We start from the raw sequence: 57,671 nt of genomic DNA, 5'->3' as shown, positions 1-57,671 counted from the left end.
CCAAGTTCATTTACGGCATTTGGGTTACCGCTAGATTCAGGCATTACGATGTTATCCCATAATGCTTTTGTACCGCCAGCAGCGATAAACTCTTTATATACTTCACTTTTATTAGATGAATCAGTTGATTCTGTAGTTTGAGTTACTTGAGTCGGTTGAGCGACTTGTGTAGTTGTATAGTTATAGTTTGTATTTTGATTAGAGTAGTTTGTATATTCACTTGCATCTGCTTGAGCGCCAAATCCAGAAGCAATAATTCCTGCTGTAGCTGTTGTTGCAAATAATAATTTCTTCATAAAAAAATATCCTCCATGTGCTATTTAAAGCATTTATAAATTTTGTATCTTTATTACTTCATACACTCTAACATCATTTTTGATATCATAGGTTACAGGAGAATAAAAATAAAATTTCTTTTATGACAGTCAGATTAAAAAGATAATAGGCATATGACAAGTTGTAATTTGAAACGTTTACAGTAACTTTATAGAAATAGAGGTGTATTATTATGGAAAGAATTAAGCTTAAGATGATTAGAAATCATTTAGACAACATACCTGAATATGAATTACCAGAAGGTTATTCGATTAGAATGTTTGAAGAAGGGGACGAACGTCTTTGGGCAGAAGTTGAAACTGCTGCAGAGGAATTTTCAAATATAGACGAAGCATTGCAAAGGTTTCATAAAGAATTTGGCTCTCATATAGAAGAAATGAAATATAGATGTTTATTTATTGAGAATGCATCAGGTGATGTAATAGGGACGACGACAGCATGGTTCGGTCAGTTACCTTTAACGGACTCACATTTGGGTAGAATACATTTCGTAGCCATTAAACCAGAATATCAAGGTAAGAAATTATCAAAGCCATTATTAAGTGCAGCACTTAACAAAATAATTGAGCTTGGTCATAAAGAAGTATATTTAACGACACAAACAACGAGTTATCCAGCAATTAATATGTATTTAAATTATGGTTTCGAACCATATGATCCAGACAACACGGATCAAAAAGGTTGGTTGATGATGGAAGATATATTAAATAGGAGTTAAACGTATAAAAAATGCCCCTATACCATTATTCCCGTGGTATAGGGGCTATTAATATGGATGCATTAATAAGTACTTAAAACTGCATAAGTACTATCTATATAAGGTGTTGTTAAATTGTGTTTTTGGCTAACTTTGTAGATATAACCTTGTATAAATGCTGTTTCTAAAGGTCTTTCACTTATGATGTCGTAATACATACTTGTACCCATATCATCAGGGTAGCCTTCATAAATTTTCATAATGCTCTCTTCAAAATCATCATCAAAATATATACCTTCAGCTTTAGCGACATGATTACCTTCAACTAATAAGTTGTAACAAAGTGAATGTATTTGATTGTGTTTAAGTACACGAGCTGGTTGTCTCGTAAGAGCAGTTACCGTATTAATCCCTAAATTGACGATTAATTTATACCAAACATGTTGATCATAATCTTCGAGACATTCAATATTAAGTAAACTATCTTCGGTTAAACTTTTAATATCTAATGTTTGCGCGTGATTAGGTAATCTTAAAGTCCAATCTCTAAAGTGCGTGACGACGTTGCCTTCTTTTTGTCCGCTTATATATACGACAGCATGAAATTTGTGTGGGTGATCAATTTTTTCTAACTGTCCATAGCCATTTTGAGTTAAAATAATAACGCTATTAGCATGTAGGATATGATGAAGATACGGGATGATTGCGTCGAGTTGCGTTGCTTTGACAGCAATAAATAAGATATCTACTTTTTCATGTGCATCTTCTAAAGATTGAACGGGAAATGAATGTTGCACATCTTGATTGTATTCTTGGAAATAGACTGTAGCATTTGATCTTCCAAACAGCGTAACATCAAGGTTTGATTGCGTTAAAGCAAATGTAATGGCTGTACCCACAGCGCCAGGACCGATTATTCCAAACTTTTTCATTTATTATTTTCCTTTCAATGTTAATATATACATAATAACAAATATAAGAAGGTGGTACGGGATGAAAACCATTAAACAATTGTTGTCCATGAAAGAACAAAAAGAAAAAATATCCATGATTACAGCATACGATTATCCAAGTGCTAAACAAGCAGAAGCAGCAGGTATAGACACTATTTTAGTAGGCGATTCTTTAGGAATGGTTGTGTTGGGCTACGATAGTACAGTCGAAGTGACAATGGAAGATATGATACATCATGCGAAAGCTGTTAGAAGAGGTGCACCAGAAAGTTACGTAATCGTTGATGTACCTTTTGGAGCAGTAGGTATCGACCATACAACGGATATGAAAAATGCGATTCAATTGTATAAAGATACTAAAGCAAACGCTGTGAAAATCGAAGGTGTGCATACGACATTGATCCAAGGTTGTACTCAAATTGGTGTGCCAGTCGTATCTCATTTAGGCTTAACACCTCAAAGTGTCGGCATTACAGGTTATAAATTACAAGCAAGTTCAAAAAGAGAAGCTGAACAATTGATAAAAGATGCGAAAGCAGTTGAACAGGCAGGGGCAGTAATGCTCGTATTAGAAGCGATTCCAAGTGATTTAGCTGAAGTGATTACGGAACAACTGACAATTCCAGTTATCGGTATTGGCGCAGGAAAAGGTACAGATGGTCAAGTACTGGTATATCATGATTTATTAAATTACGGTTCAGAACATATTGCTAAATTTGTGAAACAATATGGTGATTTTTCAAATGGTGTAGATGCACTAAAAGCATATCATGAAGAAGTTAAAAGTGGTGCATTCCCTTCAGAAGCACACACATATAAGAAGAAAGTGATGGGGGAGACAGAGTAGTGACGCAAGTAGTAGAACGTATTAAAGATATGAATTCAATCGTATCTCAATTTAAATCTCAAGGTAAAACAATAGGACTCGTACCAACGATGGGTGCATTGCACGATGGTCATTTAAAAATGATGAAACAATCAATAGAAGAAAATGATGTAACTGCAGTGAGTATTTTTGTAAATCCATTACAATTCGGACCTAATGAAGATTTTGATGATTACCCAAGACCATTTGAATCTGATTTAGAGAAACTTAAACAAATTGGCGTAGATTATGTATTTCATCCAACAGTTGAAGAAATGTATCCAGGAGAACTAGAGATGACGATTACTGTAGGTCGTTTAGCACAAGTGCTAGAAGGTAAGAAAAGACCAGGTCACTTTGATGGTGTTGTCACAGTCGTTAATAAGTTGTTTAATATTATTCAACCAACACGCGCTTACTTTGGTAGAAAAGACGCACAACAACTCGCTATAATAGAAAAAATGGTAGAAGACTTTAACCACTCAGTTCAAATCGTACCAATAGATATCGTAAGAGAAGAAGATGGGCTAGCAAAAAGTTCAAGAAATATCTATTTAACAGAACAAGAAAGAATAGAAGCCGTACATTTATCTAAAAGTTTAACATTAGCTAAGAAGAAATATGATGAAGGTGAAAGAAATAGTGACGTCTTAATACAAGCCATCACGCAATATTTAGAAAGTAACGTGAGCGGAGATATAGTAGAAGTCGCTATTTACAGTTATCCAGAATTAGAAGAACAACATACAATAGAAGGACAAATCTTTATTTCACTAGCCGTTAAATTTAGCCAAGCAAGATTAATAGATAATATTATCATATAGGAAAGTATTGAAGCCGATTGTGCAGGGGCACAATCGGTTTTTTTGTATTTTGATGGGGCTCTAACGATCAAGGCTGCAAAACAAGATCGTTAGAAATTCTAACGCTCAAGAATCACAAACAAGATCGTTAGCGCACCACTTCAACACTCACACTCACACAAAAAAACGTGAGACACTTTACTGCCTCACGCTTCATCCAAGACTTCTATCTTCCTACTTATACTTCTTTCAATGATGCTTCTGCGCTCAATGCTCTTGCTTTGTCATCTTTAATTGTGACACCTTGTGCTTCTAATTGAGCGATTGTTTCTGCAAATTGTGGTAAGTATGCTTTATGTGCAATGAGTAATTCATTCATTACTTGTTTCGCAGATTCTCCACTTTGAATTAATGGGTTGATAATAAATGCTTGTAATAGTAATCCGTAATCTCCTGTAACGGCTGCTTCTTCTACACATAATTCCATATTCTTCATTACTTGTAACCATCCGCGCTCTGCTGGATGTAAGGAACCGAATGCGATTGGTTGTGCACCTGTCGCGTTGATATATGCTGACACTTCTACCACATCATCAGGTGCTAAATCTGGTACTGCACCTTTATTAACAGTAGATACTACGACATGTGTATTTTTATTTGAAGCGATAGATGCAATTGTCTCACATGCAACATCTGAATAGTGTGTGCCGCCACGTTGACTTAGTTGCTCTGGTTTATGATCGAGATGTTCATCTTTATAGAGTTCAAATAATTCTTTTTCAGTTTGTCTAACTTGTTCAGCACGCGTACCGATTTCTGGATCATTGTATTCTTTAAGTGCATGTTCAAGCATTTCTTCTGCACGGTAGTAATATCTATGGTAACCACATGGAATGAGCTGCATTTGTTGTAATTGCTCTTCGAAAAATGGAACATCAAAGATATTAGAAGGTAACGATGATGCATCTTCAACTAATTGTTTATTTAATTGATCAGTCACGTCATGACCATTTGCGTCTTTAACTCGATGCCAGTGGAAATGGTTTAATCCTGCAAAATGATGCGTAAGTTCTCCTTCACCAACATTCAACATTTCCGGCTCATTAATCAAACTATTCACAGGTACATTACATAGACCAAGTACTTTTTCCCATTTGCCGTATCGTACGATAGCATCTGTTACCATACCACTTGGATTTGTAAAATTAATTAACCATGCATTTGGACAAAGTTCTTTCATATCTTCGACAATATCTAATAAGACAGGAATTGTTCTTAACGCTTTGAAAATACCACCCGGACCATTCGTTTCTTGACCTAAGAAACCATGTGATAAAGGAATACGTTCATCTTTGATTCTAGCATCTAATAAACCTACTCTAAATTGTGTCGTAACGAAATCAGCATCTTTTAAAGCTTCGCGTCTATCTAATGATAAATGTACTGTAACATCATATGGAGAAGCATCCCACATTCTTTGTGCCATTTTGCCGACAGTTTCTAATTTCTCTTTACCTTCAGGAATGTCCACCAACCAAATTTCACTTAAAGGTAAAGATTCATATCGTTTAATAAAACCTTCCATCAATTCAGGCGTATAACTGCTACCGCCACCGATAGTTACAATTTTTATCCCTTTTTCCATTATAATGACCTCCTAATATTTTCTTTCTTATACACGTTAAGTATAAAATAGAAGTAATCATTAAAAAGGCAAATCGGGCATTATCAAATGGCATTTACAAATTTCCTAAAAATAAACCGGATTTTTGTAATGACTTTTTACAAAAGGAGATATCAATATGCTTTTAACAGAAAGAATGAAAGAAGATATATTTTCACAAGCAGAACAAAGTATTATTCAATATTTGTTTGAAGAAAGAGAGAGGATTAAGTCTAAGGCGTTAAATCAAATTTCTAAAGAAACATATACACATCCTTCGACTGGTATTCGCATAGCTAAAAAGTTAGGATTCGACGGCTGGTTAGAGTTAAAGGATCATTATTTAGAAGAAATAGAATACTTAAACCGACATTATGAATCAATAGACGCAAACTTCCCATTTGATGCATCTGATAATAACATGTCCATTAGCCATAAATTAGCGAGACTCAATCAAACAACGATAGACGACACTGTGCATTTAATCGATCATCAAGAATTGGATAAAGCAGTCACGTATTTAAAAGAAGCGGAAACCATTAAAATATTTGGATTGTATCACAATTTGATGATATGCGAAGACTTTGAAATGAGAATGAATCAAATTGGCAAGACCGTTAAACTCTGTGCACTCGAACCCCATTTTGAAATAGAGAAGTCGTCGAAACATACATGTGCCATCTTTATTTCATATAGTGGTGAAAATCAAAGCATCATGAAATTATTACCGATGTTAAAGAAAAAGCATATTCCAATTATCGGACTCACAAGTATTGGTGAAAATACAGTAACCAAATACGCAGACAGTACATTACGCATCTCAACAAGAGAAAAGTTATATTCCAAAATTAGCAACTTTACAACACGAGATTCCATCAGTTTCTTAATGGATATATTGTATGCTTGCGTGTATGGAACAGATTATGACAAACATACAGATTATAAAATAAATATCGCTAAAAATTTCGATAACCGCGTGACGCATAATAAGATGATACAGGAGAATAAGTGATTGACGATAATATTGAATAATATGGGATTTAAAAGCATCATTATTTATGTCATTACTCGCGAATTATGAAAATGTAATTTATAATGTGTAATGATGTAATAAAAAGTGACGATTAATATAGATAGTTTAAAAAGCTTGTTAGTGAGGGAACTTAAAATGGATAACAATAAAATAAAAAAAGCAATTATACCTGCAGCAGGATTAGGAACAAGATTTTTACCTGCTACTAAAGCAATGCCTAAAGAAATGTTACCAATATTAGATAAACCGACGATTCAATATATCGTCGAAGAAGCAGCGCGTGCTGGAATTGAAGATATTATTATTGTGACGGGTAAACATAAACGTGCGATTGAAGATCATTTCGATATTCAAAAAGAACTAGAAACAACATTATATGAAAAAGGTAAACTTGAATTACTCGATAGAGTTCAATATTCAACAGAATTAGCGAATATCTTCTATGTCAGACAGAAAGAACAAAAGGGATTAGGACATGCGATTTATACAGCGAAACAATTCATCGGAAACGAACCATTTGCTGTGCTGTTAGGTGATGATATTGTGGAATCTGATAATCCGGCTATTAAACAATTAATGGAACAATATGAAGCGACAGGTAAATCTGTAATTGGTGTGCAGACAGTGCCTGAAACAGAAACACATCGTTATGGTATTATTGATCCAAAGGATCAAGTGGAACGTTTATATGAAGTAAATCGATTTGTGGAGAAACCAGAACAAGGTACTGCACCATCAAATCTAGCGATTATGGGTAGATATGTGTTATCTCCAAGAATTTTTGATTACCTGGAAAATCAAGATGAAGGTAGTGGCGGAGAGATTCAATTAACAGATGCCATCGAACGTTTAAATAAAGATGATAAAGTTTATGCATATGACTTTGAAGGTCAACGTTATGACGTTGGTGAGAAAATAGGATTTGTGAAGACAACGATAGAATATGCATTGAAAGACCAAGAAATGCGTGAAGAAATTAAACGTTATCTACAATCTTTAGACATTTAGGTGAAGGGGATAGAACTTTGAGAGCACAATGGGAACAAAGAATATCTGAAAGCTTAGTTGAACAATTTTATAATGTTCAAACAGAAGAAGAGATTGAAGCGGGATTTACAGATGTCTTATCATTTGGGACAGCAGGTATAAGAAGTACGTTCGGAATCGGTCCAGGTCGATTAAATAAATTCACGATTCAAAAGTTTGCTTTAGGATTAACTAAATATTTAAGAAACATAACGAATGAACCTAAAGTGGTGATTCATTTTGATACACGACACTTATCTCAAGAATTTGCGATTGAAATCGCACAAGTACTCGCTACAAATGGGATAGAAGTTATCTTGCCAGAAACATATAAATCGACACCAGAACTGTCATTCGCAGTGAGACACTTAAAAACAACAGCAGGTATTATGATTACTGCTAGTCATAATCCTAAGAACTATAATGGCATTAAAGTATACGGTCCAGACGGTGGACAGTTATTAACAGAGCCTTCAATAGAATTAAGTCGTTATATTGATACAGTGGAAGACCTATTAAATATACAAACTGATGAGTTTGAAACATTGCAGGAACGTGGATTGATTCTGCCATTCAAGGGAGAGACGACTAAAGCATATAAAGATGCAGTTAAAGAACTTGTCGGTTCATTTGAAACATCGCAAACAAAAACAGTGTTAACAAGTTTACACGGAACAAGTTTGCCTCTATTGTCAGATGTACTTGAAGATTTGTCGTATACAAACTATGTAGTAGAAGAAGCACAATCTAAGCCAAATGGAGACTTTCCAACTGTTAATATTGCGAATCCAGAAGCGGAAGATACATTTGACTTAGGTAAACAACTCGCTGAACAAGAACAAGCACAACTTGTATTAGCGACAGATCCAGATGCAGATAGATTAGGTGTCGTTGAAAGATATCAAGATGGATCATCAAGATATTTCAATGGTAATGAAATAGGATTATTACTTTTGAAAATGAGAAATATTCAGCTATTGGATACTAAAAATAGATACATCATTAAATCTGTCGTAACAGGTGCATTAAGTGAAAAATTAGCTCAATCATTAAATATCGGCGTTATTAATGTCTTAACGGGCTTTAAATATATCTCAGAACAATTAAAGAATTTGGAAAATAATGAGTCTAAGCTTGTACTGGCTTTCGAAGAAAGCCATGGCTATTTAGTAGATGACTTCTCTAGAGATAAAGATGCCATACAAACAGCAGCATTATTGATTAAGTATAAAGAACAACTAGCACAAGAAAACAAGACATTCAAAGACGTATTAGATAATATTTATCAAGAACATGGTCATTATAAAGACAAGACCCTCTCACCAACATTTGAAGGTGCAGAAGGACGAGAGAAAATAAATCGTTTAATGAACGAATTTAAGCAACTTGAGTCCATAGAAATCTCGAACTTAACACCATTGTTTATAGAAAACTATATAACGAAAGAATCACTTAATGTTAAAACAGGTAAGACCCAAACCATTCACTTACCACAAACAGATCTCATTAAGTTCATATTTGAAGAAGGATTTATAGCAGTCCGTCCATCAGGAACAGAACCTAAAATGAAACTGTACTTCTCATTAGACGTTGAGAAATTAGATGATGTGATTGAGGAGTTTGAAGATAGGTTTAGTTTGAAATAAGTAAGAAAAAGAAAAGCAACCTTTCAGAAAAAATGAGAGGTTGCTTTTCTTATGATTAAATTTAGAAAACTTAATGTAAGAAATAGAGATAATCTAAAAAGAAATCAACAATTAATTACTTAGTTGATAAAATATGTATTGGATTAAAAGAAATAAATGAATTTAGCAAAATTAAAACTAGCTAAATGTTATTAATCTTGTAGAAAAAAGTTTTGAAATCTAAAAAAACACTTTTTATTTAAAAATAACATGATATAATCATTGTATATAAAGTGTCGAATTTAGTATTTCTAAATAATAATTGAAATTAATATGGAAATATTAAAGTTATCCAATATGAAATAGAATAAAAATAATTAAATTTGGGCTGAGGGGTTAATAATGAAAAATTTCACAAAATTTATAAGTATAACATTTGTTTCTATGGCAATTTTGATTTATATACAAAATATTATGCAAGATTACTTAGAAATTAGAGATGGTGAAGTAAAAGAAGCTGAATTAGAATAGTAGATCTTTAATTATAAAATATACTGATCATAGTTTCTATTAAAATAAAATACTAATATTAAGCAACCTTAATAGTTTATGTAAGGTTGCATTCTTACGTTATTAGAAATTTTAAAATCGTAAAAATTAAACAGAAAGAAAAATAGTTCATAATTATTCGTAAGTTAGTGATTCTCGGGATTAAAATGTTTAGTTTTAAAAGTAAATTCAATTTGTAACTAGTTAGAGAGATAAGGAGAAATAGAATGAATGAATTAACAGTCATTATCACATATTACAATAAAGAGGAATATATTCAGGATTGTATAAGAAGTCTTAAAAATCAAAGAAATCAAGATTTTGATGTGATTATTGTTAATGATGGATCAGAAGACAAAACTACTGAAATATTATTAAAAGAGTTAGAGACTTATGATAAAGATATACAAATTATTAATTTTGATAAGAATCAAGGTCATGCAAAAGCAAGAAATAAAGCCATTGAAAATGTAAGTACTGATTACTTTATGTTTTTAGATGCTGATGATCAACTTGCTTCTTATGCAATTGGTTATTATTTAAAGAATATTAGTGGACTTGATGCATTAATTGCACCAATTCATAAATTCACATTACGTAAACCACAATATATTAACCAAAATATAGTAAAAGTAAAAAGATATAAATATGAAACAAATGCTAATTCATTCTTGAGAAAGAACTCAGCCTGCAACATTATTTTTAAAACAAGTATCGCAAAAAAATATAATGTTAAATTTAATGAAGAGTTAGAAATTTATACTGATAATTCATTTATTATTGATTATGCATCACATGTAGATGAATTTATTAGAATATTTAACTTCCCATTTTATTATCGTGGTGAAGTTTATGATCCATTTAAAGGAAAAGTATTAACTGAACAAGAGTTTGATATTTTATTTGTGGATTACGCAAAAAGTTTCTTTGATTCATTGAAGAGAAATAAAAATAAAGTTCATAGAACATTTTTATTAAATAAAATGAAAACATATATCATGAAAGAGTTTAGTCCTATTCATAGAGATGTTCAATCTCGATATCAAAAACATGGCATGCTTTTAAGTAAAATAGCAAAAGAATTGAAAGCACCAAATTTAAATGAAGGTAAATACTTATTCCAAACAGAAATGTTCTTATTACGTATGAATAGGCCAGAACTTGCATTGAAAATTAATAAATTCAGAAAATATGCTAGACATTTTAAAAGTATTGCTCTTAAAACAAAAAATAAAAATAAGGCTATCTATTCATTGTTTGATAATGAATCAAATGTTGACAATAATGTAGTTGTTTTTGAAGCTTTTGGTGGTAAAAACTATAGTGATAGCCCTAAATACATCTATGAATATATGCTTAAGAATTATCCTGAGAACCAGTATGTGTGGATACTTAAAAATCCTAGTAAATCAGTAATACCAGGAAATCCTTTAAAGGTAAAAAAGGGGTCTTTAGAATATTATAAAGCTTATTCTAAAGCTAAAGTTTGGGTGAATAATGCAAGGTTACCGTTAACGTTAAATAAAAAAGACAATCAAAAGTATATTCAAACATGGCACGGAACACCATTGAAAAAATTAGCAAATGATATGAAAGTTGTAAGAATGCCTAGTACAACGACACCACAATATAAAAGGAATTTCCATATGGAAACTTCGAGATGGGATTATTTAGTTTCACCTAACCATTATTCTACTGAAATATTTGAATCTGCCTTTTGGATGGATGAAGAAAGAGTTCTAGAAATTGGATATCCAAGGAATGATTTACTTGTTACACATGCAAATGATGAAGAATTTATTTCTAAAATAAGAGAAAACGTGAATATACCAGAAGGTAAAAAGGTCTTAATGTATGCACCGACTTGGAGAGATGATGAATTTATTAAGAAAGGTCAATACTTATTTGAGTTGAAAATTAATTTAGAAAACCTTTATGAAAGTATTGGTGATGAATATGTTATCTTGTTAAGAATGCATTATTTAATATCGAATGCTATAGACTTATCTGGATATGAAAACTTTGCGATAGATGTATCTAATTATGATGATATTTCAGAGTTATATCTTATTACTGATGCCTTAATAACAGATTATTCTTCAGTAATGTTTGATTTTGGCGTTTTAAAAAGACCACAATTCTTCTTTGCATATGATATCGAAAAATATGATAAAAATTTAAGAGGATTTTATTTAGATTATGTTAATGATTTACCAGGACCGATTATTGAAGATCCATTTGATTTAGCTGATAGTTTAAAAGATATAGATTTAATTAAAGAATCTTATCAAGATAAAATTGATGAATTCTATGAAAGATTCTGTAGCTTAGAACAAGGGGAATCATCTAAGTATATTGGCGAGTTAATTAATAAAGAAATAAATAATAAATAGAAGAGAGTGTAATATATTGGAAAAGGTTTTATCAATAATAGTACCAGTATATAATAAAGAAAAGTTTCTTAAAGAATGTGTAGAATCAATTGGGAATCTTGAGATTAGTAAAGATAAAATTGAAGCATTATTTATTGATGATCTTTCTACTGATAATTCTTATGAAATTCTAAAAGAATATGAGAAACAGCATGATTTTGTGAAAGTAATTCAATTAGATGTAAATTCTGGAAGTCCATCGAAACCTAGAAATGTTGGTATTAAAGAAGCTAAAGGGGAATATGTTACATTCTTAGATGCAGATGATTGGTTAGACTCTAAAGGAATGCCAATATTAATAAATCAAGTAAAAGAAAACGGTTCAGACGTTGGGTTTGCCCAAATTATAAAACACGAGGATAAGTCAATAACAAATCCAGCTAGATTTACTTCATTTAAAGTAGATAATAATTTAATACCTTATGAAATAAATAAGATTTTTAGAGCGGTTGGGCCACCAGGAAAAATATTAAAAAGAAGTATCATTATTAATAATAATATTGAATTTAAACATATGAAGTATGGTGAAGATAAATTATTCTTTATCGAAGCCATATCTAAGAGTAATACTGCATCAATGAATGATGTTCCGGTTTATCATGTGAATAGATATAGTGAAAATGATTCTTTAGTTAAACAAACAGATATTATAGAAAAATCATATTTGAATTTAGATGTTTTAAAAGAAGTTTTAAATTTAGAACTACATGAAACGGCTGAATATCAGGCATTATCAAGAATTGTAGAACTTGATTTTATAACTAGATTATTTAATAGAAAACATTTTTTAAATCGACTTAATAAGAAGCCATATTATGATATTTTTGATGAAATGTTAAAAGTATTAGAGGATTATGGCAAGAATATTGAAGATTATATAAGCGATAGAAAGTTAATAAATATTTATAATCTATTGAAAAACAAAGAATATGAAAAGCTTAATGAATTAATTAATATTCATGTTAAAGGTGGAAATGCTAGTAAGTATATTAAAGATAATGTAATCCATTATGATATGCCTGAATCATTAAGTGAATGTTTACCTGTAATAGATGAATTCTATGCGATATACAATGGAACATATATGATTAATAATAGAAAATATGAAAAAATTAAAGTTTTTAAACAAGATGATGTGAAAATTAATAAAGTAGTATTGACTGAAATAAATAATGAATCTAATCAATTTGAAGTAGATTACATAGAAAAAGATAATTACATTCTTGTAGAATCAGACTCGTTAAATAAAGTTTCTTATAATTTTAATGTTACGATAGTTTATAATGAATATATTCCCTTTGCTGTAAATATGCTTTTACCTAATGGTAATAAAGATATTAAACTTAATAGGCAAAATTTTAAGGCTGAATTTAAAGTTAATAATCTAAATGAGATGTCTGTTGAAGAAAAATTTAGTCAAAAATATTATATAAAAAATCCAATTAAAGTGATCATCACTAAAAAGTTAAATATATATAATGATCCTAATTTTGAAGAAAAAATAGATTTAAGCTTTAATATAGGAGAATTAGTTGATGTAGCAGCTATTGCTTTCTCACTTAAAGGTACACCAAGACTTCAATTAACTAACGGCACATATATAACAGCAAATAAATTATTTGTTAAAGAAATAGAAGAATATAAAGATTCGTATTTATATGATATTCCTAAAAAGGTGAGTATATTAAAAAGATGTAAAGAATACAACACACCTAAATTTGAAGGTGAAATAATTAGAGGTTATGAAGTAAACGATGAGGTAGATATTGAGAGTATTGTTATGTCGCCAAAGTTAACCCCAAGGCTAAAAACTCGAAATGGTTTTATTACTGCAAATAAAGAATTTGTTAGACCTATTGATTAATTTGAAAATAAAATACTGTTAAGAAAAAAGGTCAGTTCCATTTTTGGACTGACCTTTTTTGTGTAATTAAAACCAAATTTTTTGCTCTTAAAAGGGTTTATGATCTTCCTATATTGGAATCCATTGTTGAGATTGGTGATTTGAATTTTTTGCTTTTTGTTTTCTTTTTAGGGATTGGAACAATATAATTTCCGTAAGGCAATTTAGAAATTAGAAAGACTATGAAAATTGAAACAGATAAAATTGAAATTAACGTAGGTACAAACATATAAGTTTCTCCTATATTCTCAAACAACTTTGTTCTTTTGAGTGTATACATTACAAATACATGTACTAGGTATATCCCCATTGAGTAGTTACCTATTAGTGTCAGTATATTAAATAAAATAGGTTCTTTTTCAATATATGAATAGATGTATGTTAGAAAAATAAAGAATAAAGGAATATAAATTAAATTATAGCTATGGATTGATGTAAATAAATTGTTTATATCAATACTTATTATTAGATCAACAAACATAATCCCTATACAAACACTTAATACCTTTTTGTATTTAATTATAAAGTCTTGAAATTCGCTGTAGTACTTTGCTAGTGCTATGCCTAACATAAAATAGAATATCCAATTAAATAAGAATGCTTGGTTATTAAGTAATTCTTCTAGAGGTTTAAAGTGTAACACGAAATTTTCTTTATTTATCCACCATAGATTTATAATAGCCGACAAACATAATGCGCCTATCATTGGAGCACCTTTTTTTACCCTGTGTAATATAGGGAAGAAAACATAAAACTGAATAACAGTTAAAATAAAATATAAATGGTATTGGGCGTCACCTTTCATAAAATATGAAAATACATTTATATTTTCATCTAAATTATGTAAGTAAAAATAACGATACGATAGATAGAAGCTAGTCCAAATTAAATACGGGATAAATATTTTAGAAAACCTTGATTTAACAAAATACTTTAAATCAAACCCTCTATTTAATACTGACGCAGTTAATAAAAAAGCACTTATTATTGCGAAAATAGGTGTCCCTAATCTACTAATTTGGTTTAAATATCCAAGCCAATCATTAGCAAAAATATTATCTCTATGATAGGAATTAGCCGTAAGATGTACTATAACAATCATTATTGCTGCTATTGCCCTAATAACAGGTATTTCTTTATAATACTTCAAAATTATCATCCTTCACAATTAAATTGAATCAAACTTATTTTATAATATACTTAATTCTTAATTAAGTAAAGATTAATTGTGTATTTTTAAACATAAATCTTCTTTTGCAAAATAATAATTTAACTTTTGTAAAATATTAGCAATTATTGTCTCTCTCACTTTATTTTTTAAAATATGTTTTGTCTATTTAAACTTGAGGTGTTTAAAACAAAAATTTTTATGATCTAGTAACTATTTTAATAGCCCAATCACATATGTGATTGGGCTATTAGTTTTCTATCGATATGAGATTTGATTGCTTTAGGTAGAAAAATCAAAACTTATTAAGGATTGTTATTAAAAGCACCGTCAACATTAATATCTTTCATTTCTTTAACTTCTTGTTCATTATTTAGTGTAAAGACATGAACTTTCAATTTGTGTTTATGTATTTTTTCTACTAATTCTTCATTAATTACATCTTTATTAAAACCAAGTCCATATGTGAATTTAGATAGTCTTTCCAATTCTTTGTCGTTTAATTTTTCTACATCTTTATCATTTATTAAATGAATTAACGGTATATCTTCATTGAGTTTATGTATATTTTTTAGACTGGTTTCAGAGAATGATTGAATGATTAAGTTACCATTTTTCAAGTTTTTTTGTTTAAGCAAACCATTATTTTCTAAATCTTTTATTAGTTTTTCATCCATTCCTGGATACATATCTGGATGTTTAGTTTCAATATAAAAATTAGTTTTATATTTATACTTATTCAAAATATCATTTAATTCTGGTACTTTTTCATTTTTATATTTTTTATCAAACCACGATCCAGCATCTAAGCTTTTTATTTCTTTTAAAGTCTTATCTTTAACTAATCCAGTACCATTTGTAGTTCTATCTACTTTATTATCATGCATTGCGATTAATTTTTTGTCTTTAGTCATTTGCAAATCTAACTCTGTATAATCTGCATTTTGTTTTATGGCTTTATCATAAGATGCATATGTATGTTCTGGTTTAGAACCACTTGCGCCTCTGTGCGCTATGTTTAAATAGTCTTTATCTAAAGTGCTGTTCCCACATCCAACTAATAATATACAATTTAATATACTAATACCTATTAACCTCTTCATGTCATTCTCCTACAAGTTTATTTTCTATTTATTATAGTATCATTTATTTACATAAAAATACCCTGTTTATTATTCTTAGTCACTTGTAATTATAGAGCTAATTGAGTTCTTTTTATATAATTTTTTCTATACAATCTCCCCAATATGTTAAGCTATAACAAACATTTCTTTTTTAGTACGACGTGAGAGATATAATACATAATACTAAATAGAGGGTTGGGATATTTATGGCTTATTTGTTTGATAAGGGGAGGTTTGTTAAGAAAATTCGTAATAAACCTAAAGAAATCTATGCGCTTCATGAGCCTATTGATTTTATGAATCAAAAGCGTATTCAAATTGATACGGGTAGCAGTTCGAATTTTATTCAGTTAGCTAGACAAGATAGTAAACTACATGAAATGTATAAAGAAATCTTGGCTAATGATTATATTTTGTATTTTCATCAAAAGACGATTTCTAAGTTCTATAAGAGAACACATGTACATGAATTATTTAAGAGAAAAGATTTAATTAGACATAAGGATATTTTCTATACATTAGATGAGCCTGCTGGTAGGAAGGTAAATGATGAGGTGCCTAAGAAGTTGCTTGTTATTTTCACTTGTATGCCAGATGCTAAGCGATATGATAGTTCATTGATTCCGAACAGGATGTTTCCTAAGTTCTTTGATGGTATTGAGAGAAGTCTCGTGAAGAATGTTTATACTTTAAGAATAATGGATTTAAATGTATCACATGGCTCTCATTATATTAGTACGACGAATTATCCTGAATATGAGCAGGAAATTCAGAGTACGATTTTAAAGGTGATGGAAGAACTGAATATTGATAAAGAGCATGTTGTACTTTACGGCGGTTCTAAAGGTGGTACGGGTGCGATTTATCATGGTACGGCGATGGATATGAATACATTAGCAGTAGATCCAATTGTGAATATTGGTGGTGCGCTAGAGCAGAAAGATAGAAGGTTCTTAAAAGATTTGAGAAATGACGATTTAGTCCCTCAAATTAATCAGCATTTAGATGACAGCAATGAATATACGAAATACGTGATATGTAGTGAAAATGTTGAACTGTATTATAAACAGACAGATCGTATTGATGCATCTAAGATTTACAAAATCAACTTAGCAGATAAACATATTACGTCACATCCAGAAGTTTCAAGAAATAGCGTGCCGGAACAATTAACCATCTTAAATAATTTCTTTGCAACACATATATAAAGGTTAGCTCACACGAGCTAACCTTTTTTGATATTATCTTACTGATCAACGCCTAATTCTTTCTTTGCCATCTTCTCATATGCCGCTTCTCCTGAAGCAAGCGCAAATTCAGCGATAAACATTGGAAATACTGCATTCAATTCAATAATATGTTCTTTCATATATGGCCAAGTCGTGCCACCAGCTTTATCATAAGCTTCTATTAGCTCATCTAATCCTTCATCGCCAAATACACGATGATGCCCCATAAAATCATTGGACGGGTCTGCATGACTGGCTTCTGTCCAATCTATCAGACCTGTCACATTTGCTTCTTTATCCACCATAATATGACCTGGATGCAAGTCTCCGTGTATCATCGTGACATGATTTGGCCAGAGCTCATCATTCTCTAACCATGTTTGCCATCTATTCCATAGGTCAGGGGAGATACCATATGTTTCTTTCACTTTATGCATACGTTCTTGATAATCTGCTTTGATTTGTTCAATCGTTGTCGTCTTAATGTCACTTGAAGCGAGTTCTTCGTCTGTTATTCGATGCAAATCAACGAGTACTTCTGCTAGTGTATCAATAAAATTCTGAGGTACGGGTTTATGTTCTATTTCCCATACGTATTGTTGTAATTCAGGATCAATTGTAGCTGCAGGTACGCCTGTTAATTTAGGATATGCAATTAATGTTTCTTTATGAATTTGCCAATTAGGGACTTCAAATGATACATGTTGTTGTACGAAGTCTACGGTTTCTTTTTCTGAATCTGTTCGTTCATACACTTCTGGTCTTCTCGGTATGCGTAATACCCATTCAATACCATGTCTATCTTCAGCAAATGCTACTTGAAAATCAAGACCTGATTCATTTATTGAAATTGATTCAGGTTGAATATCTAAACCACATTGTGAGGCAATCGTGACAATGTTTTCATGTTGTGTCATATTGAGCGCTCCTTAAAGGTTATTTTTATATTTCTCGCTTCTTATCCAATTTCTCCGTATTTCATCTTATAAGATACATAACCTGATTTATAAAAGTATTTTTGTTTTTCCGCTTCTTTGTAATCTAGAAGCCCTAATGCACGAATTACATTAAAAGCAAAGTCTACTGCACTGGACCCGTTTGCTGTGACGAGGTTCTTATCAACAACACTATCTTCATTCATAAAGTCTAATGCGTTTGTATAGGCTTTGTATTTCTCTTCAGTCGTCCATTGGTTTAAATCATTTCCTGTATGTTTATATCCCGTAAGTAATCCATTTCGTGCAAAGAAGTCAACGGCTGCACATATTGCGCCTACAACAATATTATTGTCTAAAGATGTCTTAATGAGTTGTACGAGTTGTTCATTTTCAATTTGTGACCAATTGTTACCGCCAATGATAATTAAAGCATCGTAAGGCTCTTTAATGTCATCTATTGTATAGTCAACGATTGTCTTCAATTGCCCGATAGATGTAACAGTTGATTCACCTAATGATACTGTATCGATTTTAAATCCGTGTGACATAGCGAGTTCTGCAGCAACGTAACTGACTTCCCAATCTGCATATGCTTCTGTAAGAACGATTAGCGCTTTTTTCATAAAAATAACACCCCTTGTTAAATTTATTTAAAGATTATTTTAATCATGATACAAAGGCATCTCATATGCAAATGATAACTAACGGTATTTGTGGTATGATGTAATAAATGATAACGTTTCTCAATTATAGAAGGGAATATAACGGGAGTGAAAAGTTATGCAAGTAGTACAAAAATTTTTATGGAATGATCGATTCGTATCGGTAGCTATGCCAGTTGGTTATGATGAACAAAATCCTAAACCATTCAAGACAGTTATCGTTCAAGATGGGGATTATATATTTAATAAACTGATTGAAGATAAGCCGCGAGATATTATGTATGTCGGTATTGAACCGGTTGATAGAAATAGGGAATATACACCATGGGAAGAGCAAGTCGATCAAGCTCATTATGCGGGAGAAGCTGATCAATATTTAGATATGTTGGAATTTGAATTAATACCATTTCTTAAAGAACATTATCATATCTTTGATGAAGCGGAATATTTAGCAATCGGTGGTGGCTCATTCGGCGCGTTAGTCTCATTATATGCTTTATTAACACGTCCACACTTATTTGGTAGCTATATTTTAATGTCTGCTTCTATGTGGTATCCGAACTTTATAGATTTTATTAAAAATAGCAAACCAATAGAGTATCCACGTCATATTTATTGGTATGTAGGAGAGCAAGAAGGAGTAGAATATCCTAATATATTAAAATGGATGGTACCGAATACGTATGAAGCCGTTGAGTTGGTGAAAGAGAAGTTGATCAATGATGCGTCGACTTTAACGTTTATAACAGATAAAGAAGGCATTCATAGACATGAATACTTTGAAAAATATTTCGACAAAGCGATTCATACATTGTTTTAGATGTAATTATTATAAGAGACTTAGACATGATGAGGTGTCTAAGTCTTTTTTTGTTTTAATAAATTAAATTTAACGTATGTGAATTGCTGATATAATAGGGGTTAACATCGTTTAGGACGAATGAAATAAATGAAGAATGTTTGACAAATAACATGAATGATATTATAGTTGATTACACAACTAATCAACCAATCATGTTATAGGATAAGGAGAATGAAAATGAAACCTACTTTAAATGAAGATACACCTATATTTTTGCAAATTGCAGATATGATTAAAGATGATTTAGTTGAAGGACTTTTGTCAGAAGGCGAACAAATACCTTCCACAACGGAACTTTCAAACTTTTACAATATTAATAGAGCGACGGCTCAAAAAGGTATTGCACTGTTGATGGATGAAGGCATTGTAGCTAAGAAGAGAGGGATTGGTGTATTTATAGCTGAAGATGCGCGCGACAAGCTCGTAAATACAAGAATGCAAGACTTCTCAAACTCTTATATCCAAAACATGGTTAAAGAAGCTAAGAGACTTAATATAAGTAAGGAAGAACTCATAAGAAGGGTGGAACAAGACTATGACAATCATTGATATTCAGAACATGTCGTTTAAGTACAAAGACGAATATGTACTTCAAGATTTAACACTTCAAGATGATGAACCAATGATTATTGGTTTATGGGGACGAAATGGTTCTGGTAAGACGACGTTAATGAAACTCATGTCAGGTCAAGAAAAACAAAATTCAGGTGACATAGCGATATTAAATTATAAACCTTATAACAATGCAGAAGCTTCAAAGCAAATTACGTATTTAAGAGAGAATCACTTTTTCGGAAAGTCATGGAATGTAAATGACGCGATGAAATTTGCAGCGATGTTCAATGACAATTGGGATCAAGTAGAAGCGGATTATTTAATAGATTTATTTGAACTACCACGAAAGAAGAAGATTCGAAACTTTTCTAAAGGTATGAAGTCAATGGTTCAAAGTGTGATTGGGCTCGCAAGTCATGCACCAGTGACGATGTTAGATGAACCGACAAACGGATTAGATGCTTATATGAGAAAGTTGTTTACACAAGCGTTGAGAGAATCGTTCGAAGCGGATCCGAGATATATCATGATTGCGTCTCATCATATTAAAGAAATTGAGAAAATATGTGAAAAGCTCATCGTGATATCTGATCATCGTGTGAAGTTACATGAGCCAATAGAATACTTTCAATCTAGAGGTGCGATATTAGTTGGTAAATTAGAAGATATCCATCAAATTACTTCGGAGGATGCTATTATCGAGCAATCAACGATTATGAGTCAGCATAAAGTGATGGCGGATATTCCATATGATGCAGCGTTACAAGAACAGTGTAGAGCGTTGAATGTGAAAGTTGATAAAGCAAGTATTCAAGATTATTTAGTGAATATGACGATGACAAAGGAGGCTAATCATGGGTGATTTAAAAGGGTCTTTCTCGATTATCTTTAAAGAACTAAAAGTACAATTATATACGTTTAGTATCGTACTTGTTGTTTTAGCCGCGATATACTTTGTAATTGGATTTTATATTGGACCATCAGATTCATTTAATCCTTTATTATCTGGACCGGTATACGGTATCTTAGGTTTCTTACCATTATTCATGTTTGGTGATCCACTTAAATCATCAATTGAACTTGGTGCGACAAGAAGACAGTATATCGTAAGTTTATGGCTAAGTTACATTATATTTATAGTTATGATGCTTATCATTCAAGAAGTGATTAGCTTTATATTAGAGCGTGTAGCAAGTGAGACAAATAGTGATGTAACACTTATGAGAATATCGGATATACTACCTAATGCTAGTGGATTGGATAGTATGTGGGTGGATTTCCTAGCTATATTGTTTATCGCAGGAATTTGTTTCTTACTCGGTGCGATTATTTATCGCATAGGTGTTATCCCAACAATGATCGGTGTACTATTTCTAGGTGTCATCGTATTTATCTGGTTTGTACTTGGTGATTTTACGCCATTCTTCAAATGGGTATATCAACATATTTATGAAATGCTTCATATATTAGGCGCAGTTGGAATCATATCAGCATTATGTATCTATCCAATTATGATTCAAGCAAGATTGAAGGCATAGTATTATATTGAGGCTAGGGCTAGTTGTCCTAGTCTTTTTTAATGCGATGTGACAAGGCATGTGACAATATTGTTCGTTGTATTTCTTTATATAAATGATAAATTATAACAAGGAATTAAAGGGGGCATATGTCATGAATCCAACTGCATCGAATCATCGTATTTATGAATTAGATTATATTAGAGGATTTGCTTTATTAGGCATTATTTTTCTTAATGTTTCAAGCATAATACAAGTACCATTTGATTTTTCAATAGTAGAAGTTCGTTATCAGAAATTTTTAGATATATTTATTGAATCAAAATTTATGTCGATTTTTTCATTTTTGTTTGGTGTTGGTTTTTATATTTTTATTAATCGTGCAAAAGCGAAAAGTGAACATCCATATGTGATTTATTTGAGGAGAATTTTGATATTGGCGCTGTTAGGATTAGGGCATATGCAACTTCAACCGGGAGAGGTATTGCTTGTTTACGCCATATTTGGTTTAGTGCTACTACCACTGTTTAAAGTGAATAAGTGGGTGAATTTCGTAATCGGTATCGTACTCTTATGCGTAGCGATTGGCTTAGGTGGAAAAATATTAATGCCGCTTCCACTGTTCACTTTAGGTTTAACATTTGCTCAATTTGGTCTACATCAAAAAATGTTTCAGCATAGAAAGTATTATGCCATTATTGCGGTAATTTCGATGATCATTTCGGTAATCGGCATCTATTATTTAAATCAAATTTACGTTGGCGCTTCTTATCAAGCGATTAAATATACAGGTATTACTGAAGCACAATATTTGAAACAATACGCTTTAACAAATCAATTTATTTTAATTTTGAGTCCTATCATGACGATCTGTTACTTTAGTATACTCGTCACGTTATTACAATATAAAGTCGTACAACAATTATTGAAACCGTTAAGAACATATGGGCAAATGGCACTTACGAATTATATCGGGCAGACGTTGTTGATACTATTGTTTAGCTATGGATTAGGATTATCAGATTGTCGTTTAATACATACGGCGAATCTTTGTTTAATTATTCTTGTGATACAGCTAATATTCTCAAGTTTATGGTTAAGTTACTTTAAATATGGTCCGTTAGAATACTTATGGAAAATCGGTACGTATTTTAAGATGTTTCCAATAAAATAAAAGCATAGAGTCTGGGAGATGATATCCCGGAGTCTATGCTTTTTTATATGACTTCAATCATAATTTTAGTGATATATTCATTCTCATTATTTTTAATAACTGAATCAAATACATATTCTTCATATACATATTCACCCATTGTTAAATTCAATTCATCTATTTTATTTAACATTTTGTTATACGCTTCTTCAACATGTTCATCAATTCCTATATAATAACCGACTAAATATTTACCTTTTAACGTAACGGTATTTTTATAGTGCTTTTTAGAATTTGGGATATTCACGTATAGATAACTATAATGATAGTAATTACCACTTAAAATATCATTTTTATGGGTTACGACACCGATTGGCTGACTAGAAAAAATTTCGTGTGATTTCAGCTCATCAATAAACTGGTTAATCGATATTAAGAAATCGAGTTCTGAAGCATTCGCGATGTTGTCACTGATATAGAAAGTCATTTCATCATATTCTTCAATTTCAATTTTTTCAAAGGATGTTTCCATAGCGTCTCTAATGAGTTGAATCTTACTATCAATGATCATTTCATTGTATTCTAAATGCTTCTTCTGTTCTTGAATCGTTTTCTTCTGTTGCGTCATTAAATTTAAGAAGTGCTCTGGTGATTTATTTTGTGTATATTCTTTAATTTCTTTCAATGGCATGCCGAGTTCTTTCAATAAAGTTATTACACTTATAAGTTCGATTTGTTTAATGGAGTAATATCGGTAGCCAATTTCGTTCTTATAATCTGGTTTGAAAAGATTGATTTTATCATAGTATATGAGTGTCTGACGGCTAACATTTGTTAAGCTTGCAAACTCACTTATAGGTATTTGATTAATTTTTTGCATAAATTAAGTTCCTCCTATTGACTGTATAGTTACTATACACTATAAATTGTATATATTAAAGATTGCATTATGTTATGCAAATCAAAATAAATAGATTAGAATATAGTGAAAATCACTTAATATTTGTAAAAGTAATGAAGAAGGAGGTCTAAAATGAATAATAAGTTAAACGTTTTATATTTTAATATATTTTTAATGTTTTTAGGTATTAGTATTGTCATACCAGTATTACCTACAATTTTGCATGATTTAGATTTAAATGGAAGTGATTTAGGCATGCTGGTCGCAGTATTTGCAATGTTCCAAATGATCGCTTCACCGTTTGGAGGACGATTTGCAGATAAGTTTGGTAAAAAAATTATTATCATTATCGGCCTGCTATTATTCTCCATTTCAGAATTTATTTTCGCGATGGGTAATACATTTTCAATACTTTTAGTTTCAAGAGTATTAGGTGGCATTAGTGCAGCGTTTGTCATGCCTGGTGTAAATGGTATGATAGGTGATTTGTCAACTTCAGAAAATAGAGCAAAGAACTTTAGTTATATGTCAGCCGTTATTAATACAGGGTTCATAGTTGGACCGGGTGTAGGAGGATTCTTAGCAGAAATTTCGCATAGAATGCCTTTTTATTTTGCTGGTGTACTTGGCATCATCGCTTTGTTATTCTCGGTATTCCTTTTAAAAGAAGCAAGTGACGATGATACAAATGAAACAGCACGTCCAAAAGTCAAAGAGCCATTTCCATATAAATTGTTTGTTGTACCGATTATCATTATGTTGATATTGTCTTACGGTTTAGCATCTACAGAAACAATGTTCTCATTATATACAGCAGAGAAAGTAGGCTTTGAACCGAAAGATATTTCTATCGCGATTACAGGTGGCGCTATAGTAGGGGTTATATTCCAATTATTCTTATTCGAGAAACTTGTCGGTAAGATCGGTGAAATTAAATTAACGCTATTCTCATTAATTTATTCAGTGTTAATTCTAGGAGCTTTTGTATATGCTTCTCACTACATTACAGTGATGTTAGTCAGTTTCGTAATATTTATAGGATTTGATTTGATCAGACCATCTATGACGAACTATTTCTCTAAATTAGCAGGTAATAACCAAGGTACTGCAGGTGGCTTGAACTCAGCCGCCACAAGTGTTGGTAACTTAATAGGGCCATTGGTAGCCGGGGCAGCATTCGATATTAAAATCGACTTCCCGTTATTTATAGCCATGGCATTCTTTATCATCGCTTCAATTATCATCGCATTTTATAGACCAGATAAATTAAAATTCTAATAAAAAGTCAGGGACACCTCGCGTGATGTCCCTGACTTTCTTTTTTGGGAGAAGTATATAGGGGAGGAGTAAGTTGGGGATGGTGAGATGGATAAATAGTACGGACTGTATCTATAGAAATGGGGGCGACAAGAAAAATAGAGGCGTTGTATTTATCAAGACTGGCCAAACAAGATAAATATGAATCTCTAATATTGCAAGAGGAGGGTGACTAGCAATGTTGGAGCCGTGAATATTGCAAGTGGGACGTGACTAGCAACATTGGAGCCGTGAATATTGCAAGTGAGGCATGACTAGCAACTTTGGAGGCGTGAATGTTGCAAGACAGTGCAAACAAGCAACATAGAACCGCCGTATGTTGCAAGACAGTGCAAACAAGAAACATAGAGACGCCGTATATTGCAAGACTGACTAAACAAGCAACATAGAGCGTCCGTATGTTGCAAGACGACCCAAACAAGCAACATACGATCCTCGCACTCCTCACATACCGCCATCGCTCACAAAATATACCCATCCACTAAACCTCTAATATGAAAAAGCTGAGGCAGCGGTTAAATTCCGCTACCTCAGCTTTTCTTTTTATGATATTTGGTTTAATGCTTGGTTTAAGTCTTCTACTAAGTCTTCTGTATCTTCTATACCGATAGATAAACGGATCATGCCGTCTGCGATACCTTCTTTATGACGAATTTCTGCTGGTATTGATGCATGTGTCATAAGACTTGGTACTGAAATTAAGCTTTCTACTGCGCCTAAGCTTTCTGCTAATGTGAATAATTTTGTATGTTTAATCACTTCTTTTGCTTTTTCTACATCAGCAACTTCAAATGAAATGATACCTGGGTATCCTGAAGCTTGTTCGAAGTGAATGTCACGATTCACATGGTCTTCATTTAATGGATGAATTGTTTTAACAACATTTTCATGTTTGCTTAATAATGCTACGACTTCTTTAACGTTTCTATTAATTTGTTCTACTCTTAAACCTAATGTTTTGATACCACGTGTTAATAAATAACTATCTTGAGGTCCTAAAATACCACCAGTTGAATTTTGGATGAAACCAATTCTTTCTCCAAGGCTTTCGTTAGCTGTTACGACTAATCCTGAAACAACATCACTATGTCCGCCTAAGTATTTAGTAGCTGAGTGAAGAACAATATCAGCACCTAGGTCTAATGGATTTTGGTAATAAGGTGTCATAAATGTATTATCTACAACAGTTAACATGTCATGTTTTTTAGCGATGTCACTTGCTGCTTTAATATCTGTTACTTGAAGTAACGGATTTGATGGTGTTTCAATAAATAACATTTTAGTTGTGTCTTTAATAGAAGATTCTATATTGCTCACATCAGTTGTATTGATAAAATCAAATTCAATACCGAAACGAGAGAATACTTTTGTTAATGCACGGTAAGTACCACCGTATACATCTGAATTAATTAAAATATGGTCACCTTTGTCTAATAACATGATGACTGCTGAGATTGCTGCCATACCTGAACCGAACGCATAACCATTTGTACCGTGTTCTAAATCCGCGATTAATGTTTCTAATGCTGTACGAGTAGGGTTAGCTGTTCTAGAATATTCATAACCTTGTCTCAAATTTCCGATTCCATCTTGTTCATAAGTACTTGTTTGATAAATTGGTGTTGTTACCGCACCTGTATATGCATCTGTTGTTTTACCGCCATGGATGAGTAATGTTTTTTTATTCATAATCTTTTCCTCCATAATTAAATATATTTTTAGACATATATCTATCACTGCCATCAGGGAAAATGACGACAATATGTCCTTGTTCAATTTGTTTTGAAACGTCTATTGCTGCTTGTAATGCTGCGCCTGATGAACTACCAGCAAGAATACCTTCATTTAATGCAAGACCTGATACATTTGTAAATGCATCTTGATCCGAAATGACTTTAATATCATCGATTAAATTTCGCTTTAGAAATGGTGGCCACTTTTCAACGCCAATACCTTCAGTATCGTGAGCATGCGCTTCGCCACCAGCAAGAATGCTTCCTTCAGGTTCTACAATGATATTACGTACTTGATGTTCTTTCATGACTGAAGCCATTCCTGTAAAAGTTCCGCCAGAACCCGCACCAGCAATCAAATGTGTGATGTCTGGACATTGTTCAAGAATTTCTGTCGCTATAGTATGAACATATGCTTGTGGATTCTGTTCACTTTCAAATTGATTGATGTAATAAGCGCCGTATTGTTCAGCGTAAGACTGTGCTTGTTGACGTGCACCTAACATACCTTCAGAACGTGGTGTTCTTCTTACTTCAGCACCTAAAGCTTTCATGATATTCATTTTTTCTTCAGAAAAGCCTTCAGGTGCAAAGATAACGCAGTTCATATTGTAATGGTTCGCTACGATTGCGAGTCCTATACCTGTGTTACCGGCAGTGGCTTCAACTATCGTATCTCCAGAACGAATACTACCTTCAGCTAGTCCATGTTCTATCAGATGCTTACCTAGTCGATCTTTGATACTGCCACCTAAGTTATAACTTTCTAATTTCGCAAATATTTTCACATTGTCTGTACTGTAATGTTCCAATAAGACAAGTGGCGTATTCCCGATTAAATCAAATGCTTTCATCCCATTACCCCAATTTAAATTAATAAATATCTTAGTTTTTCAATAAGAATTATAGGTTAAACATTATTAAAAATCAACTAAATTAAATTTGTTAGAATATTGAAAATATAATAAAAACAAAGTGAGTATATTTTTTATACTCAAAAGTGTTGACATGTATTTGGAAGAGGGTTACAATTATCTCGAAATCGAAATAATATTTGGATAGGTGATGAACATGGATAGAACGAAAGAATCATTAAAAGCGCTAGTAGGTATAAAACGTACAAATGATACGTTAGATCGTATTGTTAAACAAGATATGAAGAACTACGGTTTAAATATTACTGAATTTGCTGTAATGGAACTTTTGTATCATAAAGGTGATCAACCTATTCAAAAAGTAAAACAACGCATCTTAATTGCAAGCAGTAGTACAACTTACGTCATCGATCAACTTGTTAAGAAAGGATATGTAACACGTCGACAAGATGAGCAAGATAAACGTATTACGTATGCTGTTCTGACTGAAAGTGGCCATGAATTGATGGAACGTATTTTTCCACAACATGCCGAAACAATTGAAAAAGCATTTTCTATATTAGATGACGAAGAGCTAGCGATTTTTCGTAGAGCACTTAAAAAAATAAGCGCAAATTCTACTAAGTAGTGGATAGCGCAAATTTTTTTACAACTTATTATTTCGAATTCGAAATAAAAATAAAGAAAGAAGGAAACTATAATGAGTAATCCAGAACTTATCGGTATCCATCACGTAACTGCAATGACAAATGATGCAGTAAGAAACTATGAATTTTTCACACAAGTACTAGGTATGCGTTTAGTTAAGAAAACAGTAAACCAAGATGATATATATACGTACCATACATTTTTCGCAGATGATCAAGGGTCTCCAGGTACAGACATGACATTCTTTGATTTTCCAAATAATCCGAAAGGTAGTCGTGGTACAAATTCAATAAGTCGTGTAGCATTTAGAGTGCCAAACGATGCTGCGCTTGAATATTATTTAAATCGCTTTGAAGAATTTGGCGTTAAACATGACGGTATTCAAGATCTATTCGGTAAAAAGGTATTACCTTTTGAAGAAGAAGACGGTCAAAGATATCAATTAATTTCAGATGAATTAAATGAAGGTGTTAAACCAGGTATTCCTTGGAAAAATGGTCCAGTACCTGAAGATAAAGCAATTTATGGATTGGGACCAATTGAAATTACAGTGAGCTATTATGAAGACTTCAAATCTGTATTGAAACAAGTTTATGGTATGAAACCAATTATTGAAGAAGAGAACGTGACATTGTTAGAAGTTGGAGAAGGCGGTAACGGTGGTCAAGTTATTTTGAGAAAAGACGACCAAGGTCCTGAAGCAAGACAAGGTTACGGTGAAGTACACCACGTATCATTCAGATTAAAAGACCATGAAGCGATTAAAGCATGGGAAGAAAAATATAATGAACTTCGCATTGGTAACTCAGGTAATGTCGATAGATATTATTTTGAAGCACTATACGCAAGAATTGGTCATATTCTTATAGAAGTATCTACTGATGGACCAGGATTTATGGGAGATGAACCTTATGAAACATTAGGTGAAAGTCTTGCATTACCGCCATTCTTAGAAGCAAAACGTGACTACATTGAATCTGAAATTAAAGCTTTTGATACTAGTAGAGAACATTAATAAGAAAAGGTGTGGTTTAAGATGAAGGAGATACGACCAGAAGTCTTATCGCAGAAAGAAAACTATAAATTGTTAATAGGATCTATTATTCCTAGACCAATTGCATTAGTCACAACAGAATCAGATGATAACGTACTGAATATAGCACCGTTTAGCTTTTTCAATGTTGTATCTTCAGACCCACCGATTCTTTCTATCGCAGTACAAAGAGTGAATGGTGAAATGAAAGATACTGCACGAAATATCATTCAGAATAAAGAAGCGGTCGTGCATATTGTAGATACAGATAATGTACGTGATGCGAATCAAACAGCGGCTTTGTTAAGTCATGAAGAAAGTGAACTCGAACGTACGAATTTTGAAACAGTAGATTCAGTTGAAGTATCTGTGAAAGGCTTGAAGCAAAGTAAGGTTCGTTTTGAAGCGGTTCTATATGATGATATTGTAATTGAAAAAGACGGACAACCTATATCAGATTTATTGCTGTTAGAAGTGAAGTATTATCACTTTGACGAAGGTATTTATGATGATGGCTATATTAATAAAGAAAAGCTCAAAGCGGTAAGCAGACTAGCCGGGAATGATTATGCTGAAATTGGACACACATTCACAATCGAAAGACCATAATATGATGGGAGATAGTAAATATGAAACATATATTTAAACAAGGTGCACAAGGTAAACCAGTATTTCTATTACTTCACGGAACAGGTGGAGATGAAAGGGATTTATTACCATTAGCAGAAATGCTTGATCCGACTTATAGTATTTTGAGTGTTAAAGGTGAAGTATCTGAGAATGGTATGGCTAGATATTTCAAAAGACTCGGAGAAGGGCAATATGATTTAGAAGATTTAGAATATAGAGGACAAGAACTGTATCAATTTATAGAAGAATCCTCTAAAGAATATGGGTTTAACTTAGAAGATGTTATACCAGTAGGATTCTCTAATGGTTCTAATATGGCGATTAATCTCATATTAAGAGAACAAACACCATTCCAAAAAGCACTGCTCTTTGCACCTCTTTATCCATTAGATTTAGAAAATAATCATAAAGATTTATCTTATTTTAATGTCTTTTTATCAATGGGTGCAAGAGATCCAATCGTTACAAACGCACAAAGCGAGCGCGTGATAGAAATATTTAAAGAACGTAACGCAACCGTGACAGAAGCATGGGTTAACAGTCATGAAATTACGCAAGAAGCGGTACTAAAAGCAAGAGAAATATTATAAAAAGAAGACCAGCTCGGGTGAGCTGGTCTTTTCTTGTGTGAGGGAGAGTGGGGAGTGGCTAACGATCAAGAATGGAAAACAAGATTGTTAGAAATTCTAACGTTAAAAAAAGTGAAACAAGATCGTTAGCTCAGCAAATCGCAGGTGAAAAAGAGTATAAATACACAAAATGAGCTGTCTAACGATCAAGAAAACGAAACAAGATCGTTAGCACACCATATCGCAAGGATTCAAAGAGAAAAAATAACATAATAAAAAATCTCATGTGGCACTGAATAATTCAGTCACATGAGATTTTTATATTTTATGATGGAACTTCTGTTCTTTTTCCGCTATGTTTTCTAAGGATAGCTGCTGATATAGCTGATACCCCACCGAAGATGATAAAGCCTATAAACATCCACATTGTACTATTAAGTTCGATATCGTGGTGTAAATACAATAGTCCTCGTAATGTTTCTGCATAATGTCTAAATGGATTCCATCCAATCATATAGTCTTGATAAAATTGTGGCAACATTTGTGTTGGTAACATGATGAGTTGCAAACTAAAGAATAACAATACCATAAATAATGGAATAGCTTTGACACCTAACCATGTCATAAATCCTAAGATTAGACTGATGAATGCAAGAATCGCGATTGAAATGTATAAACCGATTTTAGTTGGTTCGTTAATTGTTACATCTAATACTTGCGTCATAAAGTAAATATATCCAAATCCACCGATTAATGCTGTAACGATTGCACCGCCTAATTGGCCAAGTGAAGCGATAATACGGTCTTTAATAGTGATATTATTACTTGTTCTGAATGAGAAGAATAGAACAACTGAGCCAACTAATGATGCTAACCATACTGGTGTGAACATTAAGAGTGGTAGGTTACCGTTAGCTTGATGTGATTTAACAGCGTTCATGTTTGTTTTATCCACTTTAATTGGATTTGTGATACCTTGAATATCTGAAGCTGAAACGTCGACATCCATTTTATCTAAAGTTTGGATAGCTTGTTTAGAAATTTGTGTATTCAGTTGATCACCGATAGTCGTTAACATTGTATTCGCAAGTTGTGCACCTTGCATGCTTGAACCTTCGTTAACGATGATTTCAACTTGTCCTTGTTTAACTTTAACAGGTTCAACTTTGTTTTGTTCTTGCATTTTTTTAGCTTGTTCAGATGGAATTTGTCCACTTTCGATTTTTTCTTTCATTTGTGACTGCAATTCTTTAATTTTTGCGTCTTGAACAGTCTTTTGAACTTTACTCATTGAATCTTTTGAAAGATTTTCATCTAAAATTAATGCGCCATAATATTTGTTATCTTTGAAGCCTTGTTTTAAATCTTTCTTACTATCTACATCTACCCATTCAACTTTATCTGATAAATCTTTATTGTCTTTAATTTTATCTGCAAAAGTTTTCCCGATATTGACATCTTTGTCTTGCATTGTTGTACCTTTATCTTGGTTCACAATCGCAATTGGGACTGATTTAGGTTCTGGATTATATGCTGGAATAAAAGCAATCGCTAATAATAAAAGTATGACGATTACTAGAATAGGTGTCATCCAAAAAAGTTTCATTTTGAAAATATTCATATTTTTTCCTCCTTGATTAATGAACATTGTGTTGATTATTAATAACATTGTTTATTATAATAGAATTTAAGATAGTTACAATCGTCAATTGCTTACGATACGTTTATTAATCAACAAAAACACAAAAATTGTTCATTAAAATAAGGAGAATGGTTAAAAATGGCAGAAGATCGACGCGTAAGAAAAAGTAAAAGAGCAATTAAACAAGCATTTATCCAGTTATTAAAAGAAAATAACCTTGATCGTATTACGATTCAACAAATTTCAGATTTAGCAGATGTTAATAGAGGAACCTTTTATTTAAATTATGAAGATAAATATGCTTTGTTAGATGAAATGGAAAATGAACAAATAGAGAAAATTAAAGGATTTGTAGATATTAGAAAGATGGATTTATCCACTAAGACGAGTGACCGTTTTATTGAAGACTTTGCGAATAAAATTATTAAAAATGTCATTACACATATTGAGCATAATATTGAATTTTATCAAGTGATTCTAAACTTAGAACGTAAAAGTCAAATCGAAGAACAATTAGCAGATATTGTGAGAAGTAATATTAAGCATTTAATAGGTAATAAAGATAATGTATTTGGCATTCCAGAAAATTATTACTTAAGCTATGTAGTAGGTTCAATGATGTCGATGATCAAATATTGGGTATCAGATGAAAATCGCGTATCCGTAGAAGAACTCGTAAATTACGTCTCTACAATCGCATCAACAGGACCACTGTCTATTATGAAACGTATGATAGATGAGAATATTAAGTAATATAGATAAGGCAGGGGCAACTATCGCAGCCCCTGCCTTTCATGTTACGTTATTTTATTTCATCACGAGATTTAATGATTTTATTGATAAATCCGTAGTCTTTAGCTTCTTGTGTGCTTAACCAGTAGTCACGGCCAGTGTCTTTTTCTACTTTTTCAATATCTTGGCCAGTTTCTCTTGCGATTAGTTCATTAATTTTATGTCTTGTACGAATAATTTCTTTAGCTGTGATTTCCATTTCAACCGATTGACCTTGTACACCGCCAGAAGGCTGATGAATCATAAATCTTGTATTAGGTAAACTGTAGCGGTTTTCTTTTTTACCAGCTAAATAAATAATAACGCCTGCACTTACTACCCAACCAGAACCGATAATATTAACTTCTGGTTTAATGAAATTAATCATATCATGAATGTAATAACCTGAATCTACATGACCACCTTGGCTTGAAATGAATAGATTGATAGGTTCATCACTCATTGCTTCTAATAGTAATAGTTGATTACCGACTTCTTTTGCCACTTTATCATTGATTTCCCCGGTAATAATAACCGTACGTGTTTCTAATAACTTTTCAGTAAGTATATCTTTTTCGTTATGTTTTTCTTCAGACATGAAATCACTCCTATAATGATTGATACTACTATTGTGAACGAGTGCGATTTTGATTTCAAATAATTTGACCTATTTTGACTAAATTAAATATTAAATAAATCGTTAAATGATTCAGCCATTGTAGGGTGCGTATATATGTTATCTCTTAAAACGGTATATGGAATTTGTTGATCCATTGCAAGTTTCAGAATGTTAATCAATTCTTCAGATTCTTTACCGTAAAGACTTGCACCTAGAATGAGCTTACTATCTGCATCTACAACAACTTTAAATAAACCTCTGTCATCATGATTGATTTTATGACGAGGGATATTCTTCACTTCAATTTGACCTTCTAAAATATTGTGACCATTTTTCTTAGCTTTACTTGCAGTGTAGCCAATTCTTGAAAGTGGAGGATCTAGAAATACTGTATAAGGCACATATCCTCTATTTTCCGTTGTGCGGTGCTGTTTACCAACTAAATGATCTTTAACAATGCGGTAATCGTCTAATGAAATATAAGTAAATTGAGGACCACCTTTAACATCTCCAACTGCATAAATATGGTCTACAGAAGTTTGTAGATGTTTATTAACTTTAATTTCACCTTTATCTCCAAGTTCGATATCTGTATTTTCTAAAGCTAAATCCGTATTAGGCACACGACCAGTCGCTAGTAATACCGCATCCCCAGTTATATCACCTTGAGAAGTATGCACAACAGGACGATTATTTTCGGTAGAGAAGGCTGTTACTTCAGCTTCGTCAATAAATTCAATATCCTGACTAATAATTTCATCATAAATAAGAGAAGCAATATCTTTATCTTCAGTTACTAGTACATGCTTACGAGGATGCACGATTTTAATTTTACTGCCTAATTTAGAAAAGATTGTCGCGAATTCTAATGCAATATAACCAGCACCAATAATAACAAGCGTTTCAGGTAAGTGATCTAATGCCATAATGCCTTTAGAATCATAAATATTTTCGGTAGTCTCAATACCTTCTATATCAGGAATATTTGAACGCGTACCCGTATTAATCACAATCTTATCCGCTTGAATTGTTTCAACTGTTTCATTCTGATCATTTAAAAGTACCACTGTTTGGTTATCTTTAAAATGTGCTTTATAAGTGTATACTTCGATATTGTCATCAGAATTAAGGTTGTTGAAATTCTTCTTATTTAAAGCAGCTACAACATCTTTCTTACGATCCATCGCTTCAGAAAACGAATGATGTTCTAGACTTTCGTGGAGTAATGTCTTACTCGGAATACAACCAACATTGATACACGTTCCTCCATACATATTTGAATCTTGTTCAATAACCGCGACCTTTTGACCTTGCCCTGCAAAATCTTTAGCAAGCGTCTTACCAGCCTTACCAAAACCAATAATCAACATATCAAATCGTTTCATTAACAAAACCTCCAATTGTGATGATTTATATTTAGTATAACGCTTTTAGGAATGTAAATCTGTGTAAAAGATTACAGTAAAAAATTAAAAAATCTAAAAATTATCCAAGAAATATGAGTAATTTTACAACATTGGTCGACCACTTATGAGGCTAATAAGCTTATATACTTATGGTGTTTTTCACAAAAGTGGATACTCAACAAAGTGTAAAATTATAGTTGTGCTTATTTTTCAATATGGTAGTATACATAACTATATTGAAAGGGTGTTTATAAAAACATGAAATTCAACAAGAATAAAATAAATGTTGTAGATATGAAACAAACTAAAAAAAGTGTTTATGCTACAGGTATTGGTAATGCTATGGAATGGTTTGACTTTGGTCTTTATTCTTATTTAGCAATTATCATTAGTAAGAATTTCTTTACATCAGTTGAAAATGATGAACTGAAATTAGTATTTACTTTCGCTACATTTGCGATTGCGTTCTTAATGAGACCACTTGGTGGTATTATATTTGGTAAAATCGGCGATAAACTTGGCCGAAAAACCGTTCTTACAACTACTATCGTATTGATGGCAGCTTCAACGTTATTAATTGGATTATTGCCTACTTATGATCAAATAGGTATTTGGGCACCAGTCTTATTATTACTAGCGAGAATTATTCAAGGGTTCTCAACTGGTGGGGAATATGCAGGTGCAATGGTATATATTGCAGAATCTTCTCCAGACAATAGAAGAAGTGCTTTAGGTAGTGGATTAGAAATTGGTACGTTAGGTGGCTATATTTTAGCTTCGTTATTAGCAAGTGGATTATTTATTGGTTTATCAGATGCACAAATGCAAGCATGGGGTTGGAGAATTCCATTCATTCTAGGTGCACCTCTTGGTTTAGTTGGACTTTATTTAAGAAGACATTTAGACGAAACACCAATTTTTGAAAATGATATTTCTGAGAATGATGAAAAACCAGAACCATTCATTTCAATTATTCAAAATCATAAAAAAGATATTATCGTTTGCTTTATAGCAGTTGCGTTCTTTAATATTACAAACTACATGTTACTTTCATATATGCCGTCATACTTGGACGAAGTAATTGGTATTTCAACAACAGTTAGTACCATCCTTATTACAAGTGTTATGGTTATTATGGTGCCATTAGCATTTATATTTGGTCGTTTAAGTGACAAAATCGGTAACAAAAAAGTTGTGTTATTCGGTACATTTGGTTTAACAGCATTTTCAATGCTAGCGTTCTATTTCATAGGACTTAACCAATTAATGTTTATTTCATTAGGTATCTTTATTCTTGGTTTCTTTTTATCAACATATGAAGGTGCAATGCCAAGTTTATTACCAAGTATTTTCTATACGGATGTTCGTTACCGTACATTAGCCGTTACATTTAACGTATCTGTTTCAATATTTGGTGGTACAACACCATTAGTTTCAACATGGTTAGTACATGTCACACAAAATCCATTAGCACCAGCTTATTATTTAACAGCGGTAAGTGTGATAGGATTTGTAACGATACTATTCCTATTTGAAACAACTTCAGGTAAAGCATTAAAAGGATCATATCCAACAGTATCTTCTAAAAAAGATTACGAACATGTCGTGAAAAATCCTGAAGATGCACTATGGTGGACAGAACAAGAATTACAAAAAGGTAAAGTAAAAACAGATTAATATATGTAGAAAGCCGGGACGTTTATGACGTCGCCGGCTTATTTTAATGTTTGCTTTTAACAAATAATGATGTGATGAGTCCTAATGCTGCAACTGTACTTATAAAATAAAATACAAATTGTACAGCATGTGCGATTATTTCTCTTCCATTTAAATCACTTGAGCCACCTGTTACTTGTTGTTGTCCGATAGTATACAGTGTTATAGCTAGTGCTGTACCAGCAGAACCTGCAACTTGCATTAATGTATTCATAGCGGCTGAACCATCTGCATACAAGTTTGGTGGTAGTTGGTTAAGACCATTCGTTTGAGCTGGCATCATAACCATTGTTACACCTAGAAATAGTACGATGAATAAACAAATGATCACCCAGACAGGTGTAGATGATGAGAGTACGATTGTAAATCCAATACTTGAAATTAATATTAATAAAAATCCAGCTATACCAAAATATCTTGCGCCGTATTTATCAAACATTGTTCCGATAACAGGAGATAATACAAAGTTTGTTGCATTTCCTGGTAATAAGACTAAACCAGCAAGTGCAGCTGATAAAAGTAGGCTACCCTTTAAATAAATAGGTAATAAAATAGCTGTTGATAATATAACCAACATTAATAAGAAAATCATTATGACACCTAACGTAAACATCGGATGTTTAAAGACCGATAGATTTAACATTGGTTCTTTCATTTTTAATTGTCTCATACAGAAAAGTATTAACGCTATTATCGCAATGATAAGTGGCAACCATACGACAGGAGAACTGATCGAAACTTCTGCCATCGTACTTAATGCGTAAATTAATCCTGCAAATCCAACGGTAGATAAAATGATAGATATAAAGTCAATTTTTGGTTTTGTAATTTCTGAAACATTACTAATTTTAACGTATGCGAAAATGGATAAAACGATATAAAATAATGCGCTAAACCAAAAAATAAAATGCCAACTTAATGTTGAAATAATAATCCCAGAAAGCGTTGGTCCGATAGCTGGTGCGAGCGTAATGACTAACCCCATTATACCCATTACGATACCACGTTTATTAATTGGGAATATTGTGAGCATAACGGTCATCATAACAGGCAGGATAATACCTGTTCCAACAGCTTGAATGAGACGCCCAATCATCAATATGGCAAAGATAGGTGAATAGGCTGCAAACAAAGTACCTATTAATGAAATAATAAATCCACCTAAAACAAGCTGACGTGTTGTAAACCAACGTGTTAAATAGGCGGAAATTGGAACGAGTATAGCAAGGACTAATAGATAACCAGTTGTTAACCATTGTGCCAGTGGTGCACTTATATGATAATCTTCCATAACATTTGTTAAACCCATGTTTAATGCTGTTTCTCCAAATAAGCCTATAAATGCACCTAACATTAATATTAAGGCCATTGCTTTTGGACTTTTAACTTCTACTTCTGCTTTGATCATAAATTCTTTAATCTCCTTCTACTAGTGAATACACGATTAATGTGTATTAATATTTTGCTGAGAGCGTATGCAACTAGCAAAAGCATAGTTTGAATTATTAGTATTATTATTAAAATAATAACTCATTTACTTTAGCAGAAATTTCGTTATATTGTCAACTAGGTTTACAAAAAGTTATTCTATTTTCCAATCCATTTTCATAATTTCTATTAATTTATGAACGTTATCTTCACCAATTGTTTCTATAATTTGCTGTTCTAACAACGCTTTATGTTGTTTACTTTCAAGATAACAAGATTCACCGAGAGCAGTTAATTGTATGGACTTTTCTTTCTTGTTACCTTCAACATCTTGTATATCGACTAGGCCTTTGTCGTTTAATTGTTTTACAAATTTATGAACGGCTTGTCTAGAGATATTAACGTGCTTGTTAATATATGCCATCGTTCTTTTATGTTTATAAATTTTAGCCATAATGTACCATTCAGATCCTGAAATATGCATGTCATGTGTTTCGTTCCACATATTTTCTATTTTTGAACGTACAAGTCCGTGACGTTCACTAATTAAATCAAATAAATCTAGTTCTTGTAATTCACTATTTGATATCACACTTAAAACCTCAACTTTCCAATGTATGAATTGTTTCATCTATACCGAAATATTTTTTTAATATGGCTTTATATTGATCACGTTTGAAGCTTTCTTTTTGTTTATGATTTTTAGACGTAATGGTTAAATGATCATAAGACATGCTTACTCTACCATATTCTTTAGCCATTGTAATAATTAGTTTCTGAACGAATATTGAATCAGGATGATGTTCATTGTAATCCAAATGTTCTATAAAGAAGTCCAAAGGTCTACTGATTTCATTAGTTAAATAAGATGTTCGCCATGATTGGTCATCTAACTGTTTTTGAAGGTGAATGACACTATCCTCATCTAAAATAGCACGATAATGACCGTTAATATCATCAATGACTTGAATATTATCTGGCTCAGAGATCGGTATAGCTTTTGTTGGTAAATCCCCAAATCCTACGTCTGCAATATAAGGTTGATCTAAATGTACGATTGTCGACATATGTGAACCGTCTCTACTCCAATTGTCATCTGGTGTATGAATCGTTCCTGACACACGATTAACGTTAAATCCTTTTTCTTTTAAATAATATTGAAAAATCGTATTTAATTCATAACAAAATCCACCGCGATGGCGATGAACAATTTTGTTAAATAAATCATCAATGTTCACTGATATCGGTTCTTTATTTTGAACGCTAATATTTTCAAAAGGTACAGTGTACATGAATCTTTCGATATAGTGGTTCAAAGTGCGCAAATCTACTTGATTAAAAGATTCTGTATCTATTTTTAAGTAGTCTTCAAATTGTAAAATATTCAACTTAAAACCTCCCATTTAAATCTTAATTCTATTATAAAGGATACATGGATAGAATATGTTAATATAAAATTGATATATAACGTTATTTTAAAGAAAGCTAGGTCATGCATATGAGAATTGGTACCATTTCAGATTTGCATATAGATAGAAGTAAAGATTACTACCCTCAAGATTTTGAATATATTTTAGCTCAAGAAATTACACATTTGAATTTAGACCTTTTATTAATAGCAGGTGATGTTTCAAATCATTATTTACAAACGATGCAGTTTGTTCAAAATGTTAAGCGTCATTCTAAAGTAGAAGTGCTGTTTATACCAGGCAATCATGATTATTGGAAAAAAGATCAAGAAGAAAAAAGTTCTTATGAAATTTTTGAATATTATAAAGCGCAGCCTGAAAGTATTATAGCAAGTCCATATATTGTGAATGAAGATTGGGCAATTGTCGGGCACAGTGGCTGGTATGATTATAGCTTTGCAGATCAAAACAAATTTAGTATGGAAAGATTAGAACGTAGAAAATATTACGGCTCTACATGGCTAGATAAAGAACATATCGATTGGGGTAAGTCAGACTTAGAGATGTCACGATTAGCTGCCGAATCCGTGAAAAATGATTTAGAACAGGTGAAAGATAAAAATATTATATTAATGACGCATATTGTGACCAATCGTAAATTTGCAGTTCCAATGCCACATAGAATATTCGATTATTTTAATGCATTTATAGGTACATCAGACTTTGATAAGTTTTATGAAGCATATCCAATCAAGTACAGCATTATGGGGCATGTGCATTTCCGTAATATAATAGAAGAAAGTGGTATTCAATATATATGTCCATGTCTCGGTTATCAAAGAGAATGGCGAACGACTGATTTAGCAACTGAAATTAAAAATACAATACAAGTTATCGAAATATAAAAATATATATCGCAGAAAATTTATGATTATAAATAGGTGATTGAATGAAAAAGTATATATCATTATTTATCATAGTAGGAAGTGTGCATGCACTATTTTCATTGTATTGGGGACTTGGTGGAGAAGCGGGTCTCATAACAGTTGGCTCATGGGTCTTCACGTTAAGTGCACAGTTTGGAATATGGATTAATATCGCGCTGTTATTAATAGGTGTGTTTAAATTTTTAGCGACCATCGTGCCATTAACATTAACCAATCATTTTGATAATAAAATATACATCATATCTTTAATAGGAAGTATTTTTCTGATGATATATGGCGGATTAAACATGATAATTGGCATATTGAAAATGTGTGAAATAATCGAGAACCATAACTATTTTACAGCCTTCGGACAAGCATTCGTGTGGGATCCACTATTTTTATTATGGGGAATCGGATTGTTCGGATATATTATGAAAGTGAAACAGAATAGATAAAGGAAAACGCCACTGGCAGGAGCCAGTGGCGTTTTTGTCGTATATGATGACGAAGTTTGTATGCTGTAAGGGGCAGAATTCCGAGAAATGTCCCTTAATGAGTACCTTCTAATTACCAGAATTCAGAATAATGGAAGTTACAGCATTCTAATTACCAGAATTCCGAATAGTGGAAGTTACAACCTTCTAACTACCAGAATTCAGAATAATGATAGTTAGCCACAACTGCAACATCTCCATCTATACTTATTATTTCTGTGATTGTAATTTCTTCGCGATTTGTTGTATTTCTTGTATTTGTTTTGTTGTGGATTTAATACCACCTGATGCGAAGTACCATGATTTTGCGTCTAAGTTAATGATGTTATTATTTTTTATGGCATCTACGTCTTTAAGTACGTCATTTCCTAGTACTTTCTTACTTGTTCCTTTTCCGTCTGTTGCTTCGTCTCTATCCATTGCGAATATGACTTCTGGATCTTTCGAAGCGACATATTCAAAGCTGACGGGTTGGCCATGTGGATTTGGTTTAACTTTTTTATCTGCTGGTTTAAATCCAAGTTGATCATAAAGTAGGCCACCGAATCTTCCGCCTGGTCCGTAAGTTGATAATTCACCTTGACTTGTAAGCAGCAGCATGACACTGTTATCTATATTTTTAACTGATTTCTTAGCTTTTTGTTCTTCATTTTTAAGTTGATCTGTAAGTTCTTTAGCTTTCTTTTCTTCTCCAAAAATCTTTCCGAGTTTCGTCGTATTATCTGAAACGGATTTTACGACGGCATTATCATCGGAACCTATATAAAGTAATGATGCGTTAGGAGCAGCTTTTTTAAATTCTTTTAATGTTTCGCTGCTTGCTGTACGGTTTGAAAAGATAATCAAATCTGGATTGATTTCAGCTATTTTTTCAAAATTTGGTTTTCCTAATTCACCGACATTTGTATATTTATCTTTCGTAAAAGATTTTAATTCTTTAGGTAGCATAGAGTCGCTTGAACCAATTGAAATACCGGCTACATTATTTTCTTTACCGAGTGCTTTAATGATGTCTGTTGCACCGTAATCAAATGTAACGACTTTTTTAGGATCTTTCGTGATTTTGACTTTTTCATCTTTCTGTTCTGCATCTCTACCGTCTTTATATTTACCACGTAATTCATATTTTTGATTAACTGTAACTGTTTCTTTCTTGCTGTCTGAATCACTTGTTCCTTTAGTTTGACCACATGCTGCTAATATAAGTGTGATGACCATTAATAAAAGTAACTTTTTCATTATGTATGCTCCTTTATTTTAATATATTTATTGATGGAACGACTTTAAATAAATCTGTTGATTCTATCATGAATTTTAAAATTCTGACATGACTCATACCTGTAAAGACAACGGTTCTATCATGGTTGAGCGCATTTTTCATGATGTGGTTGGCCATAAATTGATTACGTTCTAACCATTCAAGTGAAAAGGCGATACCTGGACTATCTGCAAGTGAACGAATAGCAAAAACTTGTTCTAAAGGAATGACTGAATCTTGATATTCCGTTAACTGTTCATATAATGATAAATCTTGTCCCTTTTTATTTTGATGACTTTGTTTTGCTTCGTTTAAATGTTGGTATAGTATAGGGTTATCATTTTCAAGGTATTCATCTGCAAATGCTGCACGAATCTTACGTGTTTGCATTTGATTGTTGTCGATTGGTATAACAGTTGGTAAATTTAATTTTAATGCGAGTGGTATTGCTAAAAAATGATGTTCGTTGAGTTGAAGCGGCAAATGTTTACCGGATAGTTGATTAAAGTCTTTATCTAATTGATTTTTATTTTTAATATCCCATTCAATTGCGATTAAATCTGGATTGTATTGCTGTAATTTATTCAAAATGACGTTAGCGTCTTCTAAGTATCGTTGATAAGTTTCTAAAAAATATTGATTGCTTTGGTCTAACCGAATATGTGGTGTACCAATGATACAAATTTCTTTTTGTGCCAATTTGACACCTCCTTAATTGATAATCGTTATCAATTATACATGAACGTTTTTATAAATACAATGTTGCTATTATGTTAAGATAATTAAATAATAATGTTATAATTAAATAATAGAAAATTTAGATTCAAGAAAGGGCTGGAAGTATGTTTTTAGCTTGGAATGAAATGAGACGAAATAAGACGAAGTTTGGTCTAATCATTGGCGTATTAGTTATGATTAGCTATCTTTTATTCTTATTATCAGGGTTAGCAAACGGTTTAATGAATATGAATAGGGAAGCAGTCGATTTATGGAAAGCAGATGCGATTGTATTGAATAAAGATGCCAATCAAACAGTTGCACAATCATCTATTAATACAGATGATGTTAAAGGCAAATTTGATAAAAGTGAAGGCTTAAAGCAAACGGCTGTTATTGCTTCAGACGGTAAAAACAAAGAGAATGCGACAGTCTTTGGTATCGATGGAGAAGGTTTCTTAATGCCTAAAATAGAAGACGGCAAACTTTTTAAGAAAGATAATGAAGTCGTTGCAGATCATACTTTAAAAACTAAAGGGTTTAAAATCGGGGACACATTAACACTTTCAAATAGCGATGAAGAATTAAAAATTGTCGGTTTCTCAGTGAGTTCTAAATTTAATGCATCACCTGTTTTATTTACAAATAATGAAACGATTGGGAAATTAAATCCGATGTTAAAAGGCGATAAGGTCAATGCGCTAGTCGTTAAAGATAAAAATTGGAAAGATGTTGAATTAAACAAAGATCTAGAAGTAGATGACATTGAATCATTTATTACGAAATTACCAGGCTATCAAGCTCAAAATTTAACATTAAACTTTATGATTGTGTTCTTATTTGCGATTTCAGCAATGGTTATTGGTATATTCTTATACATTATTACGTTACAAAAGAGAAATTTATTTGGTGTCTTAAAAGCGCAAGGATTAACGAATGGCTTTTTAGCACGTTCAGTCATGAGCCAAACGATTATTATCGCTTTAATCGGTACATTGATTGGCTTTGGATTAACGGTGTTAACAGGTTCGTTCTTACCAGAAGCAGTGCCTATTAAATTTGATTATTTAACAATGTTGTTATACGGTATCGTGCTTATTATCGTCGCAATTTTAGGTAGTTTATTCTCAGTATTAAGTATACGAAAAGTAGAACCATTGAAAGTAATTAGTTAGGAGGCGGAATCATGTTAGCATTTGAGAATGTCACAAAGTCATTTAAAGACGGTAATAGGACGATAGAAGCAGTAAAATCAACCAACTTTAAATTAGAAAAAGGTGAACTAGTTGCCATTATTGGACCATCAGGATCAGGAAAAAGTACGTTGTTAACAATGGCAGGTGCCTTGCAATTACCATCAGAAGGTACTGTGTCTTTAAACGGTCAAAATATCAATCAATTTAATGAAAAACAATTATCTAAACTACGATTAAAAGAAATCGGATTTATACTTCAAACAAGTAATTTAATACCTTTTTTAACCGTACAACAACAATTTGAATTACTTAAAAAAGTGAAAAAAGACGTCATGAATGAAGAAGAACATACAAGATTATTGAAACAACTAGGTTTGGATAAAATTTTATCTCAATTACCAAGTGAAATATCAGGTGGACAAAAACAAAGAGTTGCTATCGCTAAAGCACTTTACACAAATCCATCCGTTATATTAGCAGACGAACCAACCGCATCATTAGATACTGAAAATGCAATAGAAGTTATGGAAATATTGAGAAGAGAAACAAAAGAATTAAATAAATTATGTATTATCGTAACGCACGATCAAAGACTGACATCATACTGTGATAAAGTATTTAAAATGGTAGATGGTGAGATGAAAGAAGAAGAGTAAAGTGGTTGATTAAATAGAAGATTATAGAGAAGGCTAGGATATTTATGATATCCTAGCCTTTTATTTTTTATTCATAACTTTTTAATGCTTTTTCCATGATATCCCAAGCTAAGTCTACGTTCACTTCTGTAGCGAAATAGGCGTTAGGTTCTTGTTTATAAGTATTATGCAAATCTACAGACATTGTGCCATATGTGAGGTCACTTTGATGTTCGATTTGGATGAATGTTTTTTGTAACGTGAATATTTCAGGATGCAGTAAATAAAGAATTGTACAAGCATCATGAATAGGACCACCGTCCATATCGAATTGCGATTTATAAGTAGATTTAAAGAATTTCAAGAGTTCAACTACGAAATGAGAAATTGGATTATTGATTTGATGAAATCTTTCAATTACAGCATCATCTGCTAATAATTGATGCGTCACATCTAATCCGAATACTACAACTGGGATGCCACTTTCAAATACTTTTTTCGCTGCTTCTGAATCAACCCAAATATTAAACTCAGCAGTAGGGGTCCAATTTCCAAACGTTCCACCACCCATAATGACGATTTCTTCTATATTATGAGCGATTTTAGGTTCTTGGATAAGTGCCATTGCAACATTTGTTAATGGTCCTGTTGCTACGAGTGTAATGGGTTCGTTACTGTTTAGTACTTCTTCAATTATGACATTTACACCATGCTTATTTGTAGGCTTTAACTTTGGAACTTTCGGTAATTCAGGACCATCTAATCCACTTTCACCATGAATACTTTCAGCAAATGCAGCTTTCTTGATTAAAGGTCTGTCCGAACCGACTGAAACAGGAATGTCGCCTCTATTCATAATATCTAATACGTTTAAAGCATTTGTTGTATTCTTATCTACTGATTGATTTCCCGCAACAGTTGTCACTGCTAAGATATTTAATGGACTAGATTGAGCTCCAGCCAATATTAATGCGATAGCATCGTCATGCCCAGGATCACAATCCATGATGATTTTTCTATTTTGTAACATTTAAACACGTCCTCTTAATTAATGTATGTCTTGATGTTATTATACTAAAGCGTTTTCAACTAAACAAAATAAACAGACTATAAAAAATTATTCTAAATAGGGTCTTGTTTTTTAATAAAGATACGTATATAATTTTAAATCGTAAACGTTACTATTTGTATAAGGAGTGTACGAGATGAAAAAATGGATTGGGGTACTAACAGTTGTTTTTGCAATTTGTATGGTATTAGCTGGCTGTAATCAAACAGATAGCAAAAATAATGATTCTGATAAATTAAAGATTAAGACGACGGTTTACCCATTGAAATCTTTTATAGAACAAATTGGCGGTAAACATGTAGAAGTAGAATCAATTTATCCTGCAGGAACAGATTTACATAGCTATGAACCAACGCAAAAAGATATTTTAAATGCGAGTAAAGCAGATTTATTTGTTTATACAGGAGACGATTTAGATCCAGTAGCAAAGAAAATTGCCTCAACTATTAAAAAAGATGATAAAAAATTATCACTTCAAAATAGTATGGATCAATCAGAACTTTTAACAGATCAACATGAACATGGTCACGAGCACGGGGAAGATCATGATGACGAAGATGAACATCATGAACATGGAGAGGACCATGAAGAGCATGAACACGAACATGAACATCATCACCACGGTGGATTTGATCCTCATGTATGGTTAGATCCTAAAATCGACCAAGAAATGATCAAAGGAATTAAAGATGAATTAATTAAGAAAGACCCAGACCATAAAGCAGATTATGAGAAAAATTATAAAAAATTAAATGATGAATTATCGGATATCGATCAATCATTAAAAGATGCTACTAAAGGTCATGAAGGCCATACAGTATTTATCTCTCATGAATCTTTAGGTTACTTAGCAAATCGTTATGGATTTGTTCAAAAAGGTGTTCAAAGTATGAATGCTGAAGATCCATCACAAAAAGAATTAACTGAAATTGTTAAAGAAATTAAAGATACAGATGCGAAATACATCTTATATGAAAGCAATATTTCATCAAAAATTACAGACACAATTCGTAAAGAAACAGATGCTAAGCCATTAACGTTTAATAATATGGAATCTTTAACGAAAGAACAATTAAAAGAAAAAGATCTTTCATATCAATCATTAATGAAGGAAAATATTAAAAATATCGAAAAATCATTAAATGACAAGATTACAACAAAAGATGACAAGAAAGCTGCATCTCATGATAAAGCAATTGAAAAAGGGTATTTCAAAGATTCACAAGTAAAAGACCGTAAATTATCAGACTATGAAGGTGACTGGCAATCAGTATATCCATATTTGAAAGATGGCACACTTGATGAAGTCTTCGAACATAAAGCTGAAGAAGAAGGCAAGATGTCTGAAAAAGAATATAAAGCATATTATGATAAAGGCTATAAAACAGATGTCGAAAACATCAAAATTGAAGGCAATAAAATCAGTTTCACTAAAGAAGGTAAAACAACAACTGGCGAATATGCGTACGATGGCTATGATATCTTGAAATATGAAAAAGGTAATAGAGGCGTAAGATACACATTTAAATTAAAAGGTGAATCAAACGATAACTTACCGAAATATGTACAATTTAGCGATCACAATATTTATCCTAAAAAAGCTGTACATTTCCATATATTCACGGGCAATGATAAAGATAAAGTCTTAAAAGAATTAGACAACTGGCCAACATATTATCCAGCTAAATTATCTAAAGACGAAGTTAAAGAAGAAATGTTAGCACATTAAAGCAAAGAACCTGAAACCACCGTGGTCTCAGGTTCTTTTATATATAATGGAATTATTTTTGGCACTACTATACCTACATCATATCGAATACTTAAATATAAGTCTATTTTTTATATAAATGATTGTTATACTAAATTTAATAAAAGGGGGATGTTAAGATGACAAATATATATGATCAAGATGATTTCTTTGAAGGTTATAAACAAAAAAGAAATCATGCATTAAGTTATAACGAAGTTGTTGAAATGCCTGAGATGAAGCGGATAATGCCAGATTTAAATGGCAAAACAGTACTTGATATTGGCTGTGGTATGGGGCATTTAATTGCGCATATGTTGAAATTACATCCTAAACATATTACAGGAATAGATGAGTCACTCAATATGATTAACGCAAGTCGCGATAAATTCAATTCTAACAATGTCACGTTATATCATGAATCATTTATGGATTTTGAGACGAATGAAACGTATGATGTCATCGTATCTTCACTTGTGTTTCATTATATTGAAGATTTTAAGAGATGCACTGAGAAGTTGAATCAGCTATTAAATAGTGGTGGCACGTTACTCTATACAATGGAACATCCTATACAAACAGCCACTAAAGATCCAGAAGTTGCACTAGAAGATGACAAAGGTATATTTTTACGAATGGAACATTATTTTGATGAGTCATCTCGTTCAGCAAATTGGTTAGGTGCAGATGTTTATAAATATCATCATACAATTGAGACAATCTTCAATAATTTAATAGAAAATGACTTTGAAATTCAATGTGTAAAAGACCTCGGGCAGTCTGAGGAAGTATTTAAATTGTACGATCAAGCTCGTATTAATAAGTTGAAACAATTCCCACCATTTCTATTAGTAAAAGCAAAGAAAAAGTAGAAGAGGTACAACAAGTTAATATTTATAAAAAGACACACGTATAATTGAAAAGTTTTCAACTTTATACGTGTGCTTAAATTTATGCTCAGTAATATTTTATTTCATTTCTTTTAGTTGTTTTAAAATAATTTCTCTTTGTTTTTCAAGAGAAATTGGATCATTATATTGCGTTTGTTGTAAATCTAATTCGATAATATGATTATTTTTGACTGCATCAAGGTTTTTCCAGTTAGTTGTTTGTGTGAATTGTGGTGTTTCTCCCATTGTTGCTAGTATAATATAATCACCCGTATAATCAGAAAGTTCTTCTTCAGATGGCGTTGCCATATAAGCATTCTTTGTTTCTTTTTCTAATTTTTCAGGTTGTGTCATTCCGTAACCACCGTAAACAATTTCTGTACCACGTCCATAGTTTTTACCGAAAGCTGTTAAACCTTTTGGTGTTGATTGTAGGACTGTAATAGTTTTCCCGTCTACTTTATCACCTAAAGATTTTTTATCTTTTTCAAGTTTTTCTTCCCAATCTTTTATCCATTTTTTGGCTTTGTCTTGTTCATTTACAATTTCCCCGAGTTCTTTAGTAGCAGCTTTGTAGTCTGATTTCATAGCATCCATTTGGACAGTTGGTGCAATTTTTTTGAGTTTATTAATGTTTTTATCTTCTTTAGTAGTAATGATTAAATCCGGCTTTGTTTTAGCAATATCTTCAACATTATTTTGACCTAACATTTTTGCACCTTTAGTAGCGTCAGATAAAGTTTTATTTTGTTTCACAAAATCTATGACGCCAACAGGTTTATGGCCAAATTCAACTAATGCACCTATGTATGTCGGATGTAATACGACAATTCTTTTCGGATCTTTAGGTATTTTGATTTTTTCACCATCATCTTGTTTAAATACTTTAGTATCAGATGAAGAATCCGATTTTGTTTCTGACGACTTTTCTTTAGTATCTGAGCTATTACAAGCTGCCAAGAAAAATAATAAGCATAAGCAAAAAACTAATAATCTTTTCATAAATTAAACCCTCCAAATATATGAAAATGATAATCAATATCATTTAAATTATAGCAATCAACATTAATTATTCAATACTTTATTTTTAAATTAATTTGACTTTGTTATTTTTTAAATATATCTTTGGTTTGTGTTAGTAAAAGAAGGGGTGAATATTTTGGTTAAACGATTAATTAGTGCAAACACGTCTGATATTTTGAATTTTTCATCAGAGGAATTGAAGCAAAGTATTAAGGCGAGTGAAGGTAGAACGGTACTTAGTGAGAATGTTGTCGTACATACGCCTGCTTTAGTTCAAGATATTACAAATGCGGAAATGGCAACTGCTTTTGGAGCGGATATGATTTTACTGAATGCTTTAGATGTCAATGAACCAGAAATTAAAGGTCTATACCATGATGCTTATCAAGGTACTGGCAATGCTGTTCAAGATTTAAAGAAACTTGTCGGAAAACCTATTGGCGTAAATTTAGAACCAGTTGATGATAAGGCGAATATGGCAGAAGTGAAACTGGGTATTTCTGCTGGTAGAAAAGCGACTAAAGAAACTTTTATACAAGCTGAAAAATTAGGTTTTGATTTTGTATGTTTAACTGGGAATCCAGCAACAGGTGTTACAAACAATCATATTTTAGAAGCGATTAAAGTAGGGAAATCTCATTTTAATGGGCTGATTATTGCTGGTAAGATGCACGGCTCAGGTGTAGATGAGCCGGTCGTTAATTTAGAAGCTATTACGAATTTTGTAGAAGCTGGAGCAGATATTATACTAGTGCCAGCAGTAGGAACAGTTTGGGGTGTCAGTGAAGAAGAAGTGAGAGAAGCTGTTCAAGTAGCACATAAACATGGCGCACTAGTGATGAGTGCAATCGGTACATCGCAAGAAGGTTCAGATGAGGCGACGATTAGAGAAATAGCTATTAAAAATAAAACATTAGGCGTTGATATTCAACATATAGGTGATGCAGGATACGGTGGATTAGCACCAGTCGAGAATATATATGCATTGAGTAAAGCTATTAGAGGGCAACGCCATACAGTATCTAGAATAGCAAGATCTATTAATAGATAAATGGGAAGTTGGAGAGGATGAGACAGCGCGGGCTATCTCATCCTTTTCATATTTGTTGGAAAGTTAGTATCGGTCTAGAAATAGGAAATATGGACCGATACGGAAAATTACCGGTCCAGAAAACGGAAATATGGACCGATAAAAAAATTTACCGGTCCAGAAATGGGAAATACAGGTCGATAAATAAAATTAGCGACCCGAAAACAGGATTTGCAGGCCGATAAATAAAAATATCGACCCGAAAACCTCACCTCATTTTAATCTGCTGACCAATCACCATACTAAATCTTCCAAATATGCATAAAATCTACCTATTATAAAAGACTTCCGTAATACTACGGAACTTTTCGATATGCTAATCGTTTATGAAAACGTTTACAATAAAATTGTATTAAGAAATGTTTGATTAAAGGAGGAAGGTTTCAATGTCAAAACTACCAGAGGATTTTTTATGGGGAGGTGCTGTTGCGGCGCATCAACTTGAAGGTGCTTGGCAAGAAGATGGTAAAGGAATCAGTGTTGCAGATGTTATGACTGCAGCTTCTCACGGGAAACATCGAGAAATTACAGACGGCGTTATTGAAGGTAAATATTATCCAAACCATGAAGCAATTGATTTTTATCATCGTTATAAAGAAGACATTCAATTATTTAGTGAAATGGGCTTTAAATGTTTCAGAACTTCGATCGCATGGTCAAGAATTTTTCCGAATGGTGACGACCAAGAACCGAATGAACAAGGTTTAGCATTCTATGATGACTTGTTTGATGAGTGTTTGAAGTACGGGATTGAACCTGTTGTAACATTGTCACACTTTGAATTACCTTATCATCTTGTAACTGAGTATGGTGGCTTCCGAAATAGGAAAGTGATTGATTTCTTCGTTCGCTTTGCAACAGTTTGTTTTGAGCGATATAAAGACAAAGTTAAATATTGGATGACTTTCAATGAAATTAATAACCAAGCTAACTTTGATGAAGATTTTGCGCCATTTACGAATTCAGGCGTGAAATATCAACCTGGTGAAAATCGTGAACAAATTATGTATCAAGCAGCACACTATGAATTGGTTGCGAGCGCTCAAGCAACAAAAATTGGTCATGACATTAATCCAGACTTTGAAATAGGGTGCATGATAGCAATGTGCCCGGTATATCCAGCAACTTGTAATCCGAAAGATATCTTAATGGCTCAAAAAGCGATGCAAAAGAGATATTACTTTACGGATGTCCATGTTCATGGTGCATATCCAGGTTATATGACACAGTATTTCAAAGATAAATCTTTCAATTTAGATATTACAGATCAAGATATTGAAGATTTAAAACAAGGTACAGTTGATTACATTGGCTTTAGTTATTACATGTCATTCGCAATTTCACATGAAAAATCTAACGAAAAATATGATTATGTAGAAACACGTGATTTAGTAAAAAATGACTATGTACAAGCTTCAGATTGGGGATGGCAAATTGACCCTGAAGGCTTAAGATATGCGATGAACTGGTTTACAGATATGTATCATTTACCATTGTTTATTGTTGAAAATGGCTTTGGTGCAATTGATGAACTTGGTGAAGACGGTATTGTTCATGATGATTATAGAATTGAATATTTAAAAACACACATCGAACAATTTATTAAAGCTGTTGATGAAGATGGTGTTGATTTAATGGGATATACACCATGGGGTTGTATAGATTTAGTATCTGCCGGAACTGGCGAAATGAAAAAGAGATACGGCTTTATTTATGTAGATAAAGATAACGAAGGTCATGGCACTTTAGACCGTTCTAAAAAAGATTCATTCTATTGGTACAAAAAAGTTATTGCAAGTAATGGAGAACAATTATAACATTTGGAGGTTTTTATTATGAAAAAAGCGTTAATTATATGTGCAGCAGGTATGTCATCATCACTAATGGCTAAAAAAACAACGAGTTATTTACAAGAACAAGGACATGACATTGAAGTCGATGCAGTTTCAGCAAATGAAGGCGGAAAAATGATTGAAAAACAATCTTTCGATTTATATTTAGTAAGTCCACAAACTAAAATGTATTTTAAAAAGTTAAAAGAAGCTGGAGATAGAGTCAATAAACCAGTTGTGAATATCCCACCACAAGCATATGTTCCGATTCCAATGGGCATTGAAAAATTGGCGAGTGTAATTTTGCAAGACATAGAATAATCAGTATAATATTCTCTATGAAATGAGGGAAGCTTATGCTTAGTCAAAGAGAAATAGATATACTCAGTTATTTATCACAGCGACGTAATGAATTTGTCAAAAGCTCAGAAGTTGCAACGATCTTGCAACTCTCAGATAGAACGATTCGAAAATATATCAAAACCCTTAAACCAGAAATTGAAAAAAATGGTGCAACTTTAATTGCTAAACAAGGGTATGGTTATCAACTCAAAATCAATTTAATGATTGAATTTGAAAACTTTTTAAAAAGATATTTGAGCACTAAATCAGTGGATCAAGAAAGTATTAATGATTCAAAAGATAGACAATATTATATTTTGAATTTATTACTTTTTAATAAGACAGCTATTACGATTGAGCAATTAAGCGAACAATTATTTATTTCGAGATCTACAATATCTCACGATATCGCAAATATAAAAAAGATGATTGCGCAATATGATTTAGAACTTGTAAGCAAACAGCAACATGGTATCGGAATTGATGGAGATGAACGAGATAAACGTCATTTTATCATGGATTATTTCTTAGGAAATAGTTTCTTTCATTCTATTAATAAATATTTTCAAGATACGCCACTTTTGCAGCAAATTAATATGGAAGAGTTGGCAATCATTGTTGTAGATGAAACGAGAGAATCTAAAGTATATTTATCAGATTATATACTCCAAAATCTTGTATTACATTTAGGATTGATGATCAGAAGGCTGTTAGATGGGCATTGTTTAAAAACAATTGCTTCAAATGAAGAAGTATTAACAGAAAATGAATTGTCAGTCGCGAGAAAAATTTTAAATCGTGTTGAACGTATTTATCAAATATCGTTTCCAGAAGAAGAAGCGAAGTATATCAGTTTGCATATTATGAGCAAAGGTTCGAAACAACAAGAAAGCGATGAAGAGAGTGATTTATCTCATCGCGTGTCTCAAATATTAGGAAAAATAGAAGCGGATTTTGGGTTTCCGATGTCATCAGACAGTCAATTATTGTATGGACTTGTTACCCACTTACAACCGTTGATTAAACGGATTCGCAATAATATCCACTTGGAAAATCCAATTTTGAATGACATTAAATCACAAAATGAAGCGTCACTTACGATGACAAAAAATTATTTTGGTGAATTAGAAGAGTTAAAAGACCAAGATGTCAGTGAAGGAGAATGGGCGTATTTAACATTACATTTACTTGCAGCTATTGAAAAATATTACCAAAAAGAAAAGTTAAATGTCCTCGTTATTTGTGCAACTGGTTATGGTAGTGCACAGATGTTAAAGGTTCGAGTAGAAAGAGAATTTAGTCTACAGATGAATATCATTGATGTGATTAGCTACTATGAAATAACAGACGAAAAATTAGAAAATATTGATTTGATTATTTCATCTATTGATTTATCAACCATCGTATTTAAAGTGCCTGTCATACAAGTGAATGTATTACTCAATGATCAAGATATTAAGAAAATTAATACATTTGTTCATCATCATGATTCAAAATTCTCGTATAACCATGTGTTAGAAGAGAATATGGCACTTGAACAATATAGTTCTTTCTTTAGTCAATATTGCAGTGAACATGCGTTTAATTATATCGAAGAACCAATCACTAAACATCAGCTATATCAACTTTTGATCAAGCAATTAAGTATTAAAGAAGAGCCGTGTTTTGAAGAGAAGTTGAAACGACAACTTCGGTATAGAGAAGAGTTGAGTACAGTTGTATTCAGTGATGAAGTAGCTGTTCCACATACAGCACAGCCAGTCGGAGATTATTCGAGTATAGCGGTGGCACTTGTGCCTGGCGGGGTGTATTGGAATGAACAGTTTCCGAATATTAAGCTAATCATTATGTTATCACCTTCAAAATATAACGACAATGAGCTCAAAACGATCATCGATATTATCGTGAATCTCATAGATTCAGATGACAAAATTTCTGAACTTATGAATTGTAAGGATTATAACAGCTTTAAAAACTATATGATTGGTCAATATCACAAGTAAAGGGAGTTAGTCTATGGAACAAGAAGAAATTCAAGTTGTTGCTTTTGAAATTATTTTACATAGTGGTACTGCGCGTACAAATATACATGATGCTTTTAAAAAGATGCGTGAAAACAACTATGAAGAAGCGGAACAACTATTAGATGAAGCAAACCAAGAGATAACGTTAGCGCATCAATCTCAAACGGATTTACTACAAAAATATGCATCAGGTGAGTCTATTAATATGGAAATTATTATGGTTCATGCACAAGATCATCTCATGACAACAATGACATTAAAAGAAGTCGCAATTGAGATGTTGCATTTGTATCAAAAAGTAAATGATGCAGTATAAATGAGGGATAAAAATGGATCAAGAAACGAAAAATAAAATAGAAAAAAATAGAAGAGAAACAAGTCTCAAAGCTATGTATTTTAATCGATTTTTATTAGTGAGATATATGTCTGCTTTGTTCTTCTTTTCGAATTTATATTGGTTTTTTACACTTGTGATGAGTCGTTCTTTAGCATTGATAGTGCCACTTGTGTTGATGATTGTGATTTTGATCAGTGTTGCAGAACAAGTCAGAATGTATGGTAATCATTCGAATCAAGCGAAGTATACTTATTATTGCTTTTTAAGTATAAGCACAATCAATCTATTGCTTATACCTATTATATTATTTACACCATTATTCCAATATTTATATCCATTTATTGTGGATCAATCAGCATCTCGACTTTTCGTAGTTGGCATATTGGTATGTGGTTTATGCATCAGTGGATTCATCTTATTTAGATTACACAATATTCGACACGATAAAGACTGGCATTATAAACGACTACAAAGATTTGAAAATGCAATGAACTAATCAAAGAAAAGGGGTCTTGATATGGGATCAGAAAATAAAGTTTTTGCTTTTTTAGAGAAGTATTTAATGGGTCCAATGGGGAAAATTGCTTCATTTAGAATTGTAAGAGCGATTATGGCAGCTGGTATGGCGTGTATACCTTTTACAATTGTAGGGTCAATGTTTTTAGTGTTAAACGTTATTCCACAGACTTTTACGTTTTTAGAAGGATTTTGGAATAGTACATTTTTAAAAATTGGTGATTTGTACATGTTAGCCAATAAAGCAACGATGGGCATATTAGCCTTGTATTTCTGTTTAGTTATTGGATATGAATATACTAAAATTTACGCAGATGAAGAAGATTTAGATGTTAATCCACTTAACGGTGCTTTATTATCTATGTTTGCTTACTTTATGGCCATTCCACAGTTAGTAATGGATGACGGTAAAATGGTCTTAGTTAATATCATGAAAAAAGATGTCAATATCTTTAATGGTTGGGAAATGTCTGGTGATGGTGTCAGTAGGCTAGGTACGACCGGGATATTCACAGCAATTATCATGTCTATTATAGCCGTCCAATTATATAGACTATGTGTAAAACGTCAATGGATTATAAAAATGCCAGAAGCAGTTCCAGAAGGGGTTTCAAGATCATTTACAGCATTAATTCCAGCATTTTTAGTTGCTTTCGTTATATTGGCGTTTACAGGAATATTAGTAGCTTTTGATACGGATATTTTCAAAATTATTGCTGTACCATTTGGATTTGTTGTTAACTTAACAAGTAGTTGGATTGGTATACTCGTGATTTACTTCTTAATTCATGCACTTTGGATTGTAGGTATACATGGCGCAAATATTATCAGTGCTTTTATTACGCCAATTGTCTTATCAAACATGCAATTAAATATTGAAGGGGCAAATATTCCATTTGCAGGAGAATTCCAGAACTCATTCGTTGTTATGGGTGGATCAGGTGCGACATTAGGACTATGTGTGTTTATCGCATTTTTAGCTAAATCAGAGCAACTACGTGTATTAGGAAAAGCATCATTAGCACCAGGATTATTTAACATTAATGAACCACTTGTATTTGGATTACCAATTGTTTATAACCCATTCTTAGCCATTCCATTCTTCTTAGCACCAATGGTATCAGCTTCAATAGGGTATTGGACAATTAAATTAGAACTCGTGAAACCAATTATTGCACAAGTACCATGGCCATCGCCAATTGGATTTGGGGCATTTATTGGAACAGCAGGTAGTCTCATGGCAGTACTCGTTTCATTAATTTGTGGATTTGTAGCATTCTTAATCTGGTTCCCATTTATTAAGATATATGATAAAAAATTAGTAGAACAAGAAAAAGGAAATGACGCATTAATATAGAAGTTTGAGATGAAGAGGCAACGCTATGGTGGCGTTGCCTCTTTCCTTTTTGTGTAGTGTAATTTCTGGACCGATAAAAATAATTACCGGTCCAGAAACGGGAAATACGGACCGATAAAATAAATTATCGACCCGAAAACGAGATTTACAGGCCGATAAAAATAAATAACGACCCGAAAACAGGATTTGCAGGTCGATAAAAATAAATAACGACCCGAAAACAGGATTTGCAGGTCGATAAAAATAAATAACGACCCGAAAACGAGATTTACAGGCCGATAAAAAAATTTAACGACCCGAAAACGGGATTTACAGTCCGATAAATAAAAATATCAGTCAAGTCCATATGTTTGTGTAATATCTTTAGTATGTAATCAACCTTTGGTTTTTAATGAATCGAACAACTATATTTGTTTTGAAGTTTA

Annotated in this window: 55 protein-coding genes (1 of these 55 running past the window's edge); 35 read left to right on the top strand and 20 right to left on the bottom strand. The window is 32.3% G+C overall.

Annotated features, from left to right (window positions below; genetic code table 11):
- Nucleotides 1-296 carry the 5' portion of an aggregation-promoting factor C-terminal-like domain-containing protein gene (locus tag LQ686_RS07025; RefSeq protein WP_239733233.1) on the bottom strand. The gene continues 145 nt to the left of window position 1, outside the view, so 296 of the gene's 441 nt are visible here — the first part of the coding sequence; its start codon is at nt 294-296; its stop codon lies beyond the left edge, outside the window.
- Between the two features lie 212 nt (nt 297-508).
- Here LQ686_RS07025 and LQ686_RS07020 point away from each other — a divergent pair, with 212 nt between their 5' ends.
- On the top strand, nt 509-1,054 hold the full coding sequence (locus LQ686_RS07020; protein ID WP_025905749.1) for a GNAT family N-acetyltransferase: 546 nt from the start codon (nt 509-511) through the stop codon (nt 1,052-1,054).
- A 62-nt stretch (nt 1,055-1,116) separates the two neighbouring features.
- Here LQ686_RS07020 and LQ686_RS07015 read toward each other — a convergent pair whose 3' ends face one another.
- Entirely contained in the window at nt 1,117-1,965 is an 849-nt protein-coding gene (locus tag LQ686_RS07015; RefSeq protein WP_119651102.1) for an oxidoreductase, read from the bottom strand.
- A gap of 61 nt (nt 1,966-2,026) precedes the next feature.
- On the opposite strand from LQ686_RS07015, the gene panB reads away from it, so the two are divergent.
- Both panB and panC read left to right on the top strand, forming a co-directional pair.
- A complete protein-coding gene (panB, locus tag LQ686_RS07010) occupies nt 2,027-2,833 on the top strand; it encodes a 3-methyl-2-oxobutanoate hydroxymethyltransferase (RefSeq protein WP_119651103.1) in 807 nt (268 codons plus the stop codon).
- A complete protein-coding gene (gene panC, locus LQ686_RS07005) occupies nt 2,833-3,675 on the top strand; it encodes a pantoate--beta-alanine ligase (RefSeq protein ID WP_107590524.1) in 843 nt (280 codons plus the stop codon). The genes panB and panC overlap by 1 nt, the downstream gene beginning before the upstream one ends.
- Nucleotides 3,676-3,892: 217 nt before the next feature.
- On the opposite strand, the gene LQ686_RS07000 is transcribed toward panC, so the two are convergent.
- Nucleotides 3,893-5,299 (bottom strand): 6-phospho-beta-glucosidase, encoded by a 1,407-nt coding sequence (locus LQ686_RS07000; protein ID WP_103361670.1) that lies wholly within the window; start codon nt 5,297-5,299, stop codon nt 3,893-3,895.
- A gap of 157 nt (nt 5,300-5,456) precedes the next feature.
- Here LQ686_RS07000 and LQ686_RS06995 point away from each other — a divergent pair, with 157 nt between their 5' ends.
- The 6 genes from LQ686_RS06995 to LQ686_RS06975 all read left to right on the top strand — a co-directional run bounded on the left by LQ686_RS06995 (nt 5,457) and on the right by LQ686_RS06975 (nt 13,846).
- Entirely contained in the window at nt 5,457-6,329 is an 873-nt protein-coding gene (locus LQ686_RS06995) for a MurR/RpiR family transcriptional regulator (protein ID WP_239733232.1), read from the top strand.
- A gap of 156 nt (nt 6,330-6,485) precedes the next feature.
- Nucleotides 6,486-7,358, top strand: a complete 873-nt coding sequence (galU, locus tag LQ686_RS06990; RefSeq protein ID WP_239733231.1) for a UTP--glucose-1-phosphate uridylyltransferase GalU — start codon at nt 6,486-6,488, stop codon at nt 7,356-7,358.
- Nucleotides 7,359-7,375: 17 nt separating this feature from the next.
- A complete protein-coding gene (locus tag LQ686_RS06985) occupies nt 7,376-9,022 on the top strand; it encodes a phospho-sugar mutase (protein ID WP_239733230.1) in 1,647 nt (548 codons plus the stop codon).
- Between the two features lie 381 nt (nt 9,023-9,403).
- Nucleotides 9,404-9,532 (top strand): hypothetical protein, encoded by a 129-nt coding sequence (locus LQ686_RS14185; RefSeq protein ID WP_275584216.1) that lies wholly within the window; start codon nt 9,404-9,406, stop codon nt 9,530-9,532.
- Between the two features lie 245 nt (nt 9,533-9,777).
- Nucleotides 9,778-11,943: a bifunctional glycosyltransferase/CDP-glycerol:glycerophosphate glycerophosphotransferase gene (locus LQ686_RS06980; protein WP_239733229.1), complete on the top strand. Its 2,166-nt coding sequence runs from the start codon at nt 9,778-9,780 to the stop codon at nt 11,941-11,943.
- 16 nt (nt 11,944-11,959) lie between these two features.
- Complete coding sequence (locus tag LQ686_RS06975; RefSeq protein WP_239733228.1) at nt 11,960-13,846, top strand: DUF5776 domain-containing protein; 1,887 nt, start codon at nt 11,960-11,962, stop codon at nt 13,844-13,846.
- Between the two features lie 97 nt (nt 13,847-13,943).
- On the opposite strand, the gene LQ686_RS06970 is transcribed toward LQ686_RS06975, so the two are convergent.
- Complete coding sequence (locus LQ686_RS06970; protein ID WP_394882030.1) at nt 13,944-15,044, bottom strand: acyltransferase; 1,101 nt, start codon at nt 15,042-15,044, stop codon at nt 13,944-13,946.
- Between the two features lie 314 nt (nt 15,045-15,358).
- Nucleotides 15,359-16,156: a glycerophosphodiester phosphodiesterase family protein gene (locus tag LQ686_RS06965; protein WP_239733227.1), complete on the bottom strand. Its 798-nt coding sequence runs from the start codon at nt 16,154-16,156 to the stop codon at nt 15,359-15,361.
- 227 nt (nt 16,157-16,383) lie between these two features.
- On the opposite strand from LQ686_RS06965, the gene LQ686_RS06960 reads away from it, so the two are divergent.
- Nucleotides 16,384-17,385 carry an accessory Sec system protein Asp2 gene (locus tag LQ686_RS06960; RefSeq protein WP_239733226.1) on the top strand — a complete coding sequence of 334 codons (1,002 nt, stop codon included), beginning with the start codon at nt 16,384-16,386 and terminating at the stop codon, nt 17,383-17,385.
- Between the two features lie 38 nt (nt 17,386-17,423).
- Here the strand turns inward: LQ686_RS06960 and LQ686_RS06955 are convergent, their stop codons facing one another.
- Both LQ686_RS06955 and LQ686_RS06950 read right to left on the bottom strand, forming a co-directional pair.
- On the bottom strand, nt 17,424-18,323 hold the full coding sequence (locus LQ686_RS06955; protein ID WP_239733225.1) for a macrolide 2'-phosphotransferase: 900 nt from the start codon (nt 18,321-18,323) through the stop codon (nt 17,424-17,426).
- Nucleotides 18,324-18,364: 41 nt separating this feature from the next.
- Nucleotides 18,365-18,967, bottom strand: a complete 603-nt coding sequence (locus tag LQ686_RS06950; RefSeq protein ID WP_239733224.1) for a DJ-1/PfpI family protein — start codon at nt 18,965-18,967, stop codon at nt 18,365-18,367.
- 157 nt (nt 18,968-19,124) lie between these two features.
- On the opposite strand from LQ686_RS06950, the gene LQ686_RS06945 reads away from it, so the two are divergent.
- From LQ686_RS06945 to LQ686_RS06925, 5 genes are all read left to right on the top strand, one after another.
- A complete protein-coding gene (locus LQ686_RS06945) occupies nt 19,125-19,826 on the top strand; it encodes an alpha/beta hydrolase (RefSeq protein WP_239733223.1) in 702 nt (233 codons plus the stop codon).
- A 219-nt stretch (nt 19,827-20,045) separates the two neighbouring features.
- The gene (locus LQ686_RS06940; protein ID WP_025905784.1) at nt 20,046-20,417 is read left to right on the top strand and encodes a GntR family transcriptional regulator; all 372 of its coding nucleotides are present in this window, start codon (nt 20,046-20,048) and stop codon (nt 20,415-20,417) included.
- Entirely contained in the window at nt 20,404-21,285 is an 882-nt protein-coding gene (locus LQ686_RS06935) for an ATP-binding cassette domain-containing protein (RefSeq protein WP_239733222.1), read from the top strand. The genes LQ686_RS06940 and LQ686_RS06935 overlap by 14 nt, the downstream gene beginning before the upstream one ends.
- On the top strand, nt 21,278-21,961 hold the full coding sequence (locus LQ686_RS06930) for a hypothetical protein (RefSeq protein WP_107590514.1): 684 nt from the start codon (nt 21,278-21,280) through the stop codon (nt 21,959-21,961). The genes LQ686_RS06935 and LQ686_RS06930 overlap by 8 nt, the downstream gene beginning before the upstream one ends.
- Nucleotides 21,962-22,094: 133 nt before the next feature.
- Nucleotides 22,095-23,114 carry a DUF418 domain-containing protein gene (locus LQ686_RS06925; RefSeq protein WP_158258748.1) on the top strand — a complete coding sequence of 340 codons (1,020 nt, stop codon included), beginning with the start codon at nt 22,095-22,097 and terminating at the stop codon, nt 23,112-23,114.
- A gap of 43 nt (nt 23,115-23,157) precedes the next feature.
- On the opposite strand, the gene LQ686_RS06920 is transcribed toward LQ686_RS06925, so the two are convergent.
- Nucleotides 23,158-23,973 (bottom strand): MerR family transcriptional regulator, encoded by an 816-nt coding sequence (locus tag LQ686_RS06920; protein WP_119495308.1) that lies wholly within the window; start codon nt 23,971-23,973, stop codon nt 23,158-23,160.
- A 153-nt stretch (nt 23,974-24,126) separates the two neighbouring features.
- Here LQ686_RS06920 and norA point away from each other — a divergent pair, with 153 nt between their 5' ends.
- Nucleotides 24,127-25,272, top strand: a complete 1,146-nt coding sequence (norA, locus tag LQ686_RS06915) for a multidrug efflux MFS transporter NorA (protein ID WP_107572835.1) — start codon at nt 24,127-24,129, stop codon at nt 25,270-25,272.
- 582 nt (nt 25,273-25,854) lie between these two features.
- Here the strand turns inward: norA and LQ686_RS06910 are convergent.
- A complete protein-coding gene (locus LQ686_RS06910; protein ID WP_239733221.1) occupies nt 25,855-27,000 on the bottom strand; it encodes an aminotransferase class I/II-fold pyridoxal phosphate-dependent enzyme in 1,146 nt (381 codons plus the stop codon).
- Nucleotides 26,993-27,898: a PLP-dependent cysteine synthase family protein gene (locus LQ686_RS06905; protein ID WP_204179044.1), complete on the bottom strand. Its 906-nt coding sequence runs from the start codon at nt 27,896-27,898 to the stop codon at nt 26,993-26,995. The genes LQ686_RS06910 and LQ686_RS06905 overlap by 8 nt, the downstream gene beginning before the upstream one ends.
- Nucleotides 27,899-28,115: 217 nt before the next feature.
- Here LQ686_RS06905 and LQ686_RS06900 point away from each other — a divergent pair, with 217 nt between their 5' ends.
- The 4 genes from LQ686_RS06900 (at nt 28,116) to mhqD (ending at nt 30,820) form a co-directional block, all read left to right on the top strand.
- Nucleotides 28,116-28,547: a MarR family winged helix-turn-helix transcriptional regulator gene (locus tag LQ686_RS06900; protein ID WP_103361934.1), complete on the top strand. Its 432-nt coding sequence runs from the start codon at nt 28,116-28,118 to the stop codon at nt 28,545-28,547.
- 72 nt (nt 28,548-28,619) lie between these two features.
- On the top strand, nt 28,620-29,582 hold the full coding sequence (gene mhqE, locus LQ686_RS06895; protein ID WP_107596939.1) for a ring-cleaving dioxygenase MhqE: 963 nt from the start codon (nt 28,620-28,622) through the stop codon (nt 29,580-29,582).
- Between the two features lie 21 nt (nt 29,583-29,603).
- A complete protein-coding gene (locus tag LQ686_RS06890; RefSeq protein ID WP_103361936.1) occupies nt 29,604-30,209 on the top strand; it encodes a flavin reductase family protein in 606 nt (201 codons plus the stop codon).
- A gap of 20 nt (nt 30,210-30,229) precedes the next feature.
- Nucleotides 30,230-30,820, top strand: a complete 591-nt coding sequence (gene mhqD, locus LQ686_RS06885; RefSeq protein ID WP_107572832.1) for a methylhydroquinone degradation carboxylesterase MhqD — start codon at nt 30,230-30,232, stop codon at nt 30,818-30,820.
- 304 nt (nt 30,821-31,124) lie between these two features.
- Here the strand turns inward: mhqD and LQ686_RS06880 are convergent, their stop codons facing one another.
- Nucleotides 31,125-32,420, bottom strand: coding sequence for a YhgE/Pip domain-containing protein (locus LQ686_RS06880; RefSeq protein ID WP_239733220.1), 1,296 nt, complete (start codon nt 32,418-32,420; stop codon nt 31,125-31,127).
- 159 nt (nt 32,421-32,579) lie between these two features.
- Here LQ686_RS06880 and LQ686_RS06875 point away from each other — a divergent pair, with 159 nt between their 5' ends.
- Complete coding sequence (locus LQ686_RS06875) at nt 32,580-33,194, top strand: TetR/AcrR family transcriptional regulator (protein ID WP_070369059.1); 615 nt, start codon at nt 32,580-32,582, stop codon at nt 33,192-33,194.
- 49 nt (nt 33,195-33,243) lie between these two features.
- On the opposite strand, the gene LQ686_RS06870 is transcribed toward LQ686_RS06875, so the two are convergent.
- Both LQ686_RS06870 and merA read right to left on the bottom strand, forming a co-directional pair.
- Nucleotides 33,244-33,810: an ATP-dependent Clp protease proteolytic subunit gene (locus tag LQ686_RS06870; RefSeq protein ID WP_239733219.1), complete on the bottom strand. Its 567-nt coding sequence runs from the start codon at nt 33,808-33,810 to the stop codon at nt 33,244-33,246.
- A gap of 83 nt (nt 33,811-33,893) precedes the next feature.
- Nucleotides 33,894-35,216, bottom strand: coding sequence for a hypothiocyanous acid reductase MerA (gene merA, locus LQ686_RS06865; RefSeq protein ID WP_239733218.1), 1,323 nt, complete (start codon nt 35,214-35,216; stop codon nt 33,894-33,896).
- A 279-nt stretch (nt 35,217-35,495) separates the two neighbouring features.
- On the opposite strand from merA, the gene LQ686_RS06860 reads away from it, so the two are divergent.
- The gene (locus LQ686_RS06860; protein ID WP_239733217.1) at nt 35,496-36,914 is read left to right on the top strand and encodes an MFS transporter; all 1,419 of its coding nucleotides are present in this window, start codon (nt 35,496-35,498) and stop codon (nt 36,912-36,914) included.
- 43 nt (nt 36,915-36,957) lie between these two features.
- Here the strand turns inward: LQ686_RS06860 and LQ686_RS06855 are convergent, their stop codons facing one another.
- From LQ686_RS06855 to LQ686_RS06845, 3 genes are all read right to left on the bottom strand, one after another.
- Nucleotides 36,958-38,361, bottom strand: a complete 1,404-nt coding sequence (locus LQ686_RS06855) for a DHA2 family efflux MFS transporter permease subunit (RefSeq protein WP_275584215.1) — start codon at nt 38,359-38,361, stop codon at nt 36,958-36,960.
- Nucleotides 38,362-38,535: 174 nt separating this feature from the next.
- A complete protein-coding gene (locus tag LQ686_RS06850) occupies nt 38,536-38,973 on the bottom strand; it encodes a MarR family winged helix-turn-helix transcriptional regulator (RefSeq protein ID WP_107572828.1) in 438 nt (145 codons plus the stop codon).
- A 10-nt stretch (nt 38,974-38,983) separates the two neighbouring features.
- Nucleotides 38,984-39,769, bottom strand: a complete 786-nt coding sequence (locus LQ686_RS06845) for an arylamine N-acetyltransferase family protein (RefSeq protein ID WP_107572827.1) — start codon at nt 39,767-39,769, stop codon at nt 38,984-38,986.
- A 110-nt stretch (nt 39,770-39,879) separates the two neighbouring features.
- Here LQ686_RS06845 and LQ686_RS06840 point away from each other — a divergent pair, with 110 nt between their 5' ends.
- Nucleotides 39,880-40,695, top strand: coding sequence for a metallophosphoesterase (locus LQ686_RS06840; RefSeq protein ID WP_049319910.1), 816 nt, complete (start codon nt 39,880-39,882; stop codon nt 40,693-40,695).
- A 44-nt stretch (nt 40,696-40,739) separates the two neighbouring features.
- Entirely contained in the window at nt 40,740-41,174 is a 435-nt protein-coding gene (locus LQ686_RS06835) for a DUF3995 domain-containing protein (RefSeq protein WP_107572826.1), read from the top strand.
- Nucleotides 41,175-41,423: 249 nt separating this feature from the next.
- Here LQ686_RS06835 and LQ686_RS06830 read toward each other — a convergent pair whose 3' ends face one another.
- Together LQ686_RS06830 and LQ686_RS06825 are read right to left on the bottom strand one after the other, a co-directional pair.
- Nucleotides 41,424-42,452 carry a siderophore ABC transporter substrate-binding protein gene (locus LQ686_RS06830; protein WP_107572825.1) on the bottom strand — a complete coding sequence of 343 codons (1,029 nt, stop codon included), beginning with the start codon at nt 42,450-42,452 and terminating at the stop codon, nt 41,424-41,426.
- A 13-nt stretch (nt 42,453-42,465) separates the two neighbouring features.
- On the bottom strand, nt 42,466-43,170 hold the full coding sequence (locus tag LQ686_RS06825) for a DUF5694 domain-containing protein (protein WP_107572824.1): 705 nt from the start codon (nt 43,168-43,170) through the stop codon (nt 42,466-42,468).
- 143 nt (nt 43,171-43,313) lie between these two features.
- Between LQ686_RS06825 and LQ686_RS06820 the strand changes: the two genes are divergently transcribed.
- Nucleotides 43,314-44,363 (top strand): ABC transporter permease, encoded by a 1,050-nt coding sequence (locus tag LQ686_RS06820; protein ID WP_103361714.1) that lies wholly within the window; start codon nt 43,314-43,316, stop codon nt 44,361-44,363.
- 11 nt (nt 44,364-44,374) lie between these two features.
- On the top strand, nt 44,375-45,040 hold the full coding sequence (locus tag LQ686_RS06815) for an ABC transporter ATP-binding protein (protein WP_103361715.1): 666 nt from the start codon (nt 44,375-44,377) through the stop codon (nt 45,038-45,040).
- A gap of 67 nt (nt 45,041-45,107) precedes the next feature.
- On the opposite strand, the gene LQ686_RS06810 is transcribed toward LQ686_RS06815, so the two are convergent.
- Complete coding sequence (locus LQ686_RS06810) at nt 45,108-46,049, bottom strand: nucleoside hydrolase (RefSeq protein ID WP_204187006.1); 942 nt, start codon at nt 46,047-46,049, stop codon at nt 45,108-45,110.
- Nucleotides 46,050-46,224: 175 nt separating this feature from the next.
- Here LQ686_RS06810 and adcA point away from each other — a divergent pair, with 175 nt between their 5' ends.
- On the top strand, nt 46,225-47,817 hold the full coding sequence (gene adcA / locus LQ686_RS06805) for a zinc ABC transporter substrate-binding lipoprotein AdcA (protein ID WP_103361762.1): 1,593 nt from the start codon (nt 46,225-46,227) through the stop codon (nt 47,815-47,817).
- Between the two features lie 158 nt (nt 47,818-47,975).
- Nucleotides 47,976-48,707 (top strand): class I SAM-dependent methyltransferase, encoded by a 732-nt coding sequence (locus tag LQ686_RS06800; RefSeq protein WP_233678291.1) that lies wholly within the window; start codon nt 47,976-47,978, stop codon nt 48,705-48,707.
- 96 nt (nt 48,708-48,803) lie between these two features.
- Here LQ686_RS06800 and LQ686_RS06795 read toward each other — a convergent pair whose 3' ends face one another.
- Nucleotides 48,804-49,727 carry an ABC transporter substrate-binding protein gene (locus LQ686_RS06795; RefSeq protein ID WP_103361764.1) on the bottom strand — a complete coding sequence of 308 codons (924 nt, stop codon included), beginning with the start codon at nt 49,725-49,727 and terminating at the stop codon, nt 48,804-48,806.
- Between the two features lie 157 nt (nt 49,728-49,884).
- Here LQ686_RS06795 and LQ686_RS06790 point away from each other — a divergent pair, with 157 nt between their 5' ends.
- The 7 genes from LQ686_RS06790 to celB all read left to right on the top strand — a co-directional run bounded on the left by LQ686_RS06790 (nt 49,885) and on the right by celB (nt 57,246).
- Nucleotides 49,885-50,799 carry a DUF7916 family protein gene (locus tag LQ686_RS06790; RefSeq protein WP_103361765.1) on the top strand — a complete coding sequence of 305 codons (915 nt, stop codon included), beginning with the start codon at nt 49,885-49,887 and terminating at the stop codon, nt 50,797-50,799.
- Nucleotides 50,800-51,224: 425 nt separating this feature from the next.
- Nucleotides 51,225-52,655, top strand: a complete 1,431-nt coding sequence (locus LQ686_RS06785) for a 6-phospho-beta-glucosidase (RefSeq protein ID WP_103361767.1) — start codon at nt 51,225-51,227, stop codon at nt 52,653-52,655.
- Nucleotides 52,656-52,673: 18 nt separating this feature from the next.
- Entirely contained in the window at nt 52,674-52,991 is a 318-nt protein-coding gene (locus tag LQ686_RS06780) for a PTS cellobiose transporter subunit IIB (protein ID WP_103361768.1), read from the top strand.
- Nucleotides 52,992-53,026: 35 nt separating this feature from the next.
- Nucleotides 53,027-55,015, top strand: a complete 1,989-nt coding sequence (locus LQ686_RS06775) for a BglG family transcription antiterminator (RefSeq protein WP_107565287.1) — start codon at nt 53,027-53,029, stop codon at nt 55,013-55,015.
- Nucleotides 55,016-55,028: 13 nt separating this feature from the next.
- The gene (locus LQ686_RS06770; RefSeq protein ID WP_037589328.1) at nt 55,029-55,352 is read left to right on the top strand and encodes a PTS cellobiose transporter subunit IIA; all 324 of its coding nucleotides are present in this window, start codon (nt 55,029-55,031) and stop codon (nt 55,350-55,352) included.
- A gap of 13 nt (nt 55,353-55,365) precedes the next feature.
- Nucleotides 55,366-55,869 (top strand): hypothetical protein, encoded by a 504-nt coding sequence (locus LQ686_RS06765; RefSeq protein ID WP_107565286.1) that lies wholly within the window; start codon nt 55,366-55,368, stop codon nt 55,867-55,869.
- A 21-nt stretch (nt 55,870-55,890) separates the two neighbouring features.
- Nucleotides 55,891-57,246 carry a PTS cellobiose transporter subunit IIC gene (gene celB, locus LQ686_RS06760; protein ID WP_049319640.1) on the top strand — a complete coding sequence of 452 codons (1,356 nt, stop codon included), beginning with the start codon at nt 55,891-55,893 and terminating at the stop codon, nt 57,244-57,246.
- Nucleotides 57,247-57,671: the final 425 nt, after the last annotated feature.

The sequence above is a fragment of the Mammaliicoccus sp. J-M41 genome, from assembly GCF_022385935.1.
GTDB lineage: Bacteria > Bacillota > Bacilli > Staphylococcales > Staphylococcaceae > Mammaliicoccus > Mammaliicoccus sciuri_A.
This window is presented reverse-complemented; position numbering and strand designations above follow the sequence as displayed.

Coding starts and splice junctions, on each gene's coding strand:
- LQ686_RS06970 (WP_394882030.1), bottom strand. CDS start 15,044: ATGATAATTTTGAAGTATTATAAAGAAATACCTGTTATTAGGGCAATA.
- mhqD (WP_107572832.1), top strand. CDS start 30,230: ATGAAACATATATTTAAACAAGGTGCACAAGGTAAACCAGTATTTCTA.
- LQ686_RS06935 (WP_239733222.1), top strand. CDS start 20,404: ATGACAATCATTGATATTCAGAACATGTCGTTTAAGTACAAAGACGAA.
- LQ686_RS06955 (WP_239733225.1), bottom strand. CDS start 18,323: ATGACACAACATGAAAACATTGTCACGATTGCCTCACAATGTGGTTTA.
- LQ686_RS06980 (WP_239733229.1), top strand. CDS start 9,778: ATGAATGAATTAACAGTCATTATCACATATTACAATAAAGAGGAATAT.
- LQ686_RS06940 (WP_025905784.1), top strand. CDS start 20,046: ATGAAACCTACTTTAAATGAAGATACACCTATATTTTTGCAAATTGCA.
- LQ686_RS06815 (WP_103361715.1), top strand. CDS start 44,375: ATGTTAGCATTTGAGAATGTCACAAAGTCATTTAAAGACGGTAATAGG.
- mhqE (WP_107596939.1), top strand. CDS start 28,620: ATGAGTAATCCAGAACTTATCGGTATCCATCACGTAACTGCAATGACA.
- LQ686_RS06840 (WP_049319910.1), top strand. CDS start 39,880: ATGAGAATTGGTACCATTTCAGATTTGCATATAGATAGAAGTAAAGAT.
- LQ686_RS06810 (WP_204187006.1), bottom strand. CDS start 46,049: ATGTTACAAAATAGAAAAATCATCATGGATTGTGATCCTGGGCATGAC.
- LQ686_RS06995 (WP_239733232.1), top strand. CDS start 5,457: ATGCTTTTAACAGAAAGAATGAAAGAAGATATATTTTCACAAGCAGAA.
- LQ686_RS06820 (WP_103361714.1), top strand. CDS start 43,314: ATGTTTTTAGCTTGGAATGAAATGAGACGAAATAAGACGAAGTTTGGT.
- LQ686_RS07015 (WP_119651102.1), bottom strand. CDS start 1,965: ATGAAAAAGTTTGGAATAATCGGTCCTGGCGCTGTGGGTACAGCCATT.
- LQ686_RS06880 (WP_239733220.1), bottom strand. CDS start 32,420: ATGAATATTTTCAAAATGAAACTTTTTTGGATGACACCTATTCTAGTA.
- LQ686_RS06855 (WP_275584215.1), bottom strand. CDS start 38,361: ATGATCAAAGCAGAAGTAGAAGTTAAAAGTCCAAAAGCAATGGCCTTA.
- LQ686_RS06920 (WP_119495308.1), bottom strand. CDS start 23,973: ATGCAAAAAATTAATCAAATACCTATAAGTGAGTTTGCAAGCTTAACA.
- LQ686_RS07000 (WP_103361670.1), bottom strand. CDS start 5,299: ATGGAAAAAGGGATAAAAATTGTAACTATCGGTGGCGGTAGCAGTTAT.
- LQ686_RS06875 (WP_070369059.1), top strand. CDS start 32,580: ATGGCAGAAGATCGACGCGTAAGAAAAAGTAAAAGAGCAATTAAACAA.
- LQ686_RS06795 (WP_103361764.1), bottom strand. CDS start 49,727: ATGAAAAGATTATTAGTTTTTTGCTTATGCTTATTATTTTTCTTGGCA.
- LQ686_RS06780 (WP_103361768.1), top strand. CDS start 52,674: ATGAAAAAAGCGTTAATTATATGTGCAGCAGGTATGTCATCATCACTA.
- celB (WP_049319640.1), top strand. CDS start 55,891: ATGGGATCAGAAAATAAAGTTTTTGCTTTTTTAGAGAAGTATTTAATG.
- norA (WP_107572835.1), top strand. CDS start 24,127: ATGAATAATAAGTTAAACGTTTTATATTTTAATATATTTTTAATGTTT.
- LQ686_RS06960 (WP_239733226.1), top strand. CDS start 16,384: ATGGCTTATTTGTTTGATAAGGGGAGGTTTGTTAAGAAAATTCGTAAT.
- adcA (WP_103361762.1), top strand. CDS start 46,225: ATGAAAAAATGGATTGGGGTACTAACAGTTGTTTTTGCAATTTGTATG.
- LQ686_RS14185 (WP_275584216.1), top strand. CDS start 9,404: ATGAAAAATTTCACAAAATTTATAAGTATAACATTTGTTTCTATGGCA.
- LQ686_RS06900 (WP_103361934.1), top strand. CDS start 28,116: ATGGATAGAACGAAAGAATCATTAAAAGCGCTAGTAGGTATAAAACGT.
- LQ686_RS06930 (WP_107590514.1), top strand. CDS start 21,278: ATGGGTGATTTAAAAGGGTCTTTCTCGATTATCTTTAAAGAACTAAAA.
- LQ686_RS06860 (WP_239733217.1), top strand. CDS start 35,496: ATGAAATTCAACAAGAATAAAATAAATGTTGTAGATATGAAACAAACT.
- LQ686_RS06830 (WP_107572825.1), bottom strand. CDS start 42,452: ATGAAAAAGTTACTTTTATTAATGGTCATCACACTTATATTAGCAGCA.
- LQ686_RS07020 (WP_025905749.1), top strand. CDS start 509: ATGGAAAGAATTAAGCTTAAGATGATTAGAAATCATTTAGACAACATA.
- LQ686_RS06945 (WP_239733223.1), top strand. CDS start 19,125: ATGCAAGTAGTACAAAAATTTTTATGGAATGATCGATTCGTATCGGTA.
- panB (WP_119651103.1), top strand. CDS start 2,027: ATGAAAACCATTAAACAATTGTTGTCCATGAAAGAACAAAAAGAAAAA.
- LQ686_RS06770 (WP_037589328.1), top strand. CDS start 55,029: ATGGAACAAGAAGAAATTCAAGTTGTTGCTTTTGAAATTATTTTACAT.
- LQ686_RS06890 (WP_103361936.1), top strand. CDS start 29,604: ATGAAGGAGATACGACCAGAAGTCTTATCGCAGAAAGAAAACTATAAA.
- LQ686_RS06835 (WP_107572826.1), top strand. CDS start 40,740: ATGAAAAAGTATATATCATTATTTATCATAGTAGGAAGTGTGCATGCA.
- LQ686_RS06910 (WP_239733221.1), bottom strand. CDS start 27,000: ATGAATAAAAAAACATTACTCATCCATGGCGGTAAAACAACAGATGCA.
- LQ686_RS06785 (WP_103361767.1), top strand. CDS start 51,225: ATGTCAAAACTACCAGAGGATTTTTTATGGGGAGGTGCTGTTGCGGCG.
- LQ686_RS06800 (WP_233678291.1), top strand. CDS start 47,976: ATGACAAATATATATGATCAAGATGATTTCTTTGAAGGTTATAAACAA.
- LQ686_RS06775 (WP_107565287.1), top strand. CDS start 53,027: ATGCTTAGTCAAAGAGAAATAGATATACTCAGTTATTTATCACAGCGA.
- galU (WP_239733231.1), top strand. CDS start 6,486: ATGGATAACAATAAAATAAAAAAAGCAATTATACCTGCAGCAGGATTA.
- LQ686_RS06870 (WP_239733219.1), bottom strand. CDS start 33,810: ATGTCTGAAGAAAAACATAACGAAAAAGATATACTTACTGAAAAGTTA.
- LQ686_RS06765 (WP_107565286.1), top strand. CDS start 55,366: ATGGATCAAGAAACGAAAAATAAAATAGAAAAAAATAGAAGAGAAACA.
- LQ686_RS06925 (WP_158258748.1), top strand. CDS start 22,095: ATGAATCCAACTGCATCGAATCATCGTATTTATGAATTAGATTATATT.
- LQ686_RS06965 (WP_239733227.1), bottom strand. CDS start 16,156: ATGAAGAGGTTAATAGGTATTAGTATATTAAATTGTATATTATTAGTT.
- LQ686_RS06905 (WP_204179044.1), bottom strand. CDS start 27,898: ATGAAAGCATTTGATTTAATCGGGAATACGCCACTTGTCTTATTGGAA.
- LQ686_RS06950 (WP_239733224.1), bottom strand. CDS start 18,967: ATGAAAAAAGCGCTAATCGTTCTTACAGAAGCATATGCAGATTGGGAA.
- merA (WP_239733218.1), bottom strand. CDS start 35,216: ATGAAACGATTTGATATGTTGATTATTGGTTTTGGTAAGGCTGGTAAG.